Raw genomic sequence first — 48,913 nt, forward strand, 5'->3', positions numbered from 1 at the left:
GCCGAACGATCCCACGAAACAACATGGCGACGCATCGGCACCTTGCTCGACGCCTTCCCGCCAGCAGAATGCCGCAACTATCTGCTCAACGCAGGATACGGGTCAGCATGAGGTCATCTGACTCTAGGCGTAATCGCCGATCATGTGACGCTCGATTCTTGTAATGCGCGCGGCGCGTTGTCGCGGGAAACCAGCGGCCGACGAGGATACCGCCCCTTCATGCGGGCGGGAAGCAACGGTCATCCGGAAAGGCGCGCGCTCGAAAACAATTGCGGATCGTAGCGCCAGACACGGCGCTCATAGGCGCGGGCCAGTTCGTGGTGGGCGGCCCGTGCCCAGATGTTGTCGCTGTCCAAGGCACGCGCGCGCTCCTCGTCGGCACGCTTCAGGGCATAGGCTATTTCGGGGCTGGTGGCGGTCGCAAATTCCGTCGGGACGTGGATAGCCTGCTTGACCATGAAAGGCTCTCCTTCGTCGATCAACATTGCCGATCCGGGAGCGTGGGCGAATAACAAGGATTAGATTGACGGAAATATTGTGATTGGAGCCTGATGGACGTCGGGTTCGGCCAGACAATTTCGTTGCACGCCCTATCCCAAGGCAGCCGTTGGGCTCGGCTTTTGCTGAGCGATATGACGGTGAAGGTAGGACGGGTTGAACATCCCCGCGCGCATCAGAGCTCGCCGATCAGGGATCGTCAGAATACGATTGTCGAGCACGATCAACCCTTCGCGGCGGAGTTCCTGGAGCGTTCGGTTGATGTGGACCGCCGTCATCCCGGTCACCTCGCCAAGGTCGATTTGGGTCAACGGCATCTCGCAGCGGTTCTTGTCGGTAAGGACGACCATCTCGAGCCGGGCGAAGATCTCACAGAAAAGATGGGCGACGCGTTCGCGCGCGGTGCGCTGGCCGAGGCTCACCGTCCATTCGCGCTGGATCGCCGCGACGACGAGGCTGTCGAGGCGCAACGCCCGGGCGAGCGAGGGCCGATCCCGGCACATCGTCTCCAGCGGCTCGCGCGGCATTTCGGCATAGGTCACCGGCGTCAGCGCCCCGATGGAATGATCCATTTCATCGAGCAGGAAGATGTCGTGATCGCACAGATCGCCCGGCAACAGCAACGAGACGATCTGGCGCCGGCCATCGGGCAGCGTCTTGTAGCGCGCCGCCCAGCCATCGATGATCAGGATGACGTGAGGCGCCGCATCGCCTTCGCGAATGATATCGCGCCGCGCCCGCGCGGTATGAATCGAATGCCGGCAGGCGTTGCCGATCGCATCGATATCCTCCTGTGACAGTGTCGCGAAGCGGTTGAGCTTCAAGGCAAGAATATTGTGCATCGAGAACCTCCGACGTTCACGAAACAACAGCGCAGCGACTGGCGTTCCTTCCGTTGGACTTGCCAATGGCAAGACGCGCCGTGTTCATAGGCGGTCACATATTACAGGGGCCGAGCACCGGCTTCGCACAATCCAGTCTGACAATTGCAGGTCGGTGGTCGGCGCGACCTCGGCATCCATCGTGCTCTTCATGATCGCCATCGCTCCTTCGGCTTGATCGGAATCGATTGCGACCACCGCGTCGCCGGGAACCCAGAGGGCATAGTCGCGCATATGCGCATCGGCCGCCGTGAACAGAATGCAGATTTCAGTCGCGATGCCGGTGAGGATCAGCCTGCGAACGCCCAGCTTGGGGAGAAGGACCGCGAGGTTGGTCGAATAGAATCCGGAGAATTGCGGCTTGATGATGAAGAAATCGTCATTTCTCGGCTCGATGACGCCGTCGGCGAGGCTCGGCCGTGCGCTTTCGATCAGTCGGGATTTTTCCGAATGCCACTGGCCGAAATTGTCGTTCACATAGATGGTCGGCACGTCGTGACGATCGGCTTGGTCGCGCATGTCGGCGAGCGTGCGCGCGACACGGGTCGCGGCACGTCGTGCATCTTCGCCGCCCGCGAAATCGAACGGATTGATCATGTCGATAATGATAAGGGCTGAGCGGTCACCGGGCTGATCGCTGTCGGGCGTCGGCGTTTTGCCGCTCTCGCTCTTCAGCATCGCCATCTCGTGCCGCCGAAACCGGATGCCGAGCGCGGCGCGCGCACTTCACAAAGGCGCTCAGTCATCCTGTTTGCTCCGGACGACGCTCACCTTGCCGCCGGCCTCGGCGGTCGCGAGCTCGACATCCGACGGATCGCCCGCCTGTTCCAGCCGGATCGCCTCGCGCAAATCCTCTTCGCTCAAATTGGCGCGCCGCATCGCGTCTTTATCGACCCGGCCTTCCTCGATGATCCGGATAGGCCGCTCCTTGACCAGCCAGGAAAGCCAGTTCCAGCGCAGCGTTGCGACGGCAACCAGCCGATGGACGATGACGAGCACCAGCGTCGCCGAAAGCGCGGGAAAGAACGCCGCCTTTCCCGTCATCACGCGGCTGATGCTCGATCCGACGATCAGCGCGACGATGATGTCGAGCGGCGAATAGTGCGCGAAGGTGCGACGGCCGGCGATGCGGATGCACAAGACGCCGAACGCGAACAGCAAGACGGCGCGCACGCAGAGCTGGAGCGTGTCGGCCCCCTCGTCCGGCCCGATAAGCTGGCGAAACGTCTCCATGAACAGCACAACGCGTCAAGCGGCCAAACGCTTCGTGCAAGCTACTCGTAGCCTGCCATTGTCACCTTGGCGTAGCTATGCCGGCATCGATCTGGACGTAGGGCGAACGGCTCCGCAGCCCGTAGTCGGCGGCGAGCAGGCCACCCAGCACCAGCAGCAGGACGGCGGCGATAACCGCGGCCAGCCGAACGAGCGCCGTCTCCTCGCGCATTTTCATGAAGATCCACAGGATCAGCGCCGCCTTGGCGATCGCGATGGCGAAATTGATAACCTGCCGCCACTCGCCGATCGGCAGGAAGCTCGACGCGATCGTCAGCGCTAGCAGCGCCAGCAGCGCGGCCCAGGTGAAGACGAGGCGACCGACGGGCATCTCAGCGGCTCAGGTAGAGGATCGGGAACAGGAACACCCAGACGATGTCGACGAGGTGCCAGTAGAGTCCGACATTGCCGATGCCGACCACGCTCGGCGGATCGTCGCCGCGCAAGCGCCACGCGCAGCCCGCGAGCAGCGCCACGCCGATAGTGACGTGGAGCGCGTGGAGCCCGGTGGCGACGAAATAGCCGTCCATGAACATCCGTGCGGCGGGGGTAGCGAAATCCTGTTTGGGACCGACTCCGGGCATCAATCCCTCGCCATATTCCTGGAGATATTCGCTCCCCTTAATGGCGAGGAAGACGAGGCCGAGCAGCGCTGCCGCCGTCAGCAACCATTTCGCCAGGCGGAGGCGATCGCCGGCGCGCGCGTCGTCACCAATCGCGACGAGCAAGCTGGAGGTCAGCAGCACCGCGGTGTTGACCGAGCCGGCGACGAGGTTGAGTCGCTGGCTGGTCGCTGCGAACGCCGCAGGCTCGAAGGTTCTCAGTGCGAACAGCCCCATCACCACCGCGCCGAACAGCATCGCCTCGCTCGCCAGGAATACCACCATGCCGAAGCGGTCGGCTTCGCGCTGGCGGGCGATGTCAGGGAAAGGTTCGTGGCGCGCCAGCGTCATGCCAGGCTCGAATCGTGGCTGAGCGGATAATCATAGGGCTCGCGGACGACGATCGGCGTTTCCTCGAAATTATGCTTAGGCGGCGGCGACGGCACGGTCCATTCGAGCCCGGTCGCATCCCAGGGATTGGCCGGGGCCGGTGCGCCGTGCCGGAACGAATAGAGGAAATAGATCAGCGGCAGGAGATAGCCGAGCCCTAGCAGGCCGGCGCCCACGGTCGAGATGTCGTGGAGCGCCTGAAATTCGGGCGGATAGACGTGGTAGCGGCGCGGCATGCCCATATAGCCGAGCAGGAATTGCGGGAAGAAGGTGACGTTGAAGCCGACGAAGATCAGCACCGCCGAAATTCGTCCCCACACCTCGTTGTACATGCGCCCGAACATCTTCGGCCACCAGAAATGCGCCGCCCCGAGGAACGCCGTCACCGCGCCGCCGACCATGATGTAATGGAAATGCGCGATGACGAAATAGGTGTCGTGAACGTGGACGTCGACCGCCAGCAGCGCGAGCATCAGTCCGGTCAGGCCGCCCATCACGAACAGGCCGATGAACCCCATTGCGAACAGGAACGGCGCGTTTAGCGCGATCGAGCCTTTGTAGAGCGTCGCGGTCCAGTTGTAGACCTTGATCGCCGAGGGGACGGCGACGATCAGCGACAGGAACGAGAAGATCGTGCTGGCGTACATGCTCTGGCCCGAGACGAACATGTGATGGCCCCAGACGAGGAAGCCGAGGAAGGCGATGGCCAGCGTCGAGTACGCAACGAACCAGTATCCGAACAGCTTCTTATGCGCCGCTGCGGGCACCAGTTCGGAGACGACGCCCATCGCCGGCAGCACCATGATGTACACCGCCGGATGGCTGTAGAACCAGAACAGATGCTGGAACAGCAACGGGTCGCCGCCCAGCGCGGGATCGAAGATGCCGAGCCCGAAAATGCGCTCGGCGGCGACGAGCAGCAGCGTGACGGTCAGCACCGGGGTCGCCAGCACGAGGATCAGCGCGGTGGCGTAATGCGTCCAGACGAACAGCGGCAGCCGCCCCCACGTCATTCCCGGCGCGCGCAGCTTGTGGATCGTGACGATGAAGTTGATGCCGGTCAGGATCGACGACCAGCCGGTGATGAACACAGCTGCGAGTGCGAGCACGACATTGCCGTTGGCATAGGTCGAGGACAATGGGGTGTAGAAGGTCCAGCCGGTATCGACCCCCCCGAACACCACCGCCGCGAGCGTGAACAGCCCGCCGAACACGAAGATATACCAGGAAGCGAGATTGAGGCGCGGGAAGGCGAGATCGTGCGCGCCGATCATCAACGGAATCAGGAAATTGCCGAACACGTTGGGGATCGACGGGATCAGGAAGAACCACACCATGACGATGCCGTGGATGGTGAAGGCGCGGTTATAGCCTTCGGCGGTGAGCAGGTCGCCCCGCGGCGTCAGCAACTCGAGCCGGATCAGCCCCGCCGCGACCGCGCCGATCGCGAAGAAGCAGGTGATCGTGATAAGATAGAGGATGCCGATCCTTTTGTGGTCGGTGGTCGTCAGCCACGCCTTGAGCGAGGTATCGCCGCCGAGATAGCTAGCCGCTTCGGCCTCGGTCTGGAGCGGCGCCGGCTTTTCGAGCGCGGCATCGTGCCGTCCGACGCGGCTCATCGGCTTTCCCCCGGCACCGATTTGAGCGAACGGATGTAGGCGACGAGCTGCATCGCTTCCTCCTCGCCGATCACCCCGCGATAGGTCGGCATGATGGGTTTGTAGCCGACGGTTTCCTGCGCGTTGGGATCGAGGATCGAATCGCGCAGATACTGGTCGTCGGCGATCACCCGCTGGCCGCTGGCGAGCGTCACCGTCGAGCCGTGGAGCCCGACGAGGCGCGGCGCCGATGCCGCGGCGTCGGGGCGGTGGCACGCGCCGCAGCCGAGCCGGCGGTAGAGGTCAGCCCCGGCGCTCGCCAGCGAGCCGCCGCTCGCCTGCGCCGCCAGCCAGCGGGCATAGGCGCCCGGCGGCAGGACGACGAAGGTGCCGCCCATCATCGCATGATCGAGCCCGCAGAACTGCGAGCAGAACAAATGATAGGTGCCGGGTCGGTCGGCGGTGAACCACAATTGGGTGTAGCGGCCAGGGAGCACGTCCTGCTTCAATCGCAGCGCGGGAATGTAGAGGCTGTGAATGACGTCCTGGCTCGTCATCGTCAGCTTGACCGGCTGGCCGGCGGGGATGTGGAGCGTGTCGATCTCGGCCTGACCCTCGGGATGCTGGAATTTCCACATCCATTGCTTGGCGACGACGCTGATCGACATCGCGTCGGCGGGCGGCTCATGGATCGTGAAGAACATCTTCGCCGAGACGATGAAGAAGCCGAGGATCAGCAGGAAGGGCAGAATCGTCCACGAGACTTCGAGCGCGACGTTGCGGTTGGGCGCGTGCTCGCGATTGACCTGCTTGCCGCGGCGATAGCGGACGCCGAAGGCGAACATCAGCACGATCACCGGCCCGGCCAGAAGCAGGATCAGCACGCTGAACGCGCCGATGAGCTGATCGACATGTGCGGCGTGTGCCCAGGCTTCGGGCAGGTTGAGGCCGAGCAGCTTCAGCATTCGCCCGCCCCCTCGCGTCGCCGGGTGAGCACAACGTAGAGCAGGATGGCGAGCACCGTGGCGATGCACGCGACGCGGATCAGCCAGGCGATCGCCACGCCGTAGCGCCCGGTTTCGGGATCGTAATGGTAGCACAGCAGGATCAGCTGGTGGAAGAAACCGCCGGTCTTGCCCACACGTGCGGCGCCGAGCGCGGCGGTGAGATCGGCGGGGTCGGGCGAAAGGCCGTAGAGCCAGCGGCTGAACCGGCCGTCGGGCGTCAGCACCGCGACCGCGGCGGCATGAGCATATTGGCCGATCCGCGGATCATAAGCGAAATGATAGCCGATCGGATCGGTGACCGCGTGGACTGTCGCGGTATCGGCGATCGTCGCGTGGATATGACCGGCGATTTCGGGATGGCGGCCGGCGAGCCGGTCAAGCGAGGCACGGGCGTCGGCGGCGCTTTCCTTCGGATCGATACCGAACGCGATCACCGCGGCGTCGCGCCCGCCGACGACGTGGCTGGCCTTCATCGCGTCGGCCAGCCCGTCGAGCGTCAGGCCGCACAGATTGGGGCAATCGTGGAGCACCGGGATGAGCAGGATCGGCTTGCCCGCGCTCATTCGGGCGAGCGTGGTGCGCAGGTCGTCCTGATCGATCACCGGTCTATCGAGCGGCACCTGCGCGCCGGGATGCTCGTCGATCCGCGCCTCCGCGAACGGATCGAACGGCGCGGCGGCGGTGGCGGCGACGAGCGTCATGAGGAGGAGAAGGAAGCGGATCATCGCGGCTGGTCCCAGCCGGCGGCGGCGGTTTCGCGCATCGCCTGTTCGATCGGAATGCCGCCGTCCTTGCCCGCGAGGCGCGCCCGGGCACGCGCCTCGACCGCGGTGCGATCGCCGCGCTCGTCCGTCTCCAGGCGCGGGCCTGCGGGAGCAACCGCGAGTTGCGAGGGCGGCTGACGGAGTGCGCCGAAATGCCACAGCAGGCCGGCGACGCCGAGCGCGACGATGATGACGATCGCCGCGACCGCGCCGATCGTGAGGCTCGCCGCCTTGGGCGAGACGTCGGCTTCTTCGTAGGTGCGATGATCGCCCTTTTTGGGCTTGCCCCGCTGAGTGCGGACGCGGGTCATGCCGGCCTCCGGGCGGCGACGCGGCGATCGAGCAGCAGGCAGTGCGCCGACCCGAACACCAGCCCGAGCGCGACGACGGCGAGCAGATAGAGCGCGACCGCACCGAGCCGTACCGGCCCGCCCTGCGGCAGCACCAGCCACGCCGCCTCGATCACCTTGCCCGCGATCATCGCCACCGCGATTCCGCTCAGCCAGCGCGCCGCATTGCGTGGACGCGTGAACAGCAGGATGACGAACGCCGCCGCCTCGATGATCGCCGCGATCGCATAGGCGATGCCCCAGCCGCCTTGCCCCCGCACCTTGTACCAGCCGACCACGTTGCCGAGGTCGCCCGACCAGATGATGAAATAGGAGGTGAAGGCGAGATAAAGCCAGGTGAGGATCAGCGTGATGGCGAGCGCGCCGAGCGCGGCGGTCCGTTCGGGCTGGCGGCGCAGCAGCAGCCACATCACCGCCATCCAGCCGACGGTGAACTGGATCGACATCGCATAGAGGCCGAACCCGGACGAATGAAACTCGGGGTCAAGCGACAGCAGCCAGTCGACCAGCACCATCGACATCATCGGCGCGAGGAAGATCAGCCCGACCGACGATATGGCCGCCGTCGAACCACGCCGCGTGACCAACGCCCACAGCGCGAGGCCCAATCCGGCGAACAGGATCACGGTACGCAGGACGAAGGGCAGTGGCGCGAGCCAGCTGCCCTTGAATCCTTCCGGCGCGGCGCTCACCCATGGGTAGAGCACGCTCATCCCGGCGAGCACCGGCAGCAGCGCCGCCGCGGCAATCGGCAGCGTCAGCGCGGCGGCTTCGAGCGTCGGCAGCGTGGCATGGCCCCAGCGCCCGCCGGTCAGGTGGATCATCATGATGAAGCCGAGCGCGCCGATCGGCACCCCGCTCCACAGGAACGCCGCAGCGAGCCAGCCGCGCAGCGCGTCGGCGGGCGCGACCGCGATCAGCAGTAGTGCGATCGCGGCGAGCGCCAAGCCGGCGACGAGAAGGCGCCGCGCGGTCACGACTGCGGCCCTGACCGCCGCAACGCCTCGACATAGGCGGCGATCGCCCAGCGATCGTGCGGCGGCACGCGGTCTTTGAAACCGTACATCACGCCGTAGCCGTCGGAGATCGTGGCGTAGATTCGCGTGCCGTCGAGCGCCTTCTGATCGGCGGCACGGAAATCGGCAGGGCGCGGGAAGCCGCGCGCGGGCACGGTGCCGTCGCCCGAGCCGTCGAGACCGTGACACATGCCGCAATAGATATCGTAGCGCCCGCGGCCGCGCTGGAGCAGCGCGAGGCTCATCGGCGGGCGGCGCGTCTCTGCCGCCCACTCAGCAGCGTCGCGCGGCACGGTGCCGGCGGGCGGGGTCTGCATCGCCTTGTCGTCGGCGAATAGCGGCCCGGCCCCATAGGCATCGTAGCGCGGCTGCTTGACCATGTTGTCGCAGCCGGCGAGCAGTAGGAGGAGAAGCAGCGCGCGTTTCATCGCGGCACCTCGTCGATCGTCGTCGCGCCCAGCCGTTCGAGCAGGGCGCGGACTTCCTTCAAGGCCTCTTGCTCATTGGTGGGAATGAACAGGAAGAAGCCGTCGCGCGTCGCGCGCTCGAAACGGTCGACGTAGAACAGCGGGTGGTGGTAACGCGGCAGGCCGCTGGTGGCGAATAGCCCGAAGATCATGAACGAGACCGAGAACAGCACGGTCAGCTCGAACCCGATCAGCGCGAACGCCTGTAGCGGGATGAGCGGCCGGCCACCGATATCGAGCGAATAATTAAGGTTGACGGCGATCTGCATCGCATAAGCCGCGACCAGCCCGACAATGCCACCGATCAGCCCGAGTCGGGGAATGCGCTTTTCGTGGAAACCCAGCGCGTCGGCGACCTCGTCGACCGGGAACGGCGTGAAGGCGTCGAGCCCTTTGGCGCCCGCCTCGCGCGCGCCGCGTGCTGCTGCGACCAGCGTCTCGGGCGTGCCGAACTCGCCGAGCAGGCCGAGCGGCGGCGCGTCAGCCATGCGCCGCCTCCTCGGCTTCCTCATGCTCCTCCTCCTTGATCTCGCTCGCCGAGATGACCGGCAGGAAACGGACGAACAGCAGGAAGGGAACAAGGAACACGCCGCCCATCCCGGCGAACACCGACCAGTCCCAGAAGGTCGGCGCGAAATGGCCGTAAGAGGAAACCATCCAGTCCTTGTAGAGCGAGGTTACGACCAGCATGAAGCGTTCCATCCACATGCCGATCGCAACCGACAGGCTGATCGCGAACAGGATCCACGGATTGCGCCGGAAGCGCCGCGACCACAGCAGCTGGATCGGCACGAAATTGAGGATCAGCGCGCCCCAATAGCTCCAGGCATATTGCCCGCCGAGCCGGTCGTGGAGCGTCGCCAGCTCCTGCCCGCCGGCATAGAGCGCATCGAAGATCTCGGAGAAATAGCCGTAGGCGGTCATCATGCCTGTGGCGAGCGTCGCCATGCCGAGCATGTCGAGATGGCGCGGGGTAACGAGCGACCGAAGTGGCAGCGCGGCGCGCATGCAGACCGCGATCATGCCGACCACCGCGAACCCGGAAAATGCCGCGCCGAGCACAAAATATGGCGGGAACACCGTGCTGTTCCATCCCGGTATCGGCCCTGCGGCGAACAGCAGCGAAATCTCCGAATGAACCGAAACGACTAGCGGCACCGCGATCGCCGCGGTGATCGCATAGGCCTGCCGCCAGCGCCCCCAATGATACGCCGAACCGCGCCAGCCGAGCGAGATGATCCCGAAGAACACCTGATAGCCGCGCGACTTCGCGCGGTCGCGCGCCGAAGCGAGATCGGGCAGGATGCCGATATACCAGAACATGAAGGAGACGATGAGATAGGTCAGCACCGCGAAGAAATCCCACGTCAGCGGGCTCTTGAACTGCGGCCAGACGGTCATCGAGTTGAAGTACGGCGCGATCCAGTAGAAATACCACGGCCGCCCGAGGTGGATGATCGGATAGAGCCCGGCGCAAATCACCGCGCACAAGGTCATCGCCTCGGCGAAGCGGTTGAGCGAATTGCGCCAGTTGCGGTTGGAGATAAGCAACAGCGCCGAGATCAGCGTGCCGGCATGGCCGATGCCGAGGAACCAGACGTAATTGATGATGGGGAAGCCCCAACTAACGGGAATGGTGTTGCCCCACACCGTGATGCCGTTCCCGAACACGACGGCGACCGAGACGAAGAACCAGATCAGCAGCGCCAGCGCGCCGGCGAAGCACAGCCACCAGCCGCGCGTCGCCGGAAATTCGAGCGGCAACTCGACGACTTCCTCGCCGACCTCGTCATATTCCTCGCACTCCGCCTTCTCGTCAGCCATCCTCGCGCTCCCCGATACGCGCGGCGTAGCTGGTGCGCGGCCGGGTGTTCGCTTCTTCGAGCAACGTGTAGTCGCGCGGGGAAGCCTTGCGCCTGACCACCTCGGCTTGCGGATCGGCGATGTCGCCGAAGCTGATCGCGCCTGTCGGGCAGACCTGCTGGCAGGCGGTCTTGACCGCGCCGTCGGCGATCTGGGTGCCCGCGATCTTGGCAGCGATCCGCGCGGCGGAAATGCGCTGGATGCAATAGGTGCATTTCTCCATCACGCCGCGCGCGCGGACGGTGACGTCGGGGTTGCGTTGCGCCTGGATACTCTCGGGCGCGTCGCGGGTGTAATCGTCCCAGTTGAAGCGGCGGACCTTGTAGGGGCAATAGGAAGCGCAGGTCCGCGTGCCGACGCAGCGATTGTAAACCTGGAGGTTGAGCCCTTCGGGACTATGCACCGAGGCGTTGACCGGGCAGCCCATCTCGCACGGCGCGTCCTCGCACTGCATGCATGGCACCGGCTGGACGTGGAGCAGCGGATCGCTCGGCGAGCCTTCGTAATAGCGATCGACGCGCAGCCAGTGCATCCGCCGACCGTTGCGCACCGCATCGCGCCCGACCATCGGAATGTTGTTCTCGGCGATGCACGCGGTGACGCACGCACCGCAGCCGGTGCACAGGTCGAGATCGATCGACATGCCCCAATTGGGACGGGTGAGTTGTTTCTTTTCCCAGAAGCTCTGCTTGGGCTCTTTGGCCCGCTTGGGCGCGGTGTCGATAATGTCGACGACGCGGACCAGATCCTCGCCGTCGATCAGATGATGCTCCTGCGCGGCGGCGAGCATTCGGCGCCTGCCGGTCGGGGCCAGCGTCACCGTGCGGCGACCGACCAGCGGCGCGACATCGAAGCCCGCACCCTTCGCCACCTCGCCGAAACGACGGCCATAGCCGCGGTGGATCAGGACGGTGTCGTCGGCTTGCCCCGGCATCGCCCAGGCGATGCCGGTGACTGCCGCGTCGCCGGCCACCAGCCGCACTTCATCCCCGCTATCGATGCCGCGTTCGACCGCGAGCGCCGGCGCGATGAGCACGGCATTGTCCCAGGTCAGCGTCGTCACCGGCTTCGGCGCTTCCTGCGCCCAGGGATTATTGGCGAGCCGTCCGTCCCACACGCCCGGATCGGGGCGGATGAGGAGTTCAAGATCCTCGGTTGGGGTGCGTGCCGCCGTGACGACGGGGCGCACCGTGGGCGTCGCGACAGGCGGCAGCGGAGGCTCGGGCGCGATGCCCTTGAGCAGCGCCCGGTCCCAATTGGGCTGGAGCGTGGCCCAGCGTTCCGCCCAGGTCTGTTGGACGAGCGCGTGGTCCGACGCGGCGAAATCACCGCCGATCGCCGCCAGCATCGCGTGGATCGGGCGGACGGCATAGAACGGACGCACCAACGGTTGCCCGATCACCGCCGTCCCATCGGCGGCGCGGCTGTCGCTCCAGCTTTCGAGGCCGTGCGCGAGCGGGGCGTGCCAGCCGCACGCGTCGCCGGTCTCGTCGCACCACAGCCCGGCGTGCAGGCTGAATTCAACCTTGGCGAGGGCGCGTGCGAAAACACTTCCTTGCGCCGCGGCATACACCGGGTTGGAATCCAAGACCGCGAGCGTCGAGACGCGGTTGGCCGCCATGTCCGCGACCAGCGCGTCGAGCGTGCGCTCGGGCGGCGGCGTCGGCCGAAGCGGCTCGGAAAAGCGCGTCGTCGTGGGAAGGTTGCCGAGCCGCGCGTCAATCGCCCAGCCGAGCGCTTGCGTGTCGGGCGGCTGCTCGTCGCCCACCAGCACCAGGCCGCGCCCTTTCGATGCGGCCAGCGACTTGGCCGCGCGCTCGATCCACTGCGCCTCCCGGTCGGTGAGCGCGGCGGCCTCGTTGCCAACCCCGAACACCCGCGCGAGCGCCGCAACCAGCGCAGGGATGCGCGATGGCGCAGCGATCAGCCGGTCGAGCGAGCGGCCGCCGCTCAGCGTCGGCGAGGGCTCGGCGACCATCCAGTCGGCGCGGCCGGCGCCCTGCTGGAAAGCGCGGCGGCGCGCCGACCAGGCGAGGCTGTTAAGCGTCTGGCGCGGCCCCGGCCCGAGCGGATCGGCGTCGAACAGCACCACCGCCTCGGCACGGTCGAGCAGCGGCGTCGCATCGAGCGCGCGGCCGAAGGCGAGCGTGGTCGCGATATGCATCCCTCCATCGTCGACCGGCTCGAACACGTGCCAGCGCGCCTGCGGCCAGCGCGCGAGCAGCGCCTCGATCTGACGTAACAATGTGGGGGAGGTGACGGCGCAGGTCAGCAGCCGGAAGCCCTTTCCCTGCGTCGCGTCGAGCATTGCCGCGCGACCGGCGAGCGCGGTATCGAGCCGCGGCCAGTCGACCGGCGTCCCCTTCTCGCGCGGTGCCTGCGAGCGTTCGGGATCGTAGAGGTCGAGCAATTGTGCTTGGGTGAAGGGATCGGTCGCGCCGCGGCTGGCGGGATGATCGGGATTGCCCTCCAGCTTGGTCGGGCGGCCGACATTGGTGGTGCCGATCACCGGCTGCGCGATGCCGGCGAACGGCACCATCGTGGCGTAGAATTGCGGGCGGCCGGGGATCAAATGCTCGGGGTCCTCGACATAGGGCATCGCGCGGTCGTCGGGGTCCGCCTCGCAGCCGGCCAGCCCGGCCAGCGCCAGCGACGCGCCGAACGCGCGCAGCACGCCGCGCCGGTTCCAGTCGAACGACGCGAGCGCGGGAAATTCCTGCGCCAGCGCCGCGCGGAAATCAGGTGTGTCGGCCAACTCGTCCAGCCCGCGCCAGAAGCGCCGGCCGCCTTGCCCGCGGAGCGCTGCGAGCGCTTCTTTCCAGCGCGCGCTCATCGGTGACAGATGTCGCATTTATCGAGCCGGTTCGGATCGAGGTGATAGCGTTTCGCTGCCGCCAGCGCGAAGCGGCGGTGGGTCGCATCGTCCCACACGAGCGGCGTCATTCGCGTCACCTGATCCCTTGGGCCAACCCTACTCGCCGGATTGCGGTGGCAATCGAGGCAGAAGCGCATCTCGAACGGGTGCGCGCGCGCGAGCAGTGGCATGGTGTCGACGCGGCCGTGGCATTCGACGCACGCGACCCCGCGCGCGATGTGGATTGAATGGTTGAAATAGACATAGTCGGGAAGCTTGGCGACGCGATTCCACTGCAACGGCTCGCCGCTGGCGAGGCTTTGCCGCACGGGTGCGAGCATCTCGGCGCCCGTCCAGATCTGCGAATGGCAAGTCATGCAGACATGCGTCGAGGGAAAGTCGGCGTGCGCGCTGGTCTCGACCGTCGCGTGGCAGAAGCGGCAGTCCAGCCCCAGCCCGGCGACGTGATGCTTGTGGCTGAACGGCACCGGCTGCTCAACGCCCCAGCCGACCCTGCTCTGGAAATTCGACCAGCCGGCGGTCGGGCCGAGCAGCACCAGCGCAACCCCGCCGACGATGACGGCGATCATGATGAGGCGCGCATAGGTATCCGCCGACGGTCGGAAGATCTGGGCCATCAATCGTCGGGATCGGATCGGCTCGTTGGAAACCGGGGGCGGCCGTTCCAGACATCCAGCGACGCAGCAACGAGCCAGACGCTCATTTTCATCCTCCCTTTCGAAGACCGAACGCGTCGCACCCGCAATCGGTCCAATCGGTATTGAGAGGCTATTGTTGTCTTCGGCTATTCCTCGTCATGTGCCATGTCTCAGGATTGCGATCGGTGGAGGCGGGCGCGCTTCAACGATCGGTCATTGTGCGTGAAGTAGAGCCACAGCTCGCCCTCTGATGCAACGACGGAAGCCGCGAACGCTACTCTGTGGCCACCGGGGCCGGCGCTCGTTGGCGCTTCGATAAGGGCTTCGTGGCAGCGTTCGAGCTGGTGTGAGAGTGTGTCGTCTAACTGCACCCATCCGATCTGCCAGACAGCATCCTCGTTCGCGCCGTTGTAGAACATGATCGGGCCGCCGGGCTCGTCGATCAGGATCGGGCCGGTGGAAAGATGCCAGCCGTCCCAATCGCCGGGGCGCGACGCCAGCGGGTCCGGTCGTTCTGCCCAGGGGCCTGAAGGGCCATCGGCTTCGGCCCGGCCGATATGTGAATGGCCCTTGCAGCTATATTCGAACAGCAGGAGCCAGCCTGCTCCCCGTCGCTCCACGGTCGCTTCCTTGGTATTGTGGTCTCTAGGCGTCGACGGATGCGCGACGCCGCGCTTTTCGAGCGATCGGATATCCGGCCCCTGCGCCCACAAGAGCTGCGCGACGCCATCGCTCCGCACGCCGGTATAATAGACGAGGCAACCGTCATCGACATGGACGACGGTTGGATCTTCGCAGCCTTTGGTGTCGAAATCCTGCGGCCCAGGCAGGAGCAAAGGCTGCTCGTCGGCGGTGAAGTCCAGACCGTCTCCCTGCGCCAGCCACAGAGAACCCGTTGTGGGCGCATCATCGTCGACCACGCGAAACAGCATCCGGAACCTGTCGGCGTCCTTCCAGACATAGGGGCTCATCAGCTGCTTCCGGACAAGGTCGGCCTTTCCTCGAAGCCGGATATCCTCGATTCCGGCGACGTCGAAGCCAGCCCCGGTCAAGCGCCGAGCGCCAGCATCTTGGACAGGCCGCCATCGATCGTCAGTGTCGACGCCGTGAAATAGGCGCCGGCAGAAGAGGCGAGGAACACCGCCGCCGCGGCAATCTCCTCCGGCTGGCCTGCGCGTTTGAGAGGGATGAACTCCGTCTTGATCTTGCGGACGATCCAGTGATCCTTCGCCGCCTGGTTCATCGGGGTCAGGATCATGCCGGGGGCGATCGCGTTGACGGTGATGCCGTCGCCCGCGACCTCTAGCGCCAGCGTTTCGGTGAAGTTCTTCTGGCCTCCCTTCGCCGCCATGTAATCCGCGCCGCCCACGCGCATGACCTCGGCATGGATCGAGGTGATGTTGATGATCGCGCCGCCCTTCTTGTCCCGCCGGAGGTCGCGCACAAAGCGGCGGCAGGTGAGGAACGTGCCGCTGAGGTCGGTCAGGATCATATCCTGCCATTGACGGAGCTCCATGTCGGCGACCTCGGTGCCGGACATGTTGAGTCCGGCCGAATTCACCAGAATATCCGGCGGGCCCAGCGTTTCGGCGACCCGATCGAAGCATGTTTCCACGGCGGCCTCTTCGCGGACATCGCTGCGCAGCGCGATAACTTCGCAGCCCTTTTGCCGGATATCGTCGGCCGTCCTCGCCGCGCTTTCTTCATCGTCGAGATAGGTGATCGCGACATCGGCGCCGGCGTCGGCAAGCGCCCTGGCGCAGGCCGCTCCGATCCCCGAATCCCCGCCGGTCACCAAGGCGGTCCTCCCTGTCAGAACACCTTCAAACATGATGCGAAAGCGAATCACCCCGAAGTTGGTTCCTCCCCGGAAATGACCGCCTAAAGATCGCCGCGCGCGCCGAGCGCCTTGATGCGGTCGCCGGTGCGGCAGGCGATCGCCTGGATGGTCAGCGACGGATTGACCCCGCCGACGGTCGGGAACACCGATCCGTCGCAAACCCACAGATTGGGGATGTCCCAGCTTCGGCAATCGGCATCGACGACGCTGGTCGCCGGATCGTCACCCATTCGCGCGGTGCCGTTCAAGTGGCAGGTGTCCTCCATCTCCTTCCAACGCTCGGTAGCGCCGGTCGCCGCTAGGCTACGGTCCATGAAATCGACCGCATGGACGATCATCGCTTTCTCGTTCTCGCGATAGGAGAAGGTGATGCGCGGGATGCGCAGGCCGTATTGATCGGTTTCGTCGGCCAGCGTCACGCGGTTGCGCTCGTCGGGCAATACCTCGCCGACCATCTTGAGGCCGACCGAATGGTTGCTGCGCGCCATCTCGTCGATCAGCGCCTGCCCCCACAGCCCGCGCCCGCCAGCCAGCGTCTTGGCCCAGGTGATCGGCAGCGGCCCCTGGCTCATGTAGCACCAGCCGCCGAAATAGTCCTTGCCGGCATCCTCGTAATTCCAGTGTTCGGAGATCGCGAGGCTGGGCGGCCCCTTGTAGGAGCGCACCTCGTCCTCGACCTGCCCCCAGGCGGCCTGGTTGAGCTGAACCATCAGATTCTTGCCGACCAGCCCCGAGGAATTGGCGAGCCCGTCGGGGAATTCGTCATTGGCGGAGTTGAGCAGCAGCCGCGGCGTCTCGATCGCATAGCCGGCGACGACGACGTTCCTCGCCTTCTGGAAGCGCCATTCGCCCCCGCGCCGGTAATGCACGCCGGTGGCGCGGCCGTTCCGCGTCTCGATCCGTCCGACCATCGCGAGATCGCGGATTTCGGCCCCCGCCTTCAGCGCACGCGGCAACCATGTGACGAGCGCCGATTGCTTGGCGTTGGTCGAGCAGCCGGTAACGCAGAAGCCGCGATAGACGCATGGATGCGCGCGCCCACGCGGCGCCGACAGGGTGGCGATCGGCGTCTCGGTCCATTGGATGCCGAGCGCCTCGGCGCCACGCGCGAGATAGTCGGCCGAAGCACTCAGCGGGTGCGCGCGATAGGGATAACGCGGCCGCCTGGGTCCCCACGGATAGGTGAGCGGTCCCGCTATGCACAGCGCGCGCTCGACCTCACCGTAATAGCGCCACATCTCGCGCCAATCGACTGGCCAGTCGGCGCCATAGCCGAGCTTGGTGCGCGCCTTGAACCATTTGGGGCGGAAGCGCAGCGACACCATCGCGAAATGCACCGTCGAGCCGCCGACCGACTTGCCCGAATTGTTGCCGCCCATCTTGAGCGGCGTGTCGCCGTCGACGATCCGCTCGTCGGTCCAGTAGAGCTTTTCCTGATGGGTTTCGTCGGAGGCGAAATCCTCCAGCGGCCGCCAATACGGCCCGGCGTCCATCGCCACCACCGAGAAACCGGCTTCGGCGAGCTTGCAGGCGAGCGTGCCGCCTCCCGCGCCGGTGCCGACGATGACGAAATCGACCGCCTCGCTTTCGGGATAGCATTGCATCGGCACCCACCCGCCGGGCGCAAATACGTCGGGCGCGCGGCCGGCGACGGCGCGCGGCGAATGCTGCGGATCACCGCTCATGCCGGCGCTTCCCTAGCTTCCCAGGGATCGCGGCGATTGGCCCGGAGGCGAACGTAGCCGCGCGGGCTTGCCGGCCCGCCGAAGCCCATCGCGCTCCACGCGGAGGGGTGGGCGTAATAGGCCGAGACGATGTCGGGGATCAGCCGCCAGTTCCAGAACAGTTCCGGCGGCAGATCGGCCCAGACCTCGGCCTGCGTCTCGCCCCGCTCGATCGCGCGGAGCACCGCATCGGCCTGCACGCCGCCGAGCAAGGTGAAGGCGCGGCCGAACGTCGCGCAAGCTTCGGCATCGATCGCGTCGAGCCCCCGCTGCCACGCTTCGCGGACCGGTGGCAGTCGATGATGGCGGAACCCCTCCGAGCTGTTCTTCATGATCTTGTGGAGCACCAGCGCGGCGGCATTGACCGGCTGGCGGTCGGCCGGTTGTGGCACGATACGATCGACCACGCAGCGCAGCGTGGCGCGTTGCTCGGGCGTCAGGACGTCGGACTCGGCGGTCGCGATCCGTTCGTCGATCGCCTTGCGCGTCTGCGGGTTCCAGCTCGGCGTGTCGCGCTTGGCGAGCACGTCGTAATCGGGAAAGCGGTCAGCCATGCCGCCGCCGCATCAGGATCAGCGCTCCCAGCCCGGCAAGGGCAAGCCCGGTGAAGGCGGGCGGCGCCGGGATCGGCGGCCCGGCGAGGATGTTCTGCCGCCAGTTCCGCCAGCCGCCCATGTTGCGAGACACGCCGTAAACGTGAAAGCCGACACCGATCAGTCCGAGCGCGGCGGTGGTGCCGAGCAGGATTGTCGTCGCCCGGCGCGGATGATCCTCGACCACGTCACGTAGTAGCGATGCCGCAGCGATCGGTGGGACAGTGACCGGCAGCCACATAAACGGATCGTGATAGGCGCCGCGGACGTGCAGCAGCGCCGCCTCGCCGGCCGATCCCAGGATGCCGGTGCCCGCGACCGCGCCGATCGCCCGGCCCGATGCGAGCACGACGGGGCCGACATGGTCCTTGCCCTCGGCCAGCGCATTGGCGGCCTTGCCCAGCAGGCCTGCCAGTATCAGCGCGGCCGGCGCGCCGGCGGGGGCGCCGTAGAACAGGTTGGTGAAGGTCGCGCCGCCGGGCCGTTTGAGGACGTTGTAGGCGTGGAAACCCAGCCCGACCGCCCCGATCGTCACCGCGCCGGCATGGCCGATCGCCGGGACCGTCGAGCCGCCGCCGTCAGGTCGCTGCGCCTTTCGGCCGTTGACCGCGATCCCGAGCGCCGAGGACGCGAGCGGCAACACCATCGTCGGATTGGCGAACGAGCCGCGATAATGCTCCATGCCGCTGTCGGTCAGCACCGACGAGGCGAGGACCGTCGCGCCGCCGGCGATCAGGCGGATCGCCAGGGTGTCGCCGGGTACGGCTTCGGTCATGGCTCAGTCGCCGTCTCCGAAGATGTGCGCCAGCACCTGCTTGGCGCTGCCCTTGATGACGCCTTCCTCATCGGGATCGCCCTTGGCGAGCATCGAGGTGAACTTGCGCGCCTGATCGAGCGTGATGTGCGGCGGCAGCGGCGGCACCTCGGGATCGGTCTTGACCTCGAACACCACCGGCCGATCGGCTGCGAGCGTCTCGTCCCATGCCGACGCCAGCCGGTCAGGATCGTCGACGAAGATGCCCTTCAACCCGATCAGCTCGGCGAACTTGTGATAGGGCACGTCGGGAATCTGCTGCGTCGCCACGAATCGCGGATTGCCCTCCATCACGCGCTGTTCCCAGGTTACCTGATTAAGATCCTGATTGTTGAGCACCATAACGATGAAGCGCGGATCGCGCCACTTCCGCCAATATTTCGAAACGGTGATCAGCTCGGCCATGTTATTCATCTGCATCGCGCCGTCGCCGACCGTGGCGATCACCGGGCGGTCAGGAAAAGCGAACTTGGCGGCGATCGCATAAGGCACGCCCGCCCCCATCGAGGCGAGCCCACCCGACAGCGAGCACATCATGCCGCGCCGGATATAGAGATCGCGCGCATACCAATTGGCGCAACTCCCCGAATCGCTGGTGATGATGCAATTGTCGGGCAATTTGGGGCTCAATTCGGTGAACACGCGCTGCGGGTTGACCGGATCGGCCTCGACCATCGCGCGGTCCTTGAGCGTTTCCTGCCACTTCTGTTTCCAGCCGGCGACGGTGTCGCGCCAGTCATTGTCTTTCTTCTGTTCGAGCAGCGGCAGCAACGCGTCGAGCGTCAGCGCGACATCGCCGGTGAGGTTGACCTCCATCGGATAGCGGATCGACAGCATGCCGGGATCGAGATCGACCTGAACGCCGCGCGCCTTGCCTTCCTTGGGCAGGAACTCCGAATAGGGGAAGCCCGATCCGAGCATCAGCAAGGTATCGCATTCCATCATCAGGTCGTAACTCGGCTTGGTGCCGAGCATCCCGATCGAGCCGGTCACCCAGGGCAGATCGTCGGGCAGCACCTGCTTGCCGAGCAGCGCCTTGGCGCAGCCGGCGCCGAGCCTGTCGGCGACCGCGATGACCTGATCGACCGCGTGCCTGGCGCCGGCGCCGACCAGCATCGCGACCTTCTTGCCCGAATTGAGCACGTCGGCCGCGCGCCTCAGATCGTCGTCGGTCGGCACCACCTCGGGCGCCGACCAGCCGATCCCGGAGAACACCGAACCGTGCTTGCGCGGCGGCTGCTCCATCGGCAGATCCTGAAGATCGTTGGGGAAGATCAGCGCGGTGACGCGGCGATGCCCCAGCGCGATGCGCACCGCGCGATCGGTGAGGTGGCGGACCTGCGCGGGAACCGCGGCATAGCCGGTGAACGCGCCGGCGACGTCCTTGAACATCGCGCCGAGATCGAGCTCCTGCTGGTAATGCGCACCGATCGCGGTGCGCGCCTGCTGGCCGGCGATCGCCAGCACCGGCATGTGATCGAGCCGCGCGTCATACAGCCCGGTCAGCAGGTGTGCCGCACCCGGCCCCGAGGTCGCCATGCAGACGCCCAGCTCGCCAGTGAACTTGGCGTGCGCCGAGGCCATGAACGCGGCCATTTCCTCGTGGCGTACCTGAACGAACTCGAACTTGTCGCCGGCGCGATCGAGCGCTCCGAGCAAACCGTTGATGCCATCACCGGGATAGCCGAAAATCCGGCGCACGCCCCATTGATGTAAGCGTTCCCAGAAAAAATCGCCGACGGTCTGCGCCATGACGTGCGCCTCCTTGTCCGATGCGTTGGGGAAATTTTGCGTGTCTAGGTAACGGATCGCGCCGTGCGCCGTTCCATCGCGATACCAAGGAGAAGGTGAAATGGACGCGATCGGTCATACCTGCTGGGTGATCCCCGAGGGATTCAGCCCCGAACAGAGCATGGTCAACCCGGGTCGCCCGCTACTCAGCCACGAGGCGACGTGCCCGCTGAATACCGGCGACGCCTATGCACATGTTGAGATCGTGCTGTTTTTCACCGACCGCGAACCCGTCGGTCCATACAAAGTGGCTCTCGGCGCGCGCCGCACGCTGCATCTGCGCTTCAACGAAGTCGACGATCCCGAACGGTACCGTTGGCCACCGATACGCCAGCGTCATCACCGCCGACGCGCCAATCGTCGTCCAGCACACACGGCTCGATTCACGCGCGGCGGAGATCGCCCTGCTGTCGACTATGGCCTATCCCGCCTGACGCCGGTCAGACCTGCGGCATCGGCATGCCATGCATGCGACGCATCAAAGACGCGTCGAGCGCGTCGAGCGACGGCACGCCGAGTTGGCCAAGCTCGTTCATTGCCTGATCGTGCAACAGCTCAAGCGCGCGATGCACCCCGTCCGCGCCGCCCGCGCACAGGCCGTAGAGCGCGGCGCGACCGGCGAGTACCGCGTCGGCGCCAAGCGCCAGCGCCTTGAGCATGTCGGTGCCGTGCCGGATGCCGCCCGACATATAGAGCGCGATCCTGTTACCGACGATTTCGCGAGCTTCGGGCAGGACATCGAGCGCCGAGATCGCCCAGTCCATCTGCCGCCCGCCATGACTGCCAAGCATGATGCCGTCGACGCCGCTGTCGATCGCGCGACGCACGTCGTCGAGATTGAGGATGCCCTTGACGAAGAACGGCTTCGACCAGCGCGCGCGGATTCTGGCGACGTCATCCCATGACAATGTGCGCGGCATCTGATCGCGAATCCAGTTGGCGCTATCGAAGAAGCTGCGCCGGTCATTCGGCACGAAATCCATCACGTTGGCGAATTCGGGCATGCCGTGCGCCATCGTCGAGGCGAGCCAGCGCGGATGAAGCGCGGCGTCCACCAACGCGCCGAAGGTCGGCCACGCGCCGCCCACCCGGTTGCGATCATCCCATTCACGATCGCCGAAAATCTGCGAGTTGGTGGTCAGCACCAGCGCCTCGCAGCCGCAGGCGTCGGCGCGGCGCAGCAATTCCTGCCAGATTTCCTCGCCGCCGAACACGTAGAGCTGCCACCAGTGCCGCAGGCGATCGACCTTCGCCACATCCTCCATGCGATCGTTTGACATCGTGCTTTGGATGAAGGGCACACCGAATCGCGCCGCACCCTGCGCGAGCGCGGTATCGGCGTGGCGCATGAAAACGCCGTTGAGCCCGGTCGGTGCGATCGCCAGCGGCATCGCTGCCTCGCGTCCGAGCAGCGCGCGCGTCAGATCGCGATGCGATTCATCGGTCAGCGTGCGCGGCAGGTAACGCCACTCGGCGAAGGCCTCGCGCTCGCGATGCAATGTGGCCTCTTCGCCGGCGCCGCCTTCGAGATATTCGAGCGCGAAGCGCGGTATCAGTTTGTGCGTACGCGCGCGCAAATCGGCGACCGCCCGAGTGCGATCGAGGTGGCCGCCGGTATAATAGCGCCGCGCCGGGGAGCCGGCGATTTGCGCGATCGAGGGAGCGGGGAAAGAGCGTTTCCTCATCGATCGCCGCCGCGTCGCAGCGCGTGGCGCAGCACGCGTTTGCCACGAAGAACGCCGACGAGGATTGGACGGATCATGCTCATCTCTCTGTTGTCGTCGCCCACCCCTCGTCAGCGATAAACCCTGGTCGATTGACGAGGTTGCATCGTGTTGCGATAAATATTGCCGGGAAACTGCTACTCGCCTGACGGGCTGATATGCAGGATGCGCTCGCGAGAGCCGGTTTCGCCGTGCTGCCGCCGCGCCCCGGACGTAGCGCCCGTTCCATCCTCACGGCTTGTGGACTGGCGTAACGGTTGCGGCTCGCCGCAGGTCTTCGATGAAATTCTTCCGCTCGATCGTGCGCGCCCGCGCGTCGGGCAGGCGCAGCAGAAAGCTGGGGTGGACGGTGACAAGCAGACATCCGCCTTCCCAGGTACGCAATGTACCGCGTAGCGGCTTCACCGCCTGCCGTTTGCCGCTCAGCGCCTGGAGGGCCGTCGTGCCGAGCGCCACGACCACGGTTGGATCGACCAGTTGCACCTCCTTGGCCAGCCATCAGCGATAATGGCGGATGTCGCCGGCATTGGGTTTGCTGTGCAGGCGGCGCTTGCCGCGCGGCGTGAACTTGAACCGCTTCACCGCATTGGTGAGAAAGACGCGTTCGCGGTCGATACCCGCCTCAGCCAGACAGCGATCGAGCACTTGCCCCGCGGGTCCGACGAAGGGCCGTCGCAGTTGATCCTCTTGGTCGCCCGGCTGCTCGCCCACCAGCATCAGCGGCGCATCGGGAGCGCCCTCGCCCGGAACGATATGATCGGAGAAATCGGGCGAGGGCGGCACGTCCTCGCGCGACAGCGCCGCGTAAAGCGCGCCGAGGCTTTAAAGCATCGCGCTTCACTTTTGCCGCGCGCGGTCATGCCGCTGGCTGTTTCCGGATGGCAAAGCTCAGACTCTCGACCCGCGCCTGGATGTCGAAATAGGCGGCACGCCGGTCGATGGGCGGACGCATGCGTACGCCTCTTATCGGCGATCGAGCAACCGCCCGACGGCGATATGTGGCGGCGATTTTTCTATTTCGGCCGCCTGGTCCTTTTCCAGCCGCAGCCGGATCGCCTCGATCTCGGTGTCCGTCAGGTGCTCTATGCCGATGAACTCCCCGCGCGCTTCGGCGACCGCGCGCAGCAGTTCGTCAAGCTTGGCCTGCAGGGCGGCGGCGTCCCGATTCTGCGTGTTCTGGACCAGGAAGATCATCAGGAAGGTGATGATGGTCGTGCCGGTGTTGATGACGAGTTGCCAGACCTCAGAAAAAGCGAAGATCGGTCCGGTTGCCGCCCATATCAACACCAGCACCGCCGCCAGCATGAATGTGGCGGGCTTGCCGGCGAGAAACGCAACCCGGCCGGCGATTTTCGTAAAGAGCTTATTCATGGCCGGGATATCCATGGCCGTGCGGTTTGGCATGGCCTTCGACCAGAAAAATCGTTGGGATCCACCCATCGGCATAGCGCTTCATGAACCCTTCTCCTCCTGTGCATGTCACTTCTCGCTGGAACACGGCGCCGATCTCAGGCCGCCAGCAGTACGTCGCTGGAGCCGACCTGATCAAGCAACGCGATCAGTGCCCGTTCCTCCCGGCTCAACCATTTCGTACGGCGCGGCAGACCGGAGGTTTGCCGCAGCGTTTCCTGGGCCTCGCTATCGTCGCAGAAAGTTAGCAGAGCAGGATGGATGTAGGATTTGCGAGCGACGGCTGGCGTATTGCCCAGCCGTTCGGCTACGATGACGCTCAAGTCCTTGGCGGAGAGATGCCGGTCGCTTTCCAACAGCGCCTCGAAGGCGGTCAGCGTCGCAGCCCAGGTGCGGAAATGTTTGGCGGTAAAATCCCCGCCCATCGCATCGTGGATATAGTCGTTCACGTCCCCTGAATCGACCGGATGCGTTGCCCCCTCTTTGTCCACGAACTGAAACAGGTGCTGGCCGGGCAGATCCTGCATCGAGCGTGCAAAGCGGATCAATTGCCGATCGTCGATTTCCAGCTCCTTCTGGCGGCCGCTCTTCCCCTTGAACTTCAGTTTCAGGCTATTTCCGTAAAGATTTGCGTGGTGGCGGCGCAGCGTGGTGGCGCCGAAGCTCCGATTGGCATGGGCATAATGTTCGTTGCCGACACGGATGCCTTCCCTGTCCAGCAGACGGATCACGCAGGCGATGGCGCGTTCCTTGCTCAGCCGTCGAGCGGCGAGATCGGCCTGAACCGCTTTTCGCAGATCGGGCAGCGCGCGGCCGAAGCCCGCCAGGCTATCATATTTTACGCATTCTCGGGTGCGGCGAAACGCCGGGTGATAGCGATATTGCTTACGACCCCGCGCATCATAGCCGGTGGCCAGCAGATGACCGTTGGGCTGCGGACAGAACCAGACGCGCTCATAGGCGGGCGGGAAGGCAATGGCATTCAGCCGGTCGATTTCATCGCGGTCGGTGATCCGATCGCCGTGGCAATCGAAATAGGCCCAGCCATGGCGAATGTGCCGTCGCGTGATTCCGGGCCGGTCGTCACGCACATAACGAAGTCTGCTCGGCGCCACCTTGTCACCTGTCCTGATCTGACCAGGCTATTACGCGCGGAGTCGGACAGGGTTTCGTGGCGACGGCGGGAAACAACCGGCTGCCTGTGCGCTTTACCTTCGTCAAGGAGATTTAGGCAATGGTTGCACGCGCCTATTGGCAGGGACAGATCAGGCTTGCGCTCGTCTCGATCCCGGTGGAGATATATCCAGCGACGAAATCTGGTGCGACAATCAGCTTCCGGCAGATCCACGAACCTACGGGCAAGCCGATTAACTACGAAAAAATCGTGCAGGGCGTCGGCCCGGTCGATCGCGACGAGATCGTCAAGGGCTACGAGACCGAAAAGGGCCACTTCGTTCTGCTCAAGGACGAGGAAATCGAGGCGCTGAAAGTCGAGAGCAAGAAGACGCTGGAACTTGTCCAGTTCGTCGACCAGCATGAAATCGACGTCTTTTATTTCGAGAAACCCTATTATGTCGTCCCGGCGGACGATCTGGCGGAAGAAGCCTATATCGTCCTGCGCGAGGCGCTGGTCCATTCGAAGAAAGTGGCGCTGGGTCAGCTGTCGGTGCGCGGACGGGAGCAATTGGTCTCGTTGAAACCCTGCGGCAAGGGGATCATTCTCGAGACGCTGCGCTATGCCGACGAAGTTCGTCAAGCGCGCAGCTATTTCTCCGACATCGGCAATGACAAGCCGAGTCCCGAACTGCTCGATCTCGCAGCGACGCTGATCGAGAAAAAGAGCGCGCCCTTCGAGGCGAAGAAGTTTCACGACAATTACATCGATGCCGTCAGGAAGCTGATCGACCGCAAGACGAAGAGCAAAGGCAAGAACAGGACGATCATCAAGGAAGCGGACGAGCAGACCGGCTCTCACGGGGCCAACGTGATCGACCTGATGGCCGCGCTGAAGAAATCCGTGGGCGAGAAGAATGCCCCGGTCAGCAAATCCCCCGCCCGGAAGACTCCCGCCAAGGCGGCCTCTCCACGGCGCAAACGGGCCTGAGCCATGATGAGATCCGATCCGCTGTCCGCCTACAATGCGAAGCGGAATTTCAGGAAGACCAGCGAACCGACGGGCAGGCGTGCGAAAGGTGCGGACACGCATCGTTTCATCGTTCAGAAACATGATGCGAGCCATCTCCACTGGGATTTCCGGTTGGAAATGGATGGCGTGCTAAAAAGCTGGGCGGTGACCAAGGGGCCGTCCGCCGATCCCGGGATCAAGCGGCTGGCGGTGCGCACCGAAGATCATCCCCTTTCTTACGCCGAGTTCGAGGGGACGATCCCCAAGGGGGAATATGGTGGCGGCACGGTAATGCTGTGGGACAAGGGCACCTGGACCCCGATCCCCGGCAAGAGCGCCAGGGATCTGGAGGAGGGTCATCTCCATTTCACGCTCGATGGCGAGCGGATGAAGGGTGAATGGCTGCTCGTCCGCATGAAACCGCGCACGGGCGAGAAGCGGGAGAACTGGTTGCTACGCAAGGTGGAGGACAAACATATCGCACCGGACGACGCGTTGATCCGTGAGGGCTTGAAAAGCGTGCTGACCGGCCGTTCCATGGCCGAGATCGCATCCGACAAAGCTGGCGTCCATGCCCTTGCCGGCAAGAAGGGCAAGGCCTTCGCCGCCGAGATGGACAAGGCGGCGCGGCGTAATGCGCAGAAATCCGTCAAACAGGCCAAGCGCAAGGCGCCGGCCAAGCTGCCCAAGTTTCGCAATCCGCAACTGGCGACTCTGGTGGGTGCCGTGCCCACGGGCAATGATTGGATGCATGAAGTCAAGTTCGATGGATATCGCGCGCTGATCGCGGCGGCGGGCGAAAAGGTCGTGGTCTATACGCGCAGCGGGAAGGACTGGACGGGCAAGTTCGGTCCGCTGGTGGAGGCGATCGCGGCGCTCGATCTGCCGCCCTGCCTGATCGACGGAGAAATCGTGGCGAACGGGAAGGATGGCAATCCCGATTTTTCCGCCCTCCAGGCCATCTTGAAGCGCGGGCATGGCGCGCAAGGCGCCAAGGATCGCCTGTTCTTCCACGCCTTCGACCTGCTCGATCTGGACGGCGCCGATCTTGCGCCGCTTGCCAATATCGAACGCAAGGAACGGCTGGAGGCGTTGCTGGCGGAGACGCAAAGCCCGGTTTTCGTCGCCGACCATGTGATCGGCGCAGGCGAGAAGCTCTTTGTCGCGATGTGCGGCGCCGGGCAGGAAGGAATCATCTCGAAGCGGATCGAAGCACCCTATTCCGGACGGCGCGGGCGAGCCTGGGTGAAGGTAAAATGCACGCGGCGCGAAGAGTTCATATTGGTGGGATACAGTCCGTCCAGCGCCAGGGGACGTCCCTTCCGTTCGCTGCTCCTCGCACAGCGTGACGGCGATGCGCTTGTCTACAAGGGCAAGGTCGGAACGGGATTTGATGCGGACATGATGGACGAGCTTGCCGCCGACTTCGCACAGCTCGCCCGCAAGACCGCACCTGTAAAGGTAGACCGTCCCGAGGCGCGAGGCGTTGTCTGGCTGACGCCCAGGCTGGTCGCGGAAGTGGCCTTTGCCGAATATACTGCGGAGGGCCGGGTACGCCACGCCAGCTTTCTGGGTCTGCGGGGCGACAAGAGGGCCGAGGAGGTGCAGCCCGAGAAGATGCAGAAGGCCCCAAAAACGGACAGCGGCGTAAAAATCTCGAACCCAAACCGTGTGATCTTTCCCGATACCGGGCAGACCAAGGGCGATCTTGCCGACTATTACGCTGCCATTGCCCCCTTGATGCTGCCCTTCGCCGCGCGCCGTCCGGTCAGTCTGGTGCGCTGTCCGCAAGGCCGTGCAAAACATTGCTTCTTTCAGAAGCATGATAGCGGCGGGTTCGGCGACCGGGTGCTCCACGTGCCGATCAAGGAAAAGGACGGCGGTACGGAGGATTATCTCTATATCGAGGACTCCCGCGGCCTCCTCGCCTGCGTGCAGATGGGCGCTATCGAGTTTCACGGCTGGGCTGCGCGGACGGGCGATGTGGAAGCGCCCGACCGCATGATCTTCGATCTCGACCCCGACGAGAGCCTCGATTTCGACGCGGTGGTGAAGGCGTCAGAGGACATTCGCGATCGGCTTGAGGAATTGGGCTTGGTCAGCTTTGCGATGCTGTCGGGCGGCAAGGGCGTACATGTGGTTGTTCCGCTTGATCCGGATCATGATTGGGACACGCACAAGGATTTTGCCCGCCGCTTTGCCGAAGCCCTCGCACTGGCGGAACCGGATCGCTTCACGGCGACGATGAGCAAAGCCAGGCGGAAGGGGAAGATTTTCATTGACTGGCTTCGAAACCAGCGCGGTGCGACGGCGATCGTGGCCTATTCGGCCCGCGCCCGCGAGAGTGCACCGGTCGCGGTGCCGATTGCTTGGGAAGAGCTGAAGACGACGAAAAACGCGCATCCCTTTTCTATCGGGGATGCGCGCGAGCTTCTTGCCCGTGCGAAGGACAAGAGCCTGTCAGGCTGGGGCTTCGCGGCACAGGCGCTGCCGGAATTCTGAAATTTGCAATGGCAACGTCCGCCGATGATATGCAGCCAAAAAAGGCTGTTCTACGCTCAGTTGGCGAGTTCCTCCCACGGAACGCGGACATCGAACTTGAGGCCCTCGGCTTCATACCGCCGTTCCACCGTGCTGGTCCCGCCCAGTCCCATGTCGATCAAGCGCGATCCGAAGCCCACCCGAATTGGCTCCGATACTTTTGGCCCGCCTGTTTCATGCCAACAAAGATGCAGTTCGCCTGCGTCGATCTTCCAGAACAGCGCCACTTTTCCTGTTGGCCTGGAAAGAGCACCATATTTGATCGCGTTGGTGGCGAGTTCGTTCAGCATGAGCGACAAAGTCACCGCCGCGCGAGAACCGATATGCAGATCAGGACCATCGAATGCCACCTGCCCCAATGCGTCGTGCGGTTCGATCGATGCGACGACGATCTGATAAAAGGATGCTGCTGACCAGTTTTGACGCAACAGAATGTCATGAGCCTGGGCAAGCGCGGCGAGACGGCTGGAAAATGCTTCCATCGCTTCTGGTTCGGCAGCGCCGCGCAATGTTTGTCCCGCAATCGCCTGAACGAGCGTGAGAGTGTTTTTGAGGCGATGACCCAACTCGGCATTTACGAGCGCTAGCTCGGCTTGCGCGCGCATTTTTCCTGTGGTTTCGACCACGGTATCGAGCATCCCGGTAACGCTGCCATCAGCCATGCGAAGCGGGCTGTAGCAGAAAGTGAACCAGGCCCGCTCTTCCGGGCCGGAGCGCTCAATGGTGAGCGGGAAATCCTCGATATAGGTTGGAATGCCGGCGTAGGCGCGTTCCACCATCGGGCCGATCGTTTCCCATACTTCCGACCATATGTCCGCGAAGGAGCGCCCCAGAGCATCTGGCTTGGCTCCCAGAATGGAAAGGAAGGCATCATTGTGGATTGTCGTTAGATTCTTTCCCCACACTACCGCTTTGGGAAAACTCGAATCGAGCATCTGCCGAACCGCGATCTTCAATTCGGATGGCCAGTTCGCGCGAGGTCCCAGCGGCGTCGTGGTCCAGTCGAAGGCATCGACGCGCTCTCGCATATTGTCAGGTGCCGCCGTGCGCCGGGGATGTTCCTCACCGCTGCGAAACCCTTCGTCGTCGATTTCCATGCATCCGTTCTCGATCGACCGCCATGCACCCATCGCGACGCGGTTCACGCCACTATCCACAATTGAAGGGAGGCCGCCAGCAAATAGGAAGAAAGCGTGCCCTGCTTGCAGCTCTGCCGGGCGGGTTTGCGTCCATGCGGTCTGTTTTATCGGTAAAAGGAAAACTTTTTGCGAACGGTGGCGGAAAGCCCGCTGACTTGTCTCGCAAGCGGTGGAGGGCCACGAAGCCGATGGGCGCTCCGCTCGCTTCCGGTAAACGGGACGCGGCCCCGGCATCATCCTGCCTGCGATGGTCAGTTCGGCAAACAAACAGGAAATAGGGGTCATCATTGTGGAGGGCCGGGTGCGGCCGGATCGATGGCCGGCCGCACCCGGCCGAAGTCAGTACGGGTAATCGACCCCGTAATAGTCATAAACCTGTCGGCCATAATCACGATCAAAGGCAGGTTCGCTGCCGCTCGCATAGCGCGGTGCCTTCTCGAGCACGGCCTTGTCGAGGTTGACGACATAGCCGCCCCGGTCGGTGTTGTAGACAAGGAAGTCCCAGGGAAGCGGATAATAGTCGCTCCCGAGACCAAACAGGCCGCCGAACTGTAGAACGGCATATTCTACCCCGCCCGATTGCTTGTCGACCATGAAGTTGTAAATCGTGCCCAGTTTCTCCCCTTCGCTGTTATATACGTGGGTGCCTTCCACCTTGTTCGAGGCGATGAGGCGGCTGGTTTCGTCGGTGGCGATATCGGTCTGCGCCATGGCATGTCTCCTTCGCTATTATCGTTCTGGTCGAACGCACCGGCCACCATGGTTTTCCAAGGGGATCGCGGTTGGAGCGTCAGAGCGCCCCGCAAAGCTGATCAGCCGTGAACAAGGCCACCGACCTCGCACCCGCGTCAAGGCGATCAAGATTCGCAACGATTTTGTCCGTCGGCACGTTTCCCCACGACCGACAGGAGATACGAGGATGCGCAATCCATCCAAGAGGCCGAAGAACCGCGAAGTGGAAAATGAGATGGTCTGTCCGCCAGACCGGCCGGGGCAGCCGCCGCGCCCGGTAACCCAGCCCGAGGCTCGCCGTCCCAACCCGAAGGAGAGGCGCGATGACTGAAACCACCCCGATGATCAACGAGGATTCCCTGCCGGGACATGAAAGCAAGCTCGAGCCAAAACCCGAATGGCAGCCTCGTTACCAGGGTTCGGATCGTCTCGCCGGAAAGGTTGCTATCATTTCCGGCGCAGATAGCGGCATTGGACGCGCGGTTGCCGCGCTTTATGCACGTGAAGGCGCCGATATTGCGATCGCCTATCTGCTGGAAGACGATGACGCCGCCGAAACCAAAAAGATCGTCGAGGCTGAAGGACGTAAAGCGATCACAATTCGCGGAGACGTCGGCGACAAGAAAACCGCCGACCGGATCGCATCAGAAACGTTCAACGCATTTGGAAGAATCGACATATTGGTTAACAATGCCGGCGAGCAGCATCCCGACAAGGACATCACCGATATCACCGAGGAGCAGCTGCGCCGTACCTTTCAAACCAACTTTTTTGGTATGTTCTTTCTCACTCAGGCGGTGCGACCGCATTTGAAGAGCGGCGCTGCGATCATCAATTGCACCAGCGTGACCATGTATCAGGGCAGCAAGGAACTGCTCGATTACAGTTCGACCAAAGGCGCCATCACCGCCTTTACCCGGTCGCTCTCGGAAAATCTTATCGGCGATGGCATCCGCGTGAATGCCGTCGCGCCCGGTCCCATCTGGACGCCGCTCAACCCCTGCGGCGGGGCCAGCCCGGACAAGCTCGCCCATTTTGGCGAGAGCACACCCATGGGCCGTGCCGGACAGCCAAATGAGGTGGCCCCTTCATTCCTGTTTCTAGCCTGCGAGGACAGTTCCTACATGTCCGGACAAGTTCTCCACCCCAACGGAGGAATAATCGTGAATGGGTGAGCGGGGAATCCATCAATCCGCCGATCGGCAATCAGCGGCAGGGATCAGCCGAAGCGTTTCTTTTCATAGATCGTCGCGATCGTGTGGCCATCCCAGACATAGCAGAGGTGCCGTTCCTGCCGGCAATTCGATAAGAGCCGAGGTCGAAACACCGCCGCGCATTCACCGGTTTCGTCACGCACGCTTCGATAGACAATTCCGCCAGAACCGGTTTCGCGCAGCTTGCGCGCCAGTTCCTGCGATATCGCATAGTTTGTGGGATGATAATAACCGGGATGGCTTTCCCGCATGCTCCGAATGTCATGACAATCGGCGTTGAGATCGACGGCATAGACCCGCATGTCGAGTTCCTGCGCCGGCTCGTCGGTCGCTGCCAGAAAGCTGATACGATGGTGGACGGTCTCCGCAATCGCCGTCTCGATCGTCCGGCTCGCATAAAAGGCGCCATAGCTGCCGTCGGTAAAGCGGTCGCCCAATGGATTGAGATGGGTGAAGGCGGCCATGATCGGCGATTTGCCTGGACCCGATATCCGGTCCTCGGGCGCCACTAACGCAAGATCACCCACCTCGTCGCGAATGCGGTCATTGGTCATCGCCTCGATCTGATAGACGGCTTCCAGATCGGCAGGATCGGCGACCGCTTCAAACAGATTTATCGGCGGGAACCGGCTCGCCACGATGCGATAGCAGGGCTGCCAATCGACCGCAGAGACGGGGATATCCAACGCTAGCCGCGCTGCGCGTCGATATATTGGCGCACCACATAGAGGTCGGCAACATTGCCCGAGCTCATCCGGTCGAGCGCCGATCTGCCGGCGAAGATCGACGCTTTGTTGGGTTTGTGCACCCATTGGTCTGCGGTCTCCGGCACCAGGATATGGAGCCCCTTGTAGATGCCGAGAACGTAGGAGATGCGTTCAAGCGCATCCTTCGAAATGGCCGCAACGGCGCCGCGCTTCCATGCTTGCAGGGTGGACCGGCTATCGAGCCCGAGCAGGCGAATCTGGTCCTGCTCCTTGAGCTTCCATGCCTCTGCGATACAGAAAAAGGTCCGCAGGGCAGGGCCGGTGAGATCCTTGCGATCGATTGCTTTGGCAGGCGATGCACTGGCCATGGCGTAAGCTCCTCCAGACATCTGCCATATGTTTATAAATGGATGAAATGTCAATGTGCGTTCATAATATGAACATGCGTGGGGCCGCAGCGATCTGACCTGCCGCCGGTTGCATGGACCGTTCTTCACACCGTTGCGGGTGCGCACGCGGTCAGCCAAGCCGGTCCAAAACCTGCCATGTTTTCAAGGTGCATCAGCGGCGTTCCGTTGCTAGGCTGTTCCTGATGCGGACCGGCCTCGATCATCTTCCTGCGAGCAACCAACGTGAGCTGCGGATGGTGGCGGACACCACCCTCGACCGCTTCGAGGAGGCGCATTCGCGCGCGGCGACGCAATGGAAGAAGAAGGGTCGCCTCCACAAAATCATTCTCTACGGCAGCTATGCGCGCGGCGATTGGGTGTACGAGCCCCACACCAAAAAGGCCTATCGGTCGGATTACGATCTGCTGATCGTCGTCAACCACAAGCGCGTGGTCGACAATGTCGACTTCTGGGAAAGCCTGCGGGCGACGTTCATGGGCCTGCTGGAGCAGCGGCAGATGAAAGTGCCTGTCGGGATTATCGTGCATACCCGGCAGGAATTCCACAACGCGCTCGCGCAAGGTCGTTTCTTCTTCGCCGACGTCGCGCGTGAGGGCATCGCGCTCTATGAAGACGACGACAAGCCACTACCAAAGCCGCGTCCGAAAACGCCGGAAAGTGAGCTCGCGCTGGCCCGCGAATATTTTGACCAATGGTATCCCGGCGCTGGCGAGTTTTATGACGCGTTTGAATTCAACGTTGGGAAAGGGCGCCCGCAAAATGCGGCCTTCCAACTGCACCAAAGCGTCGAGCAACTTTATCACACGGCGCTGCTCGTCAGCACGTTTTATACGCCGCATGTCCATAACATCCGGCATCTGCGCAACGAGGCCGCCAAGATCGATCGCCGTTTCGTCTATGTTTGGCCCGAGGACACGCATTGGCAAAGGGCGTGCTTCAATCTGCTGAAGGACGCCTATGTGAAAGCACGCTATTCGAAACCTTATCGCATCAGCGCCGAACATTTGGCCTGGCTGGGTGAACAGGCGCAGGAGCTTGCCCGTGTCGTGCGGCTGGTTTGTGAAGAGCGGATCGCCGCGCTTGAGCGACGCGCCGCCGATGATGCGGAGACGACGGTCGTGCACTTGCCGAAACGCGCTGCTAGGCTGGGCCGATGAAAACCGGGCTCGACCATCTTCCGCCGCAGAAAAAGCAGGAGATCGACCGCATCCTGCGGCTCGTTTTCGAGGAGTTCGAGGATGCGCTGAGCCTCGCTCGTCACGAATGGAAGACCGCCGGCAAGATCCTCAAGGTCATCCTGTATGGCAGCCACGCGCGCGGCGACTGGAGCTACGAACCCGGGTCGCGGGTCGGCAAGAATTCCGATTGGGATTTGCTCATCATCGTCAACGATGAGCGCCTGACCGACTATATGGCCTATTGGTCGAACCTCGCGAAGCGCTTTCGCGTCGAATTCGAGCACACGCACCGGCTGCTCTCGCCGGTCCAGTTCATCGTCCATTCCCTCGACGAGGTGAACGATGCGCTGTCACACGGGCGCTATTTCTTCATCGACATCGCCCGAGATGGTGTTGCTTTGTACGAAGCGGACGAGACCCCCCTCGCGGAACCGCGACCGAAATCGCCTACCGAAGCATCAAGCGCAGCAAGGGATTATTTCGAGACGTGGTTTACCAAAGCCACCGAGTTCTTCGACACCTATCGCTTCAGCGAGGAGCGTGGGCGATATGACAATGGAGCGATCCAACTTCACCAATGTGTCGAGCGACTTTACCAGACGGTCCTGCTCGTTTGTACCTTCTACACGCCCTATATCCATGACCTCGTGAAGCTCCGCGGTCAGGCCGAACTGGTCGATGCGCGACTGCAAGCGGCGTGGCCCCGCCAGAACTCGACCGACGTGGACGCCTTCGAGAAGCTGCAGGAAGCCTATGTGAAGGCGCGCTATATCAAGGATTTCGATATCGGCGCCGAGCAGCTTGCGTGGCTTGGCGAGCGGACCGAGGTGCTGATGGACCTCGCCAGATCGGTGTGCGAGGAACGGCTGGCGGCGCTCGAAGCTGCCGCGTCCTAGCGGCGCTTGCAACGAATACCGGCTCGGGGCATGTTTACGTCGCAGCTGACGATCGCTGGCACTTCGGCTGTAGATATCTCTGCCAGGCATCACGCACACCAGTCCATCGCATCGGACAGGTGGCCGGACCGGACCAAGGGCGCCTTCGCGCCTTAACGGCGGCAGCCCTTGCTGGATCAATCGCCGGAGCATTCCCGGGCGATCGGTCGTGCTTGCATGGTTGAGCCACCATGCCCCGAAATCGTTGTTGCTTGCGTTCCGCGCGCCGGGGCGGTGGTCCATGAGCGATGTCCGCAATGTGCTCCGATTGGATGGCACCGCGCCTTCTGAACGTGCGACGTGCATCGAACAATTGTACGAAGCCGAGGGGCCTCGTCTGCTGCGCTTCTTCCAGCGGCGAACGGGCGACGCGCACTCGGCCGCGGATCTGGTGCAGGATGCATTTATTCGCCTTGCCGGTAGTCGCCGGTTCGGCGACCTCGCCAATCCGGCTGCCTATCTCCAGCGGATTGCGCGCAATCTCCTCGTCGATCGCGCGCGATGGCGCGCAACGCACGAGGCGCTCCATGTCCCGTTGGCGGAATGGGACGGGCAGGGAGCAGCGGTGCAGGAAGAGACGCTCGTCGCGCGCGACATGCTCCGGCTTTACGAACAGGCGATGGCCGAACTTCCCGAACGGACGCGAACGATTTTTCTGTTTCAGCGCCTTGATGGCATGACCTATCGTGAGATCGCGAATGAGCTGGGTGTGACCTTGTGGACCGTTGAGCATCATATGAAGCGCGCGATTGCGCATATCGATCGGGTGTTCGAGGACGCATGAACGCCCATGGCGATGGCGGCGGCGGCGAGGCCATCCGCGAGCAAGCCGCGATGTGGATTGCGCGTCTTGGCGATGGCCAGCCGTCCGCGGCTGTTCAGGCCGATTTCGAGGCATGGCGCATGGCCGATCCGCGCCACGCACTGGTCTATCGCCGTATGTCGATGCGGTTCGACAATGCCCGCATCCTGCACGCGTCGCGCCTTCATGGGCGCAAGGCGAAATGGTTTTCGCGCCCCGCTCAACTCGCGATGGTGGGAGGCGCGATTGCGGCGACAATCGCGCTGATCGTTGCTGTGCCCTTTTATTATGGCAATGCGCCGGATGGGGCGACGCCATCCGGGACGACGGAGGTCGCCGATCAAGTGTCGGCCTCTCCGATTGTTCGCCAGCAGATCGCGACGCTCGATGCGGCGATCAGGACAATCGGGCTCGCCGATGGCTCCACGGTCGCAGTCGATGCGCAAAGCTTGGTCGCGATCGATTTCACACGCGCGGTGCGCACGGTGCGGCTGTTGCGCGGCCGAGCGCGCTTTGTCGTTGCGCATGGGCAGCGTCCTTTCGTCGTCGAGGCCGGGGGCGGATCGGTGATTGCGCGGGGGACAATATTCGATGTTGGGGTGGGGGCGGGGGATCGCGTCGATGTCGTGTTGCTTCGAGGCGTCATCGATGTGGCGCCGGGGCCAGCCGATGGTGCGCTCGGCCGCCAGGTGGAATCGCGCCGCCTGACCGCGGGGCAGGCGATCGCGTTCGCGCGCGGTGTCATCGCGCCGCCGCCACGGCAATATGCTGCGGCCGAATCCGAATGGGTCGATCAGGTCGGCGAATTCGACAACGTCACGCTCGCCTATGTGCTCGATCGCGCCAACGCCTATACCGCAAGACCCCTTCGGGTGGCCGATCCCGCACTCGGACAGATCAGGATTTCGGGCCGGTTTCGCGTCACCGATCCGGACCGGCTGGCGACCAATCTCGCGAGTCTGTTCGACCTCCAGGTCGAGGCGGGGCCAACTTCAGTCCTGCTCAGTCGCAAGTGATGCAGATTTTTTTCGTCAGGCACTACTGAGCGGGCCAGATTGATCGTCGTCCTCCCCAGCAAACGAACGGGGAGGCAAGACCATGCCATCGAAAAGACAGTTGATGCCGCTTGTCGGCGTCGCGTGCGTCATGGCGCTGAGCAATCCGGCGGCGGCAGCACAGGCCCAGACGCAGGTTCATTATGACATTCCCGCGCAGGATCTTGCCACGTCTCTGCGTCATGTAGGGCAGCTATCGGGCACCGAGATCATGTTTGCGCCGACGGATGTCGCCGGCATCATCGCGCCACTACTCAAAGGTGACCTGAGTTTGCATGAGGCGCTTGATCGCCTGTTGGCCGGCACCGACCTTGAGGCGCGTTTCAACAACGGAACTGTGATCGTTCGGGGGCGATCGCAGGCGGCGGCCTTCGAAAAGGACCAGACCGCCGCTGCGCACATCATGGTGACCGGAAGCCGGATCAGAGGAACGAACCCGACCATTCCGGTTCGCTCGATCACGAGAACGGAGATCGATCGAAGCGACTTTTCGGATGTAGGAACGCTGATGCGCAGTCTTCCCGAAGCGTTTGGCGGTGGGCAGAATCCGGGTGTGATGGGGGCGTCCAGCTCGGTCATTCGAAACCAGAATGTCTCGAATGCGTCGTCGATCAATTTGCGCGGTCTGGGCGCCGACGCGACGCTGGTTCTCTTCAATGGCCACCGGATGTCGGCGGATTCGTTTTTCCAGGCCTCGGACATCTCAGGCATCCCGATGGACGCCCTCGAGCGGGTTGATATTCTCAAGGACGGCGCGTCCGCCATTTACGGTTCCGATGCCGTCGCCGGCGTCGTCAACTTCGTGCTCCGCAAGGATTTTAACGGGGCGATGCTCAAAGCCCGCGTCGCCGGCGCCACGCAAGGCGGGGGAGAAGAGCAGGTCTATTCCGCCTTGGTAGGGCACGCGACCGACCGATGGCACGCGATGGCGAATGTCGAATATAGCGACCAGGAGGGCGTCACCGCATCGCAGCGGAATTTTACCTCCGGCATGTATGGCGGGAGCACCATCCTGTGGCCGCAGAAGCGTACGTCCGTCGTGGTCAGTTCGGGGGGCACACTTGGCGGTTTCGACCTGTCGTTGGACGGGCTGTACGCGCATCGTTCATCGTCATCCGTCAACGGGTACAGCCCTACGGCACCTGTCCTTCGCTATGCCCAGGATAATCGATCGCATGCGCTCGCCCTTTCTGTCGGCAGGGACGTGGCGAGCGGCTGGCGGGTCGAAATCACGGGTGTCACGGCAGGCACGAAGAACGAGAGCGAAGGCAACGGGACGCACACCGCCTACAAGAATAAAAGCGAATATGCAGAGCTCGTGGTCAATGGCACGCCTTTCTCGCTCGGCGAGCGAGAGGTTCGCGTGGCGGTGGGGGGCGGGGCGCGCCACGAGGAATTTGCGGAGCGTTCGCTCCCGACAGGCGTGATATCGACGTCTGGAGAACGCAGCGTCGACTACCTTTTCGGAGAAATCCTCGCGCCGCTGGTCGACAATTCGAACGGCTTTTCCGGGCTGGAACATCTCGATCTGAGCCTGTCTGCTCGTTACGAAGATTACAGCGATTTCGGTAAGACGACTAACCTTCGGGCCGGTGTACGCTACGTGCCCGTCGAAGGGCTCGCGCTCAGAGCCACCTGGGGAACATCCTTCAAGGCGCCGTCCTTTCTTCAGCAATATCTGCAATCGCTCGTCTATCTTTTTCCTGCTGCGACCTTCGGCTCGAGCCAGCCTGGAACGGGGCTTATGACCTGGGGCGGCAAGGCCGATCTCAAGCCCGAAAAGTCGGAATCGTGGACGGCGGGGATCGAGTACACGCCGGCATCGATTCCGTCCCTGTCGCTGTCCGCGACCTATTTTCATATCGATTACACGGACCGGATCGTCCAGCCGGTGGTCAGCTATGGACGGGCGTTGACCGATCCGGTCTATGCGCCGTTCCTTCTGCTCGATCCGTCACCGGCCGTGCAGGCTCAATATATTTCGCAGACCGATCTGTTCTACAATCTCACCGGGGCTGCCTACGACCCCGCGAGCGTCCTGGTGCTTGTGGAGAACCGCTACACCAACGCGGCGGCACAGATCGCTCAAGGGGTAGATGTCGGCTACCGCCAAGCCGTCGATGTCGGGGCGAGCCGCCTCAATCTGTTTGCCAATGCCACCTGGCTCGACCTGTCTCAACAGACGTCGCCGGTTTCTGCAGTCCAATCATTGGCCGGTACGCTCAACAATGCGCCCGATTTCAAGGCGCGGGCAGGGGTTTCCTGGTCGGCTGGCGGTTGGCGAGCAACCGGAACAATCAATTATCTCAACGGCTCGGTCGACGATGTCACCATTCCGCATGCGCGGATCGGATCCTGGACGACCGCTGACGCCAATGTCGCGTATCAGTTCGGGAAGGATCGAGGTTGGGCGTCGGGGCTAAAGATCGCGATGTCGGCGACGAACCTTTTCGACCAGGATCCACCCTTCGTACTCGGCGCCGCGCAGACCAATGCCGGGCAACATTATGACAGCACGAATACGACGCCCGTCGGCCGGATCGTTACCTTCGAAATCAGCAAGAGCTGGTGAGGCCATGGAGGACCGGTCGGCACGCAGCTGACCTCAATTCGAGCACGACCATGTTTCCCATATTCATCTTCTCGCGCGCTGTGCAGCACACCTTCGTGTCGGTCGTCGTGGCTGGAATCCTCGTGGGGCAGGAGCCGGCCTTTGCGACGAACCCGTCGGTGCCGCTCAATCCGGTGGTATTCGGAGAAAGGGCCGTGCCACCCGTCGGCCATCGCCCTTTCTCGATCGATGACATGCTGCGGCGGCGGACGATCGGCGACGTTCAGCCATCTCCGACCTATCGGCTGGTCGCGGTGACCATCAGCCGTCCGGCTGCTCCCGGAGAACGCTTCATGGCGGACAATCGCGTGCTGGATGACAACGCCAATGGTCGTGCGGATCTGTTCATCCTCGACACCGGCGGCGGCGCGCCAGCCTATACCTCCCAATCGATTCCGGGCTTGCGAACCGCGTATGCACCGGTCTGGTCGGCAGATGGGTCCAGGCTCGCGTTCCTCGGTATCCTTCGTAATGGCATCACGAAAATTGTTGTCTGGGATGCAGAAACACGCCGTTCACGTTCCTTCAAGATCCATTCGGCGCGTCGGGGCGTACCGCTTCGAGGCGCGCGCGGCGTTGCCACGGACACAGGTCTCGTCTGGGTCAATCATGACACGCTCGCCTTCGTTGCTGCACCGGACAGGCCAGATCGGTTGACGGCGACAATTCAGGCCTGGCGGAAGACCTGGGCTGGCGATCCATCGGTACGAATCTGGTCGACAACGACGCCGGTCTCGTGCCGCGCGGAGGATGCGCTGACCATGGTTTCGGCCGAAACGGGCCTGACGCGCACGCTCGCGGTTGGACAGATCAAAGGCGCGTCGTTTTCTCCAGCCGCCGATAGTGCGATCGTCGTCACTGGCGAAGCGCGGCGAAGCATCGCCTTTAACGGCCGAAAGGCATTTCCTCCCCAAGCTAACTTGGCCGACTTCGAGATGCGCGCCGCTTGGCGTGCAGATATTGTGCGGATCGGTGATGGCGAACGCCGCCCATGGCTGGGCAATGCCGAAGGGCCGGTCAGCCAATATAGCGTGCCGGCGTGGTCGCGCGATGGACGCCGGGCTTATGCTGTAACCCGCACCGGTTATGTCGAGGGGAATGGCCCCGTCGATCTGATCACCCGCGACATCGCGACGGGTAAAAGTGTGCATCATCGATTCACTGCCCTGCATAGCGCGGAATTGGCTGGAGACATTTATCTGCTCAAGGCCCGCGTTCCCGAGGGGGTAGAATTGCCAATCGCAACGGGACCGAATTTCGCGCGGGAACCGCATGTGGCGCTTGAAGATCTGACACCGGACCAACGGGACGCGCTCGGGCTGGACATAAAATTTCTTGCCCGAAAACAACGCCCCGCTGCACCGATGGAGCAGGCCGTCTTCGATGGATGGTCCGCCGGGGCGATCGCGCTTTTTCATGCCGACGCACCTGACGGCACATACCTGTGGGCGGTCGGACCGGGAGGCAAATCCCGGGTCTTGCTATCGACGAACGGTTTCGTCGCGGGCATCACGCGCGCCGCTTTCCGCCGTGTCGAATATCAGGTGGGCGGGGAGGAGAGATCAGGCGTGCTGTTTCTCCCGACAGTTGCTCGAGGCGATGGCGCAACGCTGCCGCTCGTCATGACGGCCTATCCCGGATTTTCTGCGCCGAAGCCGTATCTGTCTGCTGCGAATGCAAGTTCGGATTGGCAGCTACGAAGCCTACTCGCGCATGGCTTTGCTGTATTCGTCGTCGATTTCAGAGCCTTCCCAAAAGATGGCGCGGGCGTGCTGACCGAGCGTATCATGCGCGAAATGATCCCCGCGATTGCGGCCGCCAAGGCGCTTCCCGAGATCGATTCCAGGCGCATCGGTTACTTTGGCCATTCATATGGTGCGGTGACGGGACTGACCGCTTTGGCCCAGGTTCGAGATTTTGCTGCGGCTGTGATTTCGGCACCCGTCGCGAACCTCGCGCGATACGGTTTATCACCTCGGCCGGAAGTTGCCGATCTGAATTGCGCGCCGACCGTCACATCCGATCTTCAGGAGGTCCAGGACGCCGATGGCTTCCTTTCCTTTGACGGCCCGATTGGCGATCATCTGCCCGATTATTTGGCGCAGAGCCCGATCTGGCAGGCGAGCCGGATCGTCACGCCGACCCTGATGGTCCGCGGTGAACTGGATTCGTTCAACGGTGCCGACGAATTGTTTGCCGCGCTCGCGGAGAAGGGCGTGGATGCGGAACTGGCGGTTTATCGTGCCGAGCCCCACAGCCTGGGCAGCCCCGGCAATGTCCACGATGCTTCGGCGCGGATTATTCGGTGGTTCGAGACGTATCTGCGGGAAAGGTGACGTGTGAAATTGACGCGGTTTGACTGTGTGAACGAACCGAGCGGGCTCGCGCCAGGATCATCTGCTGGATCCAGATTTCGGTGGTGATGCATGCGGTGAACCCGCCAAAATCCATCTTCCCCGCGAGGCTGAGGGGTGTAAGCGCTGCGTCCATTCGTTGCCGGTCTACATAGCCGCGACGGACCAACTCCCCATTCAGCATCAAATCTCGCAGGAATGGCAGGTTCTGCGTCATTACCTGAATCCAGTGACTGGTGTTGGATCCTTTCCCTCGTCTATCCCGCACAAGGTCAGGCAGCAGGTCGCCAAACGTCTTCCGAGCCAGACCGCGGTGAATCGCCCCGCGTCCGAACCAATAGGTTGGAATCCTGAGCGAGGTGTCGAGCAGGGGGAAGGACAGCAGCGGGTGGATTTCGTCGGTGGGGAATGCCGGCCCATATCGCCAGAGGTGATCCTGAAGCTGATGGAAACTCACGATCTGGTGCTGTTTGCCTAGCCGCGGTGATCGGGCGAAGGCGATGTCCGGGTGGAGGAAGTCATCCCACCGGGCGACCGTAGCGTTGGGCGCGAGAAAGGCGTTGGGTGTTACGACCCATTGCGCCAACTCACCCGACCGATGGGCTCGATATCCGCTCCACAACATGGTCCAGAGCGTCTCGCGCGCCAGCGGCGCGTGTTGATGTGCGATGGCAATAATCTCACGCAGCGGCCGTCGATCATCGAACGCATCCGCGACGATTTGAGGCGAGGCGTGTTCATGAAAAAGATGGTCGCCTCCTGTTCCTGAAAATATCGCTTCTGGTGCAACCTCCGCTGCGATCCGTTCACGCGCTTGCCGATATCCCAGCGGCAGGACGAAATTGCCCGGACGCAATCGCCCACCTGCTTCGTCGAGTTCGAAATGCAGGTCGTGCGGCGAGATGGTTTCGATTCTGAGAGGAACGCCGTTCAGACTTGCTACTGCTTCGGCATATTGACGTTCGTCGCCTTCGGCATGGGATACCAGATAATTGACTCCGATGACGGTGGTACCGGGTGCGCAGGTACGAAGGAGGCCCAGGACGATCGCTGAGTCCAGGCCGCCGGAGACCGTCAGCGCGATACGTTCGTAACGTCGTCCCCATGAGCCTACCGATTCCTCGGCCGCGTGGCGAAGTTCGTGTTGTGCCTCCTCAATGGTGGCAAATGGCGCTGAGGCTGATTCGGCGGGTATCCATCGGGCGCGTTCTTCGGTCGTGTCGCCGATGACCTCACATTGCCAACCGGGAAGCAATTCCGTGACGCCGACTATTCCTGTCCGGCGCCCGCGGCTGTGCGGCGCATTCAAATGATAGACGATGTAATCCCAGTCGATGTCGGGTTGGACATGGAGCAGGTCGATGACATGCATCGGGTCGGAACAGAACAATTCTGCGGCGTGGGTTTGCAGGCGCCAGCATGGCACCAATCCAGTCGGGTCACGGTCGATGACAATGCCTCGCTCACCGGACCAGTCGATACGAACATACGCACCAGGGTCGCCAGGGCCCGCACGGGGTTCGACGCCGAGCGTGCAGCAACCGGGCTTGATATGCGCGGCGAAGCGGGATTGAGGTCGCGACTGGCAGTAGATCAGCAGTGCGCGAGAGAGATGGAGCGGTCGCAAGCCGGAGCGAGCGAAAAGACAAGCCAATGCCTCGAAGGCAGCTTCGTCGGAGCGTGCGATAGCGACGACAAACTCGATCATTGGTGCTGCTAGACAACCAGCATGGGTGTGAACTGGCGGATTCGATCATGGGCTTCGCCGATCGCGATTTCCGTGACTTGAACCCAGCTATGGGCGATGAATGGATCGAGGCGTACGCCGAGAACGAACTGCGCCGACACACCGCGACCACGCAAGAAGCCTCTCAAGGCGAGGGCATCCAGGCGACATATCGGTCGCGCTGGAAAGAACGGGCGTGCCGCGTAATATGCATCGATCAGGCGCTGAAGGTCGGTGTCGTACTTGGCCGCTGAACGGCAAACGCTGGTCTCAAGTCGGCGCAGCAAGACGGCCATGCTACCACTTCGAAGTGCATCCCAGGCGCTGAGGAGATTGCCGAGCACGTCGATCGTCCCTCGAAGCCCGAGAGGTTGACCAAGCGGGTCGCAGTACCGCGGTGTCGGGTAAGCGGAGGCTGTGGACACGTCCGGCATATCCCGGCTTTCCGACGGACCGTCATTCTGTGCAAATCCGCAACGGGTGAGCCTGCTCAACGCTTCCAGGGAAGGAGGGGGCTGGTCCGGTCGCGGGCTATTGGACAACCAGATAAGCGCTGCCGCGAGTTCCCCATCGAAAGCCGAATATCGATTTGTCCGAATATCGAGAACAACCACTCTTTCCCCGATCGGGGCGACATAAATGCCTGGTGAAATTCGCATGATGTTTTCACCGTCTAATGAGACGGCGCGCCGGTAGGGCGCGCCGTCCATCGGTCAGTCAATGCGAAGCGTGTTCTGCTCTTCGCCGGGGAAAACACTGTCTCCCTCGGTCGCCGAGATCGCGTCGCCCAAGTCGATGATGACATCGTTCGGCTCTTCGGTGTTGTCCATGTTGGCCTCCTGTCAAAGCGCAGCGGGACTGCTGCAATGGAGCAATATAAAGGGGCGTTTTCACGAGCGGGGTTTATGTTCAAACTATGTTGGAATTGTCATTAATTTAAGAGAAGTATGCCCGCCGCGTTGTTAATTTATACCGAAAGAAATATTCTTGTAAAATAGTACGTATATAAAATAATTATGCCAAATCTGATTATATTTACTTTTGTCGATTGAAGTTTCGCCACGATGTGGGAGAGGAAATCTCTAAATGTCATTTCAATCCGGCCGCGACGGCTGCGGAGGTTGTCGATCGGTATGGATCGGCGTGCTGGCGTGGAATCTCACGCTCGCCAACCTTCCTGGATTCGAGCGCGAACGCGCTATTGACGAACGCGGTGACGCAGCCGCACAAGCTCCGGCACATGAGCGAGCCGGCGATCCCGATATTGCTCAAGGGCCGAACGCAGAGCGCTGTGTTCTTCCTGCGCTAGCAGTGTACTCATGGCTTTGATCTCTGACAGGCCATCGGGGATCAGGCGCTTCTCGAGCCGGCGCAAGGCGTGCAGGCGATCGTTCGTCTGCGCCATGGCGAATTTGACGTCCGCAATCTCCGTTCGGGCAGCCAGACATGCAAAGAACTGCTCGGTCGCGAGAACGTCCGGGTCGTTCTTCGCCACGATGATCGTTGGCGGCGAGCCGCGCGCGTCGTCGATCGGATCTTCCACCGCGAGATCAAGGGCGACATGTGCGATCTTGCACATCCAGCGATAGGTACCGCGCAGGGCCGCTTCGTTGAGAAACGGCATATGGAAGCCCTCGCCGGGCAGTGACAGGAGCAGGTGTTCGACGGCCAGGCGGCCCAGGACCATATGGACCGTCGACGCGCTTGACGCTGTCATCTCGGCGAGACCGCGCGGATCAAGGCGCTCACCCGCGAGGAAGACACCTCGGAGGATGTCCGCCTTGATTGATTGATAGACTTCAGCGGCGGTCGCTCTGCGGGGTTCCATCGACATGCTCACCTCTCGTCCACGGCGGTCGAAGCGCGTTGCGTGGCGAGCCTCGATCCGACCGGAGGTCCACCGCCGGGATACGTATTCCGGGTTGACCACGTCTCCCGGGTGTTTCCTCCGACGCCTGCGGGATTTCGGTTGAACCATAGTATCGAGTTAGCCGGCGTGGCTTTACGATTCTGGCGGTAATGGTCGATGTTCTCACCGATCCGGTGACGTCTTTTTACCATCTTACCAACGGCTTGTGATAGGTGCCGGCGTCGACGGCAGGTGGAGTGGTAACGGATCGAGGGGACAGTGCTTGTGGATGACTGTGAGGTGATCACGACAGCGTCGTTTGCGTCCCTTGATCCACACTCGGCGATGACGGGCCGATGACAGATACCTGCAACCTGATCGAGTTCACGACAGACGGTATCACGGGCGACTTTCGTCCGCTCGGCCAGTTGTCGCACGCGGGCGTCCATGTGATGCGCGCCCAGTTCGCGCCTAACCCGGGGCGGCTGACCGGGGCGGCGCGGTTCCTTGTCGGCGTTCATGAGAGCGGACCGATGGATTTCACGTGGCAGCTACCGCGCGATGGTAAACGTCGACAGACGCGATTTGACGTTGGGTCGGTCTACATCAATCCGGCGCATCGTTATTTTTTTCAGCAATGGCACGCCCGGCCCCAAGGCCTGATCATCGCACTCGACGATACCATTCTCGACCTGGTCGGAGACACGTTTGGCGGCCGTCGCGGCAGTGACCTTCTCACGGTCGTGGGGGCCCGTGACCCGGAAATCGAGAAGGCCGCACGCATCCTGTCTGGCGAGATCGCCGAGCCGCATGGTCCGGGGCGGCTCCTCGCTGAAGGCGTCTCGCTAACGCTCGCTGTTCATCTGTTCCGCACTTATAGTGATCGTCCGCCTTCGCGCCGGATGCCCAAAGGCGCGCTCGGCGCTGCGCGTCTGCGGCGGGTGATCGATTTCATCGAAACGCACATCGGTGATGATATCTCACTGTTGGAGCTTGCCGACGTCGCGGGGCTGAGCGTCAGCCATTTCGGCGCGGCGTTCAAGGCCGCTGTCGGTCTATCGCCTTACCGCTATGTCATTAAACGCCGGGTGCACCGGGGCGAGGATCTCCTGCGCTCGAGTGATCGACCAATCACATCGATTGCTTATGAGCTGGGGTTTCCCAGTCATGGGCATTTCAGCACCCAATTCCAACGCCACATCGGCGTATCTCCGTCACGCTATCGCAACGACGGCCGTTAGCGAACCGATGTTTCGAGTGGTGCGCGACGCTTTCGCGGCTTCGGGAAGCCCATTCCCGACCCACCCGGCAACCGAAGTAAAACGCTCGATTGAAGGCGAGGGATGATCTCGCTCACCAGAATGAATGGTTGCTGCTTCGATCACGACGGTGAGCCAAATCGGTTTGACGTAGCGCTGCCACGTCGCAAGTGTCGGTTGTGGTATGAGAATCGACCTTTTAAGCGCGCGGGAGAAGGAATGCCTCCACCTGCTATTGCACCCCATGCGGGCGAAGGAGATCGCGCGCGTTACCGGCCTGTCGGTCCATACCGTTCATGATCACCTGAAGTCTGCACGGCGCAAACTCGGCACTGGAGACAGCCTGACCGCGGCTAAGATCCTTCGAGATCACGAAGGTGGGCATCCCCAAAATTTGGGGTCCACAGAATCGGGATGGCGCGCCGACAATGGCGACGGGCATGACGTGGAGGTCGAAGTCGAAACGATCGGATTGGCCGTTCTTCCGTTCGCTCAAAGGGGTAGGCCGTGGAATGACCTGAGTTTGCGATGGCGGATCATGTGGCCGCTGCTACTCTTGGTCGGTCTCGCCATTGGCGCCGGCGTATTAGTCGCTGGCGCGTCTGCGCTGACCCAGATCGCGCTGCAACTGTCAGGCTGACTTCGACGACCCAAGCACGCCCGGGAAGTCCCGGGGGAAAGGATCGTGATGTCCATTACGCATCTTCGCCGAGCCCACAACCGTCGGCACCACGTCGCGGGAGCGATCGTCGAACATCTCACAGCATTTGAAAGCGATCTGGGCCGAGCCTTAGCCAGCGGTTCGCGTCTGATCGGCTTCCTTCCTGACGCGCGCACCCAGGCCGATGTGTCGGCCGTGGTCGGTCAGGAGGCGATCAGTCATTTCGTAACATCGCTCGGATTGATTTCGGACGCGATGGCGCAGGTGGTCGATGGACATCACAGTCTCGACCGCACGCGGCAGTTTTTCGGGATTCCACTCGAGGCCGGAGGCGATAAAGACACCATTCCGTCGTTGCGCGGCGAAGCAAGGGCGAAGGAGGGTGGTTCGTTGCAACCGGCGGTGGTTGACGGGAGGCCTCTCAATGTCGATCGCATGGCGTGATGCTCAGGATGGCTGTCTTCAATCTCCTTTATGTCGCAAGTTGCCTGTTCGCGATGGCGCGAGGTGGTGCGCCGGAGCGGGTTGGAGCCGGGATTCTCATCCTGGATTTTCAGCTCAGCCACTGGCTGATCGCACCGCTCGGCGCCGGAAGGTACCTGGGCGTCGAGTGGCCGATGTTTGGTGTCGATTTTGGCGCCTTCCTTGCGCTTTACGCGCTCTCTCTGCTCTCGACGCGATATTGGCCGATCTGGATGGCGGCGGTGCAAGGGTGCGTAGCGCTCTCTCATCTTGCGGGCTTGAGCCCCGCCGTCGTGCCCTGGGCTTACGGCAATTTCGTCGCGCTCTGGGCCTATGCTCTCCTGGCGATCCTTGGCGTGGCGACGTGGCGGCATCGCCGACGGCAGCGGCGCTTCGGTATCGACCCGGCATGGCGAAGTCAGCTTCCCTCCTTCTATCGCAAGGGAGGTCGTGCCGATGACCCAAAATTCCGCCCCAGTGATCAACGCGCGCCCTGACTACCGGGTCGAGACGATCGGGCCACTGTCGGAAACGCGCGCGAAGACCTTCCTCGACAGAGGCGTCATCGGCAACTTTTCGGCGATGGCGCGTGCCTTCTATCAAGAGCGACGGTGGCGCGACCGTTACTTCGACCATGCCCTTTTCGCGGAGCCGGGTTGGGACATGCTGCTGGATTTGAGGTTCCATGTCGACGGACCCCGCCATCTTTCCAGTTCATCCGCCTGCATTGGAGCGGCGGCACCGGCCTCAACCGGGCTTCGGCACCTGCTCGCACTGGAACGTTGCGGCCTTGTCGAACGTCTCGCCGATCCTTCGGACGCCAGGCGCAAACTCACCCGGATGACTATCAGGGGCGTTCGGCTCATGGACGCCTATCTTGCGGAGGTCGCGATCAGCCGTATGTCGACTTAGGATCAGGACCTATTAAATCTCTTGCCGGGAAGGCGATTGGTTGATTCAATGGCGGCGTGAGGAGGCGTTGCCATGAATGATCTGATCTGGCTTTCGGATGCGCAGATGCGGCGGATCGAGCCAT

General features: G+C 63.1%; 47 protein-coding genes and 3 pseudogenes. 17 read left to right on the forward strand and 33 right to left on the reverse strand.

Translation table 11 applies throughout. The features are described 5' to 3' along the window. A pseudogene (locus tag NFE57_RS15425) lies at positions 1-111 on the forward strand (IS630 family transposase); the annotation flags it as partial. A 128-nt stretch (positions 112-239) separates the two neighbouring features. On the opposite strand, the gene NFE57_RS15430 reads toward NFE57_RS15425, so the two are convergent. The 22 genes from NFE57_RS15430 to NFE57_RS15535 form a co-directional block, all read right to left on the reverse strand. After that, a complete protein-coding gene (locus NFE57_RS15430) occupies positions 240-485 on the reverse strand; it encodes a hypothetical protein (protein WP_252136488.1) in 246 nt (81 codons plus the stop codon). A 105-nt stretch (positions 486-590) separates the two neighbouring features. Beyond that, positions 591-1,340 (reverse strand): Crp/Fnr family transcriptional regulator, encoded by a 750-nt coding sequence (locus NFE57_RS15435; RefSeq protein ID WP_252136489.1) that lies wholly within the window; start codon positions 1,338-1,340, stop codon positions 591-593. A gap of 84 nt (positions 1,341-1,424) precedes the next feature. Beyond that, positions 1,425-2,063: a cysteine hydrolase family protein gene (locus NFE57_RS15440; protein WP_252136490.1), complete on the reverse strand. Its 639-nt coding sequence runs from the start codon at positions 2,061-2,063 to the stop codon at positions 1,425-1,427. 54 nt (positions 2,064-2,117) lie between these two features. Then, a complete protein-coding gene (locus NFE57_RS15445; protein WP_252136491.1) occupies positions 2,118-2,612 on the reverse strand; it encodes a DUF421 domain-containing protein in 495 nt (164 codons plus the stop codon). Positions 2,613-2,673: 61 nt separating this feature from the next. After that, positions 2,674-2,982, reverse strand: a complete 309-nt coding sequence (locus tag NFE57_RS15450) for a cytochrome C oxidase subunit IV family protein (protein WP_252136492.1) — start codon at positions 2,980-2,982, stop codon at positions 2,674-2,676. Between the two features lies 1 nt (position 2,983). After that, positions 2,984-3,604: a cytochrome c oxidase subunit 3 gene (locus NFE57_RS15455; RefSeq protein ID WP_252136493.1), complete on the reverse strand. Its 621-nt coding sequence runs from the start codon at positions 3,602-3,604 to the stop codon at positions 2,984-2,986. Continuing rightward, positions 3,601-5,262, reverse strand: a complete 1,662-nt coding sequence (gene ctaD / locus NFE57_RS15460; protein WP_252136494.1) for a cytochrome c oxidase subunit I — start codon at positions 5,260-5,262, stop codon at positions 3,601-3,603. Before ctaD ends, NFE57_RS15455 begins: the two co-directional genes overlap by 4 nt. Next, positions 5,259-6,206, reverse strand: a complete 948-nt coding sequence (coxB, locus tag NFE57_RS15465; protein ID WP_252136495.1) for a cytochrome c oxidase subunit II — start codon at positions 6,204-6,206, stop codon at positions 5,259-5,261. The genes ctaD and coxB overlap by 4 nt, the downstream gene beginning before the upstream one ends. Next, a complete protein-coding gene (locus NFE57_RS15470; protein WP_252136496.1) occupies positions 6,200-6,973 on the reverse strand; it encodes an SCO family protein in 774 nt (257 codons plus the stop codon). Before NFE57_RS15470 ends, coxB begins: the two co-directional genes overlap by 7 nt. After that, complete coding sequence (locus NFE57_RS15475) at positions 6,970-7,323, reverse strand: hypothetical protein (RefSeq protein WP_252136497.1); 354 nt, start codon at positions 7,321-7,323, stop codon at positions 6,970-6,972. The genes NFE57_RS15470 and NFE57_RS15475 overlap by 4 nt, the downstream gene beginning before the upstream one ends. Next, on the reverse strand, positions 7,320-8,339 hold the full coding sequence (locus tag NFE57_RS15480) for a hypothetical protein (protein WP_252136498.1): 1,020 nt from the start codon (positions 8,337-8,339) through the stop codon (positions 7,320-7,322). The genes NFE57_RS15475 and NFE57_RS15480 overlap by 4 nt, the downstream gene beginning before the upstream one ends. Beyond that, on the reverse strand, positions 8,336-8,806 hold the full coding sequence (locus NFE57_RS15485) for a c-type cytochrome (protein ID WP_252136499.1): 471 nt from the start codon (positions 8,804-8,806) through the stop codon (positions 8,336-8,338). Before NFE57_RS15485 ends, NFE57_RS15480 begins: the two co-directional genes overlap by 4 nt. Beyond that, positions 8,803-9,333, reverse strand: a complete 531-nt coding sequence (locus NFE57_RS15490; RefSeq protein WP_252136500.1) for a DUF3341 domain-containing protein — start codon at positions 9,331-9,333, stop codon at positions 8,803-8,805. Before NFE57_RS15490 ends, NFE57_RS15485 begins: the two co-directional genes overlap by 4 nt. Further along, positions 9,326-10,669, reverse strand: a complete 1,344-nt coding sequence (gene nrfD / locus NFE57_RS15495) for an NrfD/PsrC family molybdoenzyme membrane anchor subunit (protein WP_252136501.1) — start codon at positions 10,667-10,669, stop codon at positions 9,326-9,328. The genes NFE57_RS15490 and nrfD overlap by 8 nt, the downstream gene beginning before the upstream one ends. Further along, positions 10,662-13,559 carry a TAT-variant-translocated molybdopterin oxidoreductase gene (locus NFE57_RS15500; protein ID WP_252136502.1) on the reverse strand — a complete coding sequence of 966 codons (2,898 nt, stop codon included), beginning with the start codon at positions 13,557-13,559 and terminating at the stop codon, positions 10,662-10,664. Before NFE57_RS15500 ends, nrfD begins: the two co-directional genes overlap by 8 nt. Continuing rightward, on the reverse strand, positions 13,538-14,200 hold the full coding sequence (locus tag NFE57_RS15505) for a cytochrome c3 family protein (RefSeq protein ID WP_252136503.1): 663 nt from the start codon (positions 14,198-14,200) through the stop codon (positions 13,538-13,540). The genes NFE57_RS15500 and NFE57_RS15505 overlap by 22 nt, the downstream gene beginning before the upstream one ends. Positions 14,201-14,391: 191 nt before the next feature. Beyond that, positions 14,392-15,192, reverse strand: coding sequence for a glycoside hydrolase family protein (locus tag NFE57_RS15510; RefSeq protein ID WP_252136504.1), 801 nt, complete (start codon positions 15,190-15,192; stop codon positions 14,392-14,394). A 77-nt stretch (positions 15,193-15,269) separates the two neighbouring features. Beyond that, positions 15,270-16,052 (reverse strand): SDR family NAD(P)-dependent oxidoreductase, encoded by a 783-nt coding sequence (locus tag NFE57_RS15515; RefSeq protein WP_252136533.1) that lies wholly within the window; start codon positions 16,050-16,052, stop codon positions 15,270-15,272. Between the two features lie 50 nt (positions 16,053-16,102). Next, on the reverse strand, positions 16,103-17,746 hold the full coding sequence (locus NFE57_RS15520; protein ID WP_252136505.1) for a GMC family oxidoreductase: 1,644 nt from the start codon (positions 17,744-17,746) through the stop codon (positions 16,103-16,105). Continuing rightward, positions 17,743-18,339 carry a gluconate 2-dehydrogenase subunit 3 family protein gene (locus NFE57_RS15525; protein WP_252136506.1) on the reverse strand — a complete coding sequence of 199 codons (597 nt, stop codon included), beginning with the start codon at positions 18,337-18,339 and terminating at the stop codon, positions 17,743-17,745. The genes NFE57_RS15520 and NFE57_RS15525 overlap by 4 nt, the downstream gene beginning before the upstream one ends. Further along, the gene (locus NFE57_RS15530) at positions 18,332-19,153 is read right to left on the reverse strand and encodes a hypothetical protein (protein ID WP_252136507.1); all 822 of its coding nucleotides are present in this window, start codon (positions 19,151-19,153) and stop codon (positions 18,332-18,334) included. The genes NFE57_RS15525 and NFE57_RS15530 overlap by 8 nt, the downstream gene beginning before the upstream one ends. Before the next feature lie 3 nt (positions 19,154-19,156). Further along, complete coding sequence (locus NFE57_RS15535) at positions 19,157-20,944, reverse strand: thiamine pyrophosphate-requiring protein (protein ID WP_252136508.1); 1,788 nt, start codon at positions 20,942-20,944, stop codon at positions 19,157-19,159. Between the two features lie 160 nt (positions 20,945-21,104). On the opposite strand from NFE57_RS15535, the pseudogene NFE57_RS16810 reads away from it, so the two are divergent. Further along, positions 21,105-21,233 (forward strand): annotated as a pseudogene (locus NFE57_RS16810) (sensory rhodopsin transducer); the annotation flags it as partial. Beyond that, positions 21,178-21,417, forward strand: coding sequence for a sensory rhodopsin transducer (locus NFE57_RS16815; RefSeq protein WP_353653950.1), 240 nt, complete (start codon positions 21,178-21,180; stop codon positions 21,415-21,417). The pseudogene NFE57_RS16810 and the gene NFE57_RS16815, both read left to right, overlap by 56 nt. A 6-nt stretch (positions 21,418-21,423) precedes the next feature. Here the strand turns inward: NFE57_RS16815 and NFE57_RS15545 are convergent, their stop codons facing one another. From NFE57_RS15545 to NFE57_RS15560, 4 genes and pseudogenes are all read right to left on the reverse strand, one after another. Beyond that, a complete protein-coding gene (locus tag NFE57_RS15545) occupies positions 21,424-22,668 on the reverse strand; it encodes an alpha-hydroxy acid oxidase (protein ID WP_252136510.1) in 1,245 nt (414 codons plus the stop codon). A 270-nt stretch (positions 22,669-22,938) separates the two neighbouring features. Beyond that, a pseudogene (locus NFE57_RS15550) lies at positions 22,939-23,490 on the reverse strand (UdgX family uracil-DNA binding protein). A gap of 180 nt (positions 23,491-23,670) precedes the next feature. After that, complete coding sequence (locus tag NFE57_RS15555; protein ID WP_252136534.1) at positions 23,671-24,078, reverse strand: low affinity iron permease family protein; 408 nt, start codon at positions 24,076-24,078, stop codon at positions 23,671-23,673. Between the two features lie 137 nt (positions 24,079-24,215). After that, entirely contained in the window at positions 24,216-25,232 is a 1,017-nt protein-coding gene (locus NFE57_RS15560; RefSeq protein ID WP_382280818.1) for a DNA topoisomerase IB, read from the reverse strand. 119 nt (positions 25,233-25,351) lie between these two features. On the opposite strand from NFE57_RS15560, the gene ku reads away from it, so the two are divergent. Together ku and ligD are read left to right on the forward strand one after the other, a co-directional pair. Beyond that, positions 25,352-26,221, forward strand: a complete 870-nt coding sequence (gene ku, locus NFE57_RS15565; protein ID WP_252136512.1) for a non-homologous end joining protein Ku — start codon at positions 25,352-25,354, stop codon at positions 26,219-26,221. Between the two features lie 3 nt (positions 26,222-26,224). Then, positions 26,225-28,744, forward strand: coding sequence for a DNA ligase D (gene ligD, locus NFE57_RS15570; protein ID WP_252136513.1), 2,520 nt, complete (start codon positions 26,225-26,227; stop codon positions 28,742-28,744). Positions 28,745-28,800: 56 nt separating this feature from the next. Here ligD and NFE57_RS16820 read toward each other — a convergent pair whose 3' ends face one another. Together NFE57_RS16820 and NFE57_RS15580 are read right to left on the reverse strand one after the other, a co-directional pair. Then, a complete protein-coding gene (locus NFE57_RS16820; RefSeq protein ID WP_252136514.1) occupies positions 28,801-29,928 on the reverse strand; it encodes a sensor histidine kinase in 1,128 nt (375 codons plus the stop codon). A gap of 333 nt (positions 29,929-30,261) precedes the next feature. Further along, positions 30,262-30,633, reverse strand: coding sequence for a PRC-barrel domain-containing protein (locus NFE57_RS15580; RefSeq protein ID WP_252136515.1), 372 nt, complete (start codon positions 30,631-30,633; stop codon positions 30,262-30,264). Positions 30,634-30,977: 344 nt separating this feature from the next. On the opposite strand from NFE57_RS15580, the gene NFE57_RS15585 reads away from it, so the two are divergent. Then, complete coding sequence (locus tag NFE57_RS15585) at positions 30,978-31,829, forward strand: SDR family oxidoreductase (RefSeq protein WP_252136516.1); 852 nt, start codon at positions 30,978-30,980, stop codon at positions 31,827-31,829. A gap of 44 nt (positions 31,830-31,873) precedes the next feature. Here the strand turns inward: NFE57_RS15585 and NFE57_RS15590 are convergent, their stop codons facing one another. Together NFE57_RS15590 and NFE57_RS15595 are read right to left on the reverse strand one after the other, a co-directional pair. Next, a complete protein-coding gene (locus NFE57_RS15590; RefSeq protein ID WP_252136517.1) occupies positions 31,874-32,554 on the reverse strand; it encodes an RES family NAD+ phosphorylase in 681 nt (226 codons plus the stop codon). A gap of 2 nt (positions 32,555-32,556) precedes the next feature. Further along, the gene (locus tag NFE57_RS15595; protein ID WP_252136518.1) at positions 32,557-32,943 is read right to left on the reverse strand and encodes an MbcA/ParS/Xre antitoxin family protein; all 387 of its coding nucleotides are present in this window, start codon (positions 32,941-32,943) and stop codon (positions 32,557-32,559) included. Between the two features lie 224 nt (positions 32,944-33,167). Here NFE57_RS15595 and NFE57_RS15600 point away from each other — a divergent pair, with 224 nt between their 5' ends. The 6 genes from NFE57_RS15600 to NFE57_RS15625 all read left to right on the forward strand — a co-directional run bounded on the left by NFE57_RS15600 (position 33,168) and on the right by NFE57_RS15625 (position 41,902). After that, positions 33,168-34,142, forward strand: coding sequence for a nucleotidyltransferase and HEPN domain-containing protein (locus tag NFE57_RS15600; protein WP_252136519.1), 975 nt, complete (start codon positions 33,168-33,170; stop codon positions 34,140-34,142). Continuing rightward, positions 34,139-35,059, forward strand: coding sequence for a HEPN domain-containing protein (locus tag NFE57_RS15605; protein WP_252136520.1), 921 nt, complete (start codon positions 34,139-34,141; stop codon positions 35,057-35,059). The genes NFE57_RS15600 and NFE57_RS15605 overlap by 4 nt, the downstream gene beginning before the upstream one ends. A 280-nt stretch (positions 35,060-35,339) precedes the next feature. Next, on the forward strand, positions 35,340-35,882 hold the full coding sequence (locus NFE57_RS15610) for an RNA polymerase sigma factor (RefSeq protein WP_252136521.1): 543 nt from the start codon (positions 35,340-35,342) through the stop codon (positions 35,880-35,882). Beyond that, positions 35,879-36,916: a FecR family protein gene (locus tag NFE57_RS15615; protein WP_252136522.1), complete on the forward strand. Its 1,038-nt coding sequence runs from the start codon at positions 35,879-35,881 to the stop codon at positions 36,914-36,916. Before NFE57_RS15610 ends, NFE57_RS15615 begins: the two co-directional genes overlap by 4 nt. Before the next feature lie 103 nt (positions 36,917-37,019). After that, entirely contained in the window at positions 37,020-39,527 is a 2,508-nt protein-coding gene (locus NFE57_RS15620; RefSeq protein ID WP_252136523.1) for a TonB-dependent receptor, read from the forward strand. Between the two features lie 50 nt (positions 39,528-39,577). Next, positions 39,578-41,902 (forward strand): S9 family peptidase, encoded by a 2,325-nt coding sequence (locus NFE57_RS15625; protein ID WP_252136524.1) that lies wholly within the window; start codon positions 39,578-39,580, stop codon positions 41,900-41,902. Here the strand turns inward: NFE57_RS15625 and NFE57_RS15630 are convergent. The 3 genes from NFE57_RS15630 to NFE57_RS15640 form a co-directional block, all read right to left on the reverse strand. After that, positions 41,865-43,628, reverse strand: a complete 1,764-nt coding sequence (locus NFE57_RS15630; protein ID WP_252136525.1) for an asparagine synthase-related protein — start codon at positions 43,626-43,628, stop codon at positions 41,865-41,867. The genes NFE57_RS15625 and NFE57_RS15630 overlap by 38 nt on opposite strands. An 8-nt stretch (positions 43,629-43,636) precedes the next feature. Next, complete coding sequence (locus NFE57_RS15635; RefSeq protein ID WP_252136526.1) at positions 43,637-44,356, reverse strand: lasso peptide biosynthesis B2 protein; 720 nt, start codon at positions 44,354-44,356, stop codon at positions 43,637-43,639. 488 nt (positions 44,357-44,844) lie between these two features. After that, positions 44,845-45,480: a GntR family transcriptional regulator gene (locus tag NFE57_RS15640; protein ID WP_252136527.1), complete on the reverse strand. Its 636-nt coding sequence runs from the start codon at positions 45,478-45,480 to the stop codon at positions 44,845-44,847. A 371-nt stretch (positions 45,481-45,851) separates the two neighbouring features. On the opposite strand from NFE57_RS15640, the gene NFE57_RS15645 reads away from it, so the two are divergent. From NFE57_RS15645 to NFE57_RS15665, 5 genes are all read left to right on the forward strand, one after another. Then, positions 45,852-46,736 (forward strand): helix-turn-helix domain-containing protein, encoded by an 885-nt coding sequence (locus NFE57_RS15645; RefSeq protein ID WP_252136528.1) that lies wholly within the window; start codon positions 45,852-45,854, stop codon positions 46,734-46,736. Between the two features lie 202 nt (positions 46,737-46,938). Next, on the forward strand, positions 46,939-47,394 hold the full coding sequence (locus NFE57_RS15650; protein ID WP_252136529.1) for a response regulator transcription factor: 456 nt from the start codon (positions 46,939-46,941) through the stop codon (positions 47,392-47,394). Positions 47,395-47,442: 48 nt separating this feature from the next. After that, positions 47,443-47,859 carry a hypothetical protein gene (locus NFE57_RS15655; RefSeq protein ID WP_252136530.1) on the forward strand — a complete coding sequence of 139 codons (417 nt, stop codon included), beginning with the start codon at positions 47,443-47,445 and terminating at the stop codon, positions 47,857-47,859. 8 nt (positions 47,860-47,867) lie between these two features. After that, entirely contained in the window at positions 47,868-48,374 is a 507-nt protein-coding gene (locus NFE57_RS15660) for a hypothetical protein (RefSeq protein WP_252136531.1), read from the forward strand. Then, a complete protein-coding gene (locus tag NFE57_RS15665; protein ID WP_252136532.1) occupies positions 48,334-48,789 on the forward strand; it encodes a winged helix DNA-binding protein in 456 nt (151 codons plus the stop codon). The genes NFE57_RS15660 and NFE57_RS15665 overlap by 41 nt, the downstream gene beginning before the upstream one ends. Positions 48,790-48,913 lie beyond the last annotated feature (124 nt).

Source organism: Hephaestia sp. MAHUQ-44 (assembly GCF_023806085.1).
In the GTDB taxonomy this organism is placed as follows: domain Bacteria; phylum Pseudomonadota; class Alphaproteobacteria; order Sphingomonadales; family Sphingomonadaceae; genus Sphingomonas.

Coding starts and splice junctions, on each gene's coding strand:
- NFE57_RS15605 (WP_252136520.1), top strand. CDS start 34,139: ATGAAAACCGGGCTCGACCATCTTCCGCCGCAGAAAAAGCAGGAGATC.
- NFE57_RS15625 (WP_252136524.1), top strand. CDS start 39,578: ATGTTTCCCATATTCATCTTCTCGCGCGCTGTGCAGCACACCTTCGTG.
- NFE57_RS15470 (WP_252136496.1), bottom strand. CDS start 6,973: ATGATCCGCTTCCTTCTCCTCCTCATGACGCTCGTCGCCGCCACCGCC.
- coxB (WP_252136495.1), bottom strand. CDS start 6,206: ATGCTGAAGCTGCTCGGCCTCAACCTGCCCGAAGCCTGGGCACACGCC.
- NFE57_RS15645 (WP_252136528.1), top strand. CDS start 45,852: ATGACAGATACCTGCAACCTGATCGAGTTCACGACAGACGGTATCACG.
- NFE57_RS15665 (WP_252136532.1), top strand. CDS start 48,334: ATGACCCAAAATTCCGCCCCAGTGATCAACGCGCGCCCTGACTACCGG.
- NFE57_RS15485 (WP_252136499.1), bottom strand. CDS start 8,806: ATGAAACGCGCGCTGCTTCTCCTCCTACTGCTCGCCGGCTGCGACAAC.
- NFE57_RS15635 (WP_252136526.1), bottom strand. CDS start 44,356: ATGGACGGCGCGCCCTACCGGCGCGCCGTCTCATTAGACGGTGAAAAC.
- NFE57_RS15445 (WP_252136491.1), bottom strand. CDS start 2,612: ATGGAGACGTTTCGCCAGCTTATCGGGCCGGACGAGGGGGCCGACACG.
- NFE57_RS15630 (WP_252136525.1), bottom strand. CDS start 43,628: ATGATCGAGTTTGTCGTCGCTATCGCACGCTCCGACGAAGCTGCCTTC.
- NFE57_RS15505 (WP_252136503.1), bottom strand. CDS start 14,200: ATGGCCCAGATCTTCCGACCGTCGGCGGATACCTATGCGCGCCTCATC.
- nrfD (WP_252136501.1), bottom strand. CDS start 10,669: ATGGCTGACGAGAAGGCGGAGTGCGAGGAATATGACGAGGTCGGCGAG.
- NFE57_RS15525 (WP_252136506.1), bottom strand. CDS start 18,339: ATGGCTGACCGCTTTCCCGATTACGACGTGCTCGCCAAGCGCGACACG.
- NFE57_RS15520 (WP_252136505.1), bottom strand. CDS start 17,746: ATGAGCGGTGATCCGCAGCATTCGCCGCGCGCCGTCGCCGGCCGCGCG.
- NFE57_RS15555 (WP_252136534.1), bottom strand. CDS start 24,078: ATGAATAAGCTCTTTACGAAAATCGCCGGCCGGGTTGCGTTTCTCGCC.
- NFE57_RS15455 (WP_252136493.1), bottom strand. CDS start 3,604: ATGACGCTGGCGCGCCACGAACCTTTCCCTGACATCGCCCGCCAGCGC.
- NFE57_RS15535 (WP_252136508.1), bottom strand. CDS start 20,944: ATGGCGCAGACCGTCGGCGATTTTTTCTGGGAACGCTTACATCAATGG.
- NFE57_RS15655 (WP_252136530.1), top strand. CDS start 47,443: ATGTCCATTACGCATCTTCGCCGAGCCCACAACCGTCGGCACCACGTC.
- NFE57_RS15610 (WP_252136521.1), top strand. CDS start 35,340: ATGAGCGATGTCCGCAATGTGCTCCGATTGGATGGCACCGCGCCTTCT.
- NFE57_RS15585 (WP_252136516.1), top strand. CDS start 30,978: ATGACTGAAACCACCCCGATGATCAACGAGGATTCCCTGCCGGGACAT.
- NFE57_RS15545 (WP_252136510.1), bottom strand. CDS start 22,668: ATGAGGAAACGCTCTTTCCCCGCTCCCTCGATCGCGCAAATCGCCGGC.
- NFE57_RS15530 (WP_252136507.1), bottom strand. CDS start 19,153: ATGACCGAAGCCGTACCCGGCGACACCCTGGCGATCCGCCTGATCGCC.
- NFE57_RS15580 (WP_252136515.1), bottom strand. CDS start 30,633: ATGGCGCAGACCGATATCGCCACCGACGAAACCAGCCGCCTCATCGCC.
- NFE57_RS15660 (WP_252136531.1), top strand. CDS start 47,868: ATGGCTGTCTTCAATCTCCTTTATGTCGCAAGTTGCCTGTTCGCGATG.
- ligD (WP_252136513.1), top strand. CDS start 26,225: ATGATGAGATCCGATCCGCTGTCCGCCTACAATGCGAAGCGGAATTTC.
- NFE57_RS15440 (WP_252136490.1), bottom strand. CDS start 2,063: ATGGCGATGCTGAAGAGCGAGAGCGGCAAAACGCCGACGCCCGACAGC.
- NFE57_RS15435 (WP_252136489.1), bottom strand. CDS start 1,340: ATGCACAATATTCTTGCCTTGAAGCTCAACCGCTTCGCGACACTGTCA.
- NFE57_RS15450 (WP_252136492.1), bottom strand. CDS start 2,982: ATGCCCGTCGGTCGCCTCGTCTTCACCTGGGCCGCGCTGCTGGCGCTG.
- ku (WP_252136512.1), top strand. CDS start 25,352: ATGGTTGCACGCGCCTATTGGCAGGGACAGATCAGGCTTGCGCTCGTC.
- NFE57_RS15620 (WP_252136523.1), top strand. CDS start 37,020: ATGCCGCTTGTCGGCGTCGCGTGCGTCATGGCGCTGAGCAATCCGGCG.
- NFE57_RS15600 (WP_252136519.1), top strand. CDS start 33,168: ATGCGGACCGGCCTCGATCATCTTCCTGCGAGCAACCAACGTGAGCTG.
- NFE57_RS15640 (WP_252136527.1), bottom strand. CDS start 45,480: ATGTCGATGGAACCCCGCAGAGCGACCGCCGCTGAAGTCTATCAATCA.
- NFE57_RS15500 (WP_252136502.1), bottom strand. CDS start 13,559: ATGCGACATCTGTCACCGATGAGCGCGCGCTGGAAAGAAGCGCTCGCA.
- NFE57_RS15650 (WP_252136529.1), top strand. CDS start 46,939: ATGAGAATCGACCTTTTAAGCGCGCGGGAGAAGGAATGCCTCCACCTG.
- NFE57_RS15515 (WP_252136533.1), bottom strand. CDS start 16,052: ATGTTTGAAGGTGTTCTGACAGGGAGGACCGCCTTGGTGACCGGCGGG.
- NFE57_RS15595 (WP_252136518.1), bottom strand. CDS start 32,943: ATGGCCAGTGCATCGCCTGCCAAAGCAATCGATCGCAAGGATCTCACC.
- NFE57_RS15475 (WP_252136497.1), bottom strand. CDS start 7,323: ATGACCCGCGTCCGCACTCAGCGGGGCAAGCCCAAAAAGGGCGATCAT.
- NFE57_RS15615 (WP_252136522.1), top strand. CDS start 35,879: ATGAACGCCCATGGCGATGGCGGCGGCGGCGAGGCCATCCGCGAGCAA.
- NFE57_RS15510 (WP_252136504.1), bottom strand. CDS start 15,192: ATGAGCCCCTATGTCTGGAAGGACGCCGACAGGTTCCGGATGCTGTTT.
- NFE57_RS15430 (WP_252136488.1), bottom strand. CDS start 485: ATGTTGATCGACGAAGGAGAGCCTTTCATGGTCAAGCAGGCTATCCAC.
- NFE57_RS15490 (WP_252136500.1), bottom strand. CDS start 9,333: ATGGCTGACGCGCCGCCGCTCGGCCTGCTCGGCGAGTTCGGCACGCCC.
- ctaD (WP_252136494.1), bottom strand. CDS start 5,262: ATGAGCCGCGTCGGACGGCACGATGCCGCGCTCGAAAAGCCGGCGCCG.
- NFE57_RS16815 (WP_353653950.1), top strand. CDS start 21,178: ATGTTGAGATCGTGCTGTTTTTCACCGACCGCGAACCCGTCGGTCCAT.